The organism is Massilia sp. P1_C10 (assembly GCF_056406475.1).
In genome coordinates this window covers 1-55564 of sequence record NZ_JBFUAC010000012.1, presented here as the reverse complement: position 1 = coordinate 55564, position 55564 = coordinate 1, and the positions used below count along the sequence as shown (strand labels likewise).

The window sequence follows — 55564 nt, the reverse complement described above, 5'->3', positions numbered from 1 at the left end:
GGTGGTGCGGCAAGTCGAGCTGAGCGAGCGGCGCCTGACCATCGGGCGCCATCCGGACAACGACATCGTCATCGCCAACGGCGCCGTCAGCGCGCGCCATGCCGCGATCACCCGCCGCGGCGACGAGGTGGTGCTGGAAGACCTGGGCAGCAGCAATGGCACTTTCGTCAACGGCCAGCGTGTCGCCCAGGCGGTGCTGGCGCCGGGCGACCGGGCCGCCATCGCCACCTACGACGTGCAATTCGTCGGCGCGGAGGCGCCGGCCGAAGCGGCGCCGCTCGGCTGCATCGAGATCCTCAACGGCGCCAGCGCCGGCAAGACCCTGTCGCTGCTTAAGCCGCTGACCACGCTGGGCAGTCCCGGCGTGCTGGTGGTGGTGATCAGCCGCCATGCCGATGCTTACTATATAGCGCAGGTGAAGGGCGACGCGGTTGCCCGCATAAATGAGGACATCGTCACGCCGGCGCCGCGCATGCTGCGCGACGGCGACGTGCTCGAGCTGACCGGCACGCGCATGCGCTTCGCCGCCAAAGCCTGCTGAATTCCGTCAGCCGACCGCTCAAATGACAATTTACGGCGGGCAACTGACAGGAATTGTCAGTCGGATCGACAAAAAACGTCGGATTCACCCCTATTTCATAGAATAAAGATAACGAAAGGCATCTATTTCGGGCTGGCACGGCTATTGCTCTATACCAAGTCAGTAGCACGACACACACAACAACCCACCCGAAGGAGTTTTAAAATGAAATCGATGAAAATGGTTAAGAAGGCACAAGCTGGTTTCACCCTGATCGAATTGATGATCGTCGTGGCAATTATCGGTATCCTGGCAGCAGTCGCAATCCCTGCTTACAGCGACTACACCGTCAAGGCAAAAATCGGTAACGCCCTTTCGTCGGCTGGCCCGCTCAAAACTGCGGTTGCACTGTGCGCACAGGAAAGCGGCTCCGTCACGGGTTGCGGCAACGTCAGCCCGATCGTTACGGTCCCAACCTTTACCGCCACCAAGGAAGTTACCGGCGCGACTGTAACGGACGGCGTGATCGTTCTGACTCTGGCTAACGTCGGCAGCAACCTGACCGGCAAGACCATTACGATGCGCCCAACCCTGGGTACTTCGTCGATGACCTGGGCTAACGAAACCAACATCACCACCTCCGACAATGCCGCAGCTCTGGCAGCCATCACCAAGAACAACATCGGTTCCTAACAACGTACCGCAAGCATGAAAGCCGCCTCCGGGCGGCTTTTTTCCGTTTCCGACCTCTGGGTGGCAGCGATGAATCAAGTTGAACATGCAGTGCGCAGCGACGGCCTCGGATCGCTTGTCTGGCATCGCGCGCGCTCGCTTCCGGCGACGATGGTGGTATGCGTCGGCATGGCGGCGACCCTGGCGCTGGCCGACGGACATGACCAGCAGCGCATGTGGCAGCTCGCGATTTTCGCCGTCCTCGCGCCCTTGCTGTTACTGCGCGGCGGGCTGTCAGGCTTGCTGGCCGGCGCGACCCAGCGCGCCCTGCGCTGGTCGCTGGCCGGTTTCTTCTTGTGCGGCGCCGTTTCCTGCCTGCTCGCTTTTTCATTGCGCCGCGCCGCGCTCGAAGAAGCCATGTTGCTGATGCTGCTGCTGGTCTCGATCGGCATGGCGCGCGAAATCGCACGTGACCGCAAGGCTGGCGTGATGTTCGTGCTGCTCGCCTGCGCGGCCGCTGCTGCAGTGTATGCGTTGAAGGTCAGTGTGCAATATCTCGCCGCGTTGGCGAATCATCTCCAGCCGGATTTTTTCACCGTCACGCCCGGGTTCAGCAACTACCGCTTTTTCAACCACGTGCAGACCGTCGCGTTGCCGCTGCTTGTCTTACTGTGCCTGCTGGTCAAATCGCGATCCGCGCGTTACGGCGCCTGCGCGCTTGCGTCCGTCTGGTGGGGGCTGTTGTTCCTGACGGCAGGGCGCGGCACCATGGTCGGGATCGCGGCAGCTTGCCTCGCCGTCCTGGTCTTGCGCCGCAAACATGGCTTCGCTTTCTGCAGGATGCTGGGGCTGACCGCGTGTGGTGGACTCGCCGTCTACGCATTGCTTTCCACGGTATTGCCGACGCTTGCCGGACTCGATCCGATGGGTGTGATGAGCGGCCTGGCCCAGCGCTCCGCGGCCGATCCCACTTCCCTGCGCTTGCCGCTGTGGACGCGCGGACTCGAATTAATTGCCGCGCATCCCTTATTCGGCGTCGGGCCGATGCACTACGGCCACTATGCGATCGACCTACAGAATGGCGCCCATCCGCATGACTGGCTGATCCAGTTCGGCGCCGAATGGGGCATCTTCGGGCTGGTATTTTTGTGCGGCGCGATCGGTTTTGCCATTCGCGCCTTAATGCGTACCGCGCCGCTGTTGGCGGCCGGCGACAGCGACGATCAGCAAATGCTGGCAGCGTGGATTGCGATCGGCGCGGCCATTCTGGTCGACGGGCTGGTGTCCGGCCTGTTCGTCATGCCGATGAGTCAGTTGTGGATTGCGCTGTATCTGGGATGCGCCGCCGGGTGGACGATGTCGTTCCAGCGCGCGCCGGCCGGCGAGGCGGGCGCGCGCGCTACCGCGGGTGTGCTGATCTTGCTGATGGCCTTGGCGGGGATCGCCGTCGGTGTCGCGCCGGAACTGTCGAAGATCGTCAGGCAGGTGCCGCGCACGGCCGAAGAGGCGGCGCTGTACAACGGTTACGATCACCCGCGCATCTGGCTGGGCGGATATTTCTGATCGACTGCGAACGCTAGACGATTTTCTGGCGGTCGGCGATCAACGCCTCGTAGGTCATGTTCTGCAGCAACAGATGGTGCGAGGAATCGAGGTTGACGAACTGCACGCCATAGGTGAACACCTCGAGCCGGTCGGTTGACGGCTTGAGCACGTTCACGTTCTTGATCGTGGCCTTGGTCACGACGTTGACCTGCTGGTTGCCGGGCGCGGTCATCGCGAACTGCAGCGACACCTGATCGTTCTCCGGCAGGCGGCGCGGCGATTCGATCAGCGCCCCGGTCACGCTGAGGTTCACCAGGAAACAGTTGATCGGCGCCGAGCCGGTGCGCGTTCCTGTCACCTGGGCCGGAATGTCGACCTTGACGCGCATCGCCGCGCGCAGGCTGGTGCCGTGGATCGACGTGGGGAAGGTGATGTGCGCGTACAGCAGCGGCCGCCCGAACACGCGCGCCACGGTGCAGTCGAACGAGCACACGGTCACGCCGGAAAACACGCGGATCGTCAGCTTTTCGCCTTCGGACATCACAATCGGCGCCCCGTGTTCGACCGGGATCTTGACGATCATGTACTCGTCCTTGACGTAGCCGATCAGCGTCGAAAAGTGCTGAACCGGCTTGATGCTCCGGTGCGTCAGGAGCTGGAGGCGTCCGCCAACCTGCAGGTTCATCGCCTCAAATTCCAGTTCCTGCGGCTTCTGCGTGCCCTGCTCGTTGTTCATCGGTTCAAGAATCGTTGTGATCGTGTCAATAGTATGCACTAAGCTGCATCCGGATGCAGCAGGATTCTACCGTTAAATGTGAATACAAAGGTTATAACATTATCATCATGTCATCCGTCCGCCGAAGCCAGGTGGACGGAAATGCGATCGCGCTGTGGCTTTCACTGCAACACCTATGCCATCTTGCGTCGGAATGGACTGCGTTTGGGTGGCGGGCCAGGTGGGACGATGTCCGAAAACGTTGCCGGGTTCGCAGCTACCAGTCGATATGGGATGCGCACCAAGCCCGTTGCCACCGGATGGGAGAAATCCCTGATGTTTCTGGTAACGATCACGTCCGCATCGATGAGGCCGGTCGCCATGATAATCGCATCGTGCAATGGCACCTTTGGTGGTACTACCAGGCTGTTGCGGCGAATTTCAGCGGCCAGAGCAGTGATCTCGTCGTCGGTATGAATGATGCGGAGGTTTTGCAGCAGTTCTCGAACGATTTCCTCATCGGCGGGGGTTTTTACTCCGGCCATCAGTTCCATCCAGGTCAACGCACTGATTACGCCATCGTTCCAGTATTCGAGTTCATCGATCGCGGGTTGATATCCCTTGAGAAAATCGATCAGAATATTGGTATCGAAAAGGGCTACCGCCATTCCTTCCTCAGTTCGCGTTCGTACAGCAAACTGTCGCTTGGAATGTCGGTTCGAGTGGCCCACGCGCCGGCAACTCGACGCAGGGACGCGATACGACGGCGCCGTGCGACCTCGCGTGCCTCAACGGCGCATTGATCAATGGCGCCAGCTTGCTCTTCACCCGGAGGGGGGGGCGTAGTGGCCAAATTGGCCGGATTGCGCTCGCCCAATGCCATGATGCACCTCACTTCCGAAACTTGACGGTACTAGTTTAACGAAGTCTGATAACGATGTCGCGTCGAGAATCAAGTCATTCCAAGCCACAGAATTCTTAACGGGATGAAAAGCTTATACCTCGGCGTGCCAGTCCCCCGACTTGCCGCCATGTTTCTCCAGCACCCGCACGTCGGTCATCACCATGCCGCGGTCGACCGCCTTGCACATGTCGTAGATCGTCAGCAGGCCGACCTGCACCGAAGTGAGCGCCTCCATTTCCACGCCGGTCTTGCCGAAGGTTTCGACCTGCGCGCGGCAATGCACGCTGCTGGCCGCCTGGTCGACCTCGAAGTCGACCGTGACCCGGGTCAGCGCCAGCGGATGGCACAGGGGAATCAGGTCGCTGGTGCGCTTGGCGGCCATGATGGCGGCGATCCGCGCGATGCCCAGCACGTCGCCTTTTTTCGCCGTCCCCGACACGATCAGCGCCAGCGTCTCCGGCTTCATGCGGATGCTGCCCGCGGCGACCGCCACGCGCTGGGTGTCGGCCTTGGCGCCGACGTCGACCATGTGGGCCTGGCCGGTGCTGTCGAAATGGGTCAGGCCGGAGTCGTGGGTGGTTTCTTTGCTCATCGATCGGAGGTGGTAACAAACTGTTTCGGTTGGCCGCGGCATGCTGCCGGCGCGGCAGTTGCGGGTATGATAGCACCGTGAAATCGAAAATCGATCCGCCCATCCGACACCCGCGCCTGCGCCGCCTGCTGGCCGCCGCCTGCGTTTGCGCGACCGCCGCGCTGGCGCTCGCGCCGCCGGACGGCCAGGCCCAGGTCAAGCCGAACAACACCAGCCTGCCGCTGCTCGGCGACAGCGCGCGCGGCGACCTGTCGCCGGTCCTCGAACGCAAGCTGGGCGAGGAGATCATGCACGACGTGCGGCGCGACCGCGACTTCCTCGACGACGACGTCATCCTCGAATACCTGAACAACTTCGGCAGCGGCCTGGTCGCGACCTATCCCGGCGCGCGGGGCGAGACCGGCGCCGACTTCTATTTCTTCGCCGTGCGCGACCCCATGCTCAACGCCTTCGCGCTGCCGGGCGGCTTCATCGCCGTCCACTCGGCGCTGCTGCTGGCGGCGCAGAACGAATCGGAACTGGCGTCGGTGCTGTCGCACGAAATCGGCCACGTCACCCAGCGCCACATCGCGCGCATGATCGGCCAGCAGAAGCAGGACGCCCTGATGCCGCTGGCGGCGATCATTCTGGCTGCGCTGGCCTCGAAAGCCGGGCCGGACGCGGCGATGGGCGTGTTCATGGGTGGCCAGGGACTGCAGATCCAGCGCCAGCTCAATTTCAGCCGCGACGCCGAGCGCGAGGCCGACCGCGTCGGCTTCCAGATCATGGGCGCGTCCGGCTACGACGTGTCGGGCATGGTGGCATTCTTCCAGCGCATGCAGGCGGCCACGAAAGTCTACTCGGACCTGACGCCGCCCTGGCTGATGAGCCATCCGTTGACCTCGGAACGCATCTCGGACATCCGCGCGCGGATCAGCGAAACGCCGCACCGCGCGCGCGTCGACAGCCTCGAATTTTTCCTGGTGCGCTCGCGCGCCCGCGTGCTGCAGGACGAATCAACCCAGGGCCGGCGCGACGCCCAGCTCGCGTTCGAAGCCCAGCTCAAGCAGCCAAGCCGCCAGCAGCAGGCGGCGGCGCAATACGGCCTGGCCTTCCTGGCGCTCCGGCGCGCCGAACTGGCCAAGGCCGAGGAGTGGCTGGCCAAGGCGCGCGCCACGGTCAAGCCGGCCGCCGGCGCGGTCTCGTCCGATGCGCCGCAGATGTTCGCCGCGCTGTCGCTGGAAATCAAGCTGGCGCCGGCGCAGCCCGCGTCACTGGCGCCGCAGACCCTGAAGGAAGCCGAGCAGGCGCACCAGCAGTTCCCGCTGTCGCGCGGCATCACGCGCCAGTACGCCGAGGCGATGATCGCCGCCGGCAAGCTCGACCAGGCCGCGGTGTTCCTGCGCGAGCAGGTGCGCCTGTACCGCGAGGAGCCGAAGCTGTACGACCTGCTGGCCAAGGCGTATGCGGCGCAGGGCAAGCTGACCTTGCAGCACCTGGCGCTGGCCGAATCCTACGTGCTGAGCGGGGCGGTGCCGGCGGCGGTCGACCAGCTCGGCATTGCGCGCAAGGCGCCCGACGCCTCCTTCTACGACCTGGCGATGATCGACGCGCGCGAACGCGAACTGAGCGAACGCCAGCGCGAGGAAAAGAAAGAGAAGAAAGAGCGCTAGCGCATCGAGGGTTCGGGATCCGATTTGGGCAGGCGCTGGAAACCGAAGCGGCCGGCCACGCTGCGTTCGTCGATCCGTTGCACCGGCACCAGCCAACGGTGGTAGCGCATCATCATGTCGCCGCCGCCACGTTCGAGCCAGTTAACCAGCGTATCGTCGTTCCACCGCACGCCGTCGACTTCGAAGCCTTCCATCATCTCGGTCACGTCGCGGTCATCGACCTGCGCCACCTTGCCATCCGCTTCGATGATCAGGTCGCCAAGCTCGGTCATGTAGGCGCGCTCCAGATGTTCGACCGCTTCGCCGGTGTGCAGCACCAGGCCAAGCTGCGGATCGGTGCGCGCGATGTAGGGCGTCGCTTCGAGATTGACGAACACCCGCTGCGGTCCGTTCTGGAAAAACCAGCGGCCGTCGCCGTCCGACGCGTAGTTGCGGTTGATGAAGCCGATCAGCGCCGCGTGCGCCAGCTTGTCGCCCAGCTCGCCGAGCTGCTGCGCGCGTTCGTCGCGCATGCGCCAGGCGCCGCGCGCGTCTAGCCCCAGCCAGCCGTAGCAGTCGGGCACGTTGGGCCACTTGGCCATGGCCTGCTTGACGATGTCATCCATGCGTGCATCCTTCGAGAAATGCGATCAGGCGCCGGGGCAGCCAGTCCAGCCGTCCAGGCGGGCCGCCGGCCGCGAAGCCGACGTGGCCGCCATGCTCGGGAAAATCCAGTGTAACGCAGGGCGCAGCGCTGGCCGGCAGGTAGATCCCGGGCAGGAACGGGTCGTTGCGCGCGTTCAGCACCAGGGTCGGCACGGTAATGTCGTTGAGCACGTGCTTGGCGCTGGCGCGGTTCCAGTAGTCGTCGGTGTCGCGGTAGCCGTGCAGCGGCGCGGTGACCACATTGTCGAAGGCGTACAGGTCGTTCGCGGCGAGCAGGGCGTCGCGGTCGAACAGGCCGGGAAAATCATTCAGCTTGGCCAGGCACTTCGGCTTGAGCGAGCGCAGGAACATGCGGGTGTAGATGCGATTGAAGCCGGACGACAGCGCCTCGCCGCCGCGCGCCAGGTCGAGCGGCGCCGACACCGCGCAGGCCGCATCGACCAGTTCGGCCTGGTGCTGCGATTCGCCCAGCCAGCGCAGCAGCGCGTTGCCGCCCAGCGAAACGCCGACCGCGTACAGGCGGCCTTCGGTTCGCGCGCGCAGGCCTCGCAGGATCCAGTCGATCTCGCCGGCGTCGCCCGAATGATAGAAGCGCGGCGCGCGGTTGGCCTCGCCCGAACAGCCGCGGAAATGCGGCACCGCGCCCGACCAGCCGCGCGCCGCCACTTCGGCCATCATGGCGCGCGCGTAGTGGCTGTTGGACGAGCCTTCGAGCCCGTGGAACAGCACCACCAAGGGCTTGCCCGGCTTGCCGTCGACGAAATCGACGTCGACGAAGTCGCCGTCCTGCGACTCCCAGCGCTCGCGCCGGTAGCGCACTTCCGGCTTGGAGATCGCCAGCGCCGGATAGATGGTTTGCAGGTGGCCGCCGGGCAGCCAGGCTGGGGCAGGATAGTTCATGGTTGCCGCCATCCGGGCTCGCCGCTCAGTGCAGGCTGGTGGTGCGCTGCGTGTCGCTCGGCACAGGGCCGGGCGCGACCGACACGTGGTGCAGCACCATGCGCCAGCCCTGCGGCGTTTTCATGTAGGCGTTGGTCGCCACCAGGTGCGCCGGTTCGGAGGCCGACGTCACGCCCTCGATCACGGTGTGCACCGCGCTCATCAGGTTGTGCGCCTGGTGCAGCATCGACGGCCGGATCTGCAGGCCGCCCTGCTCGAGGATCGCTTCCCACGACGCCTGGATCGCGGCGTGCCCGTGCAGGCGCGGGCCGCCCGGGTGGATGCAGAAAATCTCGTCGTCGTCGGCCCACAGCGCCATCAGCGCCTCGACGTCGGCGCGGTTGAGGGCGTCGTAGAACGCGGCTTCGACCTCCGCCGCGCTGCCGCCTTGCTGCCTGGCGCGTTTCATCGGGCGCCGATCAGTGGTGCGCCGCGACCGTGCCCGGCTTGAGGCGATATTCGGTGCCGCAGTACGGGCACTTGGCCAGGCCGTCGTGGCCGAAATCGAGGAAGACGCGCGGATGGGACGACCACAGCGGCATCGCCGGGTTCGGGCAATGCGCCGGAAGGTCCTTGCCGTCGAGTTCTACCGCAGGCGTTTTGTTCTCGTTCATGTTCGATGTTCTCCGTGAGACCGGCCGTTGCGGCCAAAGCAAAACCTCGATTTTAGCGGATTCAGGCGGCATTCCGGAATGATCGGTAAAATGGCCCCCTCAGTTCCGCACGCCGCCCATCCTTTTTTCGCCGCCCCGATGCCCGCCCGTTTCCGCCTTGCCTTGCCGACCCTCCGCCGCCGTTGTGGCGCGAAAACCACATGAGCGCGCCCGCGCCGCTCCCCGCCGCACCCGCCGTCCAGGCCGACGCACACGACCCGGCCGCGTGGCGCGAAGGGCTGCGCGACGGCATGCCGACCCTGTTCGGCATCGGCGCATGGGGCCTGGTGGTCGGCATCGCGATGATCAAGACCGGGCTGACGATTCCTCAGGCATTAGGTATGACCTTGCTGGTGTTCGCCGGTTCCGCCCAATTGGCGTCGCTGCCGCTGATTCTCGCGCACGCGCCGATCTGGGTGGTGTTCGCCACCGCGCTGACGGTCAACCTGCGCTTCGTGATCTTTTCCGCGCTGCTGGCGCCGCACTTCGCGCACCTGCCATGGAAGCAGCGCTTCGGCCTCGGCTACATTTCCGGCGACATGACGGTGGCGCTGTTCCTGCAGCGCTTTCCCGATGAGGCGCCGGCGCCCGGAAAACTGTCCTACCTGAAGGGCCTGATGTATCCGAACTGGGGCGCCTGGCAGATCGGCTCGATCGCCGGCATCTTCCTTGGCAGCGTGGTCCCGCCGCAGTGGGGCCTGGGATTTGCCGGCACGCTGGCGATCCTGTGCATCACCATTCCGCTGGTGGCCAACAAGGCCGCGCTGTGCGGCGTGCTGGTGGCCGGCGCCGTGGCCGTGCTGGCGTTCGGCCTGCCATACAAACTGGGCCTGCTGGCCGCCGTGCTGGTCGGCATGCTGACCGCGATGGCGGTCGAGGAAACCATGGAACGATTCAAGGGGAAGCCATGAGCGATTGGGAAATCTGGGCGGTGATTGGCGTGCTGACCGTGGCGACCGCCGCCACCCGCAGCTCGTTCTGGCTGGTCGGCCACCACATCACGATCCCCAAGCGGGTGCAGGAAGTGCTGCGCTATGCGCCGGCCTGCGCGCTGGCGGCGATCATCGCGCCCGACCTGTTGCTGGGCGGCGCGGGGCAGTTGCAGCTGACGGCGGCCAATCCCAAGCTGCTGGCGGGCGTGGCCGCCGTGGTGTTCTACCTGCTGAGGCGGAACATGCTGCAGACGATCGTGTTCGGCATGCTGGTGTTTACCGGGCTGCGGCTGGCGCTGACGTGATCCCGACCTCGGGATTTTCCCATGTCAATCAGGTAAAATAGCGTTCTTTCTACTTTCACCTGCGACGAAGCCATGCAAGAAGCCCTTCATTTTCTCCGGTTGCAAGACTTGATCGATCAACAGGCGCTGCGCGGCAAGCGCGTCTTCATCCGCGCCGATCTGAACGTGCCGCAGGATGACGCCGGCAACATTACCGAAGACACCCGCATTCGCGCCTCCGTGCCGGCGATCCGCGCCGCCCTCGATGCCGGCGCCGCCGTCATGGTGACCTCGCACCTGGGCCGCCCGACCGAAGGCGAATTCAAGCCGGAAGACTCGCTGGCGCCGGTCGCCGCGCGCCTGTCCGAACTGCTCGGCCAGCCGGTCGCACTGAAGCAAAACTGGGTCGACGGCGTCGATGTCGCGCCGGGCCAGGTCGTGCTGCTGGAGAACTGCCGCGTCAACAAGGGTGAAAAGAAGAACGACGACGCGCTGGCCCGGAAAATGGCCAAGCTGTGCGACGTCTACGTCAACGACGCTTTCGGCACCGCGCACCGCGCCGAAGCCACCACCCACGGCATCGCCAAGTTCGCGCCGGTCGCCTGCGCCGGCCCGCTGCTGGCGGCCGAACTGGACGCACTGGGCAAGGCGCTCGGCGCCCCGGCGCGTCCGTTGCTGGCCATCGTGGCCGGCTCGAAGGTCTCGTCGAAGCTGTCGATTCTCAAGGCGCTGGCCGACAAGGTCGATCACCTGGTGGTCGGCGGCGGCATCGCCAACACCTTCATGAAGGCCGTCGGCCTGAACATCGGCAAGTCGCTGGTCGAAGCCGACCTGGTAGGCGAGGCCAAGGCGATCATCGACATGATGGACGCGCGCGGCGCCGTGGTGCCGATCCCGGTCGACGTGGTGTGCGCGAAGGAGTTTTCGCCGACCGCGGCCGCCACCGTCAAGCCGGTGGCCGAGGTGCAGGACGACGACATGATCCTCGACATCGGCCCGCAAACGGCGGCGATGCTGGCCGACCAGATCAGGACGGCCGGCACCATCGTCTGGAACGGCCCGGTCGGCGTGTTCGAGTTCGACCAGTTCGGCGAAGGCACCAAAACGCTGGCGCTGGCGATCGCCGAGTCGAAGGCGTTCTCGATCGCCGGCGGGGGCGACACCCTCGCGGCCATTGCAAAATACAACATTACCGATAAAATCGGGTATATCTCGACCGGTGGCGGCGCTTTCCTCGAATTCCTCGAAGGGAAAACCCTGCCGGCCGTGGAGATCCTGCTGCAACGCCATCCGGCCTGACCGTCCCCTGACCTCACTGAAGGCGCATCCTATGTTCCGTGGCACCAAGATCGTTGCAACCATCGGCCCGGCATCGTCCGATTTCGACATGCTGGTGAAGATGATCCGCGCCGGCGTCGACGTCGTGCGCCTGAACTTCTCGCACGGCACTGCCCAGGACCACATCGACCGCGCCGCGCTGGTGCGCCGCGCCGCCGCCGAATGCGGCCGCGAAGTGGCGATCATGGCCGACATGCAGGGCCCGAAGATCCGGGTCGGCAAGTTCGAAGACGGCAAGGTGATGCTCGAGCAGGGCGCCAAATTCATCCTCGACGCCAAGTGGGGCGACAACGGCGAACTGGGCAACCTGGAGCGCGTCGGCCTCGATTACAAGGCGCTGCCGCGCGACGTGCGCCCCGGCGACAAGCTGCTGCTCAACGACGGCCTGATCGTGCTGATCGTCGATCGCGTGCTGGGCCACGAGATCCACACCACGGTGCGGGTAGGCGGCATCCTGTCGAACAACAAGGGCATCAACCGCGCCGGCGGCGGCCTGACCGCGCCGGCCCTGACCGCCAAGGACATGGACGACATCAAGACGGCGATGGCGTTCCAGGCCGACTACCTGGCCGTGTCGTTCCCGAAAAGCGCGACCGACATGGAAATGGCGCGCCAGCTGGCCAACATCGCCGGCGAGCCTTACCACCACAAGCCGATGCTGATCGCCAAGATCGAGCGCGCCGAGGCCATTCCCGCGCTGCAGGAAATCCTCGACGCCTCCGACGGCATCATGGTCGCGCGCGGCGACCTGGCGGTCGAAGTGGGCAACGCCGCGGTGCCGGCGCTGCAAAAGCGCATGATCCGCATGGCGCGCGAGTCGAACAAGCTGACCATCACCGCGACCCAGATGATGGAGTCGATGATCTTCAACGCGGTGCCGACGCGCGCCGAAGTGTCGGACGTCGCCAACGCCGTGCTGGACGGCACCGACGCCGTGATGACCTCGGCCGAAACCGCCTCCGGCAAGTACCCGATCGAGACGGTCGAGATGATGGCCGCGATCTGCGTCGAGGCCGAGCAGTCCGAATACAACACGCTCGACGCCGACTTCCTCAACGTCAAGTTCACCCGCATCGACCAGTCGATCGCCTACGGCACGCTGTTTACCGCGCACCACCTGGGCGTGAAGGCGATCGCCGCGCTGACCGAGTCCGGTTCAACCGCGCTGTGGATGAGCCGGCACCGGGTCGACACGCCGATCTTCGCGCTGACGCCGTCGATCAGCACCCAGCGCAAGGTCGCGCTGTACCGCAACGTGCACGCCTACCACCTGAGCCAGGAAGGCAGCGCCAGCGAAGTGCTGCGCCAGGCCGAGGCTTTGATGGTCGCCAACAAGATCGTCGCGAAGGGTGACATGATCGTCGCTACCTGGGGCGATCCGATGGGACAGGTCGGCGGCACCAACGCGCTCAAGATCGTGCGCGTCGGCGAATTCGGATGATCAGACCAAGCCGCCTGGCGGAACGCGCAGGCGCCATTTTTACTATTGTTTGGAGCTCTAACATGGCACTCGTATCCCTCCGTCAACTTCTCGACCACGCCGCCGAAAACGGCTATGGCCTGCCGGCATTCAACGTCAACAACCTCGAGCAGGTCCAGGCCATCATGGCCGCGGCCGACCAGACCGGCAGCCCGGTGATCATGCAGGCCTCGGCCGGCGCCCGCAAGTATGCCGGCGAAGCCTTCCTGCGCCACCTGATCGACGCAGCCGTCGAGTCCTACCCGCACATCCCGGTCGTGATGCACCAGGACCACGGCCAGTCGCCGGCGGTGTGCATGACCGCGATCCGCTCCGGCTTCACCTCGGTGATGATGGACGGCTCGCTGGAAGCGGACGGCAAGAGCGTCGCCAGCTACGAGTACAACGTCGAGACCTCGCGTGAAGTGGTCAAGTTCGCGCACTCGATCGGCGTGACCGTCGAAGCCGAACTGGGCGTGCTCGGTTCGCTCGAGACCATGAAGGGCGACAAGGAAGACGGCCACGGCGCCGAAGGCACGATGACGCGCGAGCAGCTGCTCACCGACGTCGACCAGGCCGCCGATTTCGTCGCGCGCACCCAGTGCGACGCGCTGGCGATCGCCATCGGCACCTCGCACGGCGCCTACAAGTTCACCCGCAAGCCGACCGGCGACATCCTGGCCATCGACCGCATCAAGGAAATCCACGCGCGCATCCCGAACACCCACCTGGTGATGCACGGTTCGTCGTCGGTGCCGCAGGAGCTGCTGGCGATCATCCGCGAATTCGGCGGCGACATGAAGGAGACCTACGGCGTGCCGGTCGAAGAGATCCAGGAAGGCATCCGTCACGGCGTGCGCAAGATCAACATCGACACTGACATCCGCCTGGCGATGACCGCGGCCGTGCGCCAATACATGTTCCAGAACCCGTCGAAGTTCGACCCGCGCGACTTCCTCAAGCCGGCCCGCGAAGCGGCGATGGCGATCTGCAAGGCGCGCTTCGAGCAGTTCGGCTGCGCCGGCCAGGCCGCCAAGATCAAGCCGATCCCGCTGGACAAGATGGCCGAGCGTTACGCCAAGGGCGAGCTGTCCCAGATCGTCAAGTAAAATCGCAGTTTCGAACAGGCTGCCTCGCGCGGCCTGACTTCTCAAGCCGGCGGCGCAGCCCGCCGGCCAAGTTTCCCGGTAAATCCTCCTATGAACAGCCTCTATCAATCCACCATCCAGTCCCTGCCATTGCTCGGACGCGGAAAAGTGCGCGACAACTATGCGGTCGGCGACGACAAGATCCTGATCGTGACCACCGACCGCCTGTCGGCGTTCGACGTGGTGATGAACGAACCGATTCCCGGCAAGGGCATGGTCCTGAACCAGATGAGCGATTTCTGGTTCGACAAGCTGGCCGGCATCGTGCCGAACCACCTGACCGGGATTGCGCCGGAAAGCGTGGTCGCGCCCGAAGAGGCCGAGCAGGTGCGCGGCCGCGCGGTCGTCGCCAAGCGCCTCGAGCCGATCATGGTCGAAGCGGTGGTGCGCGGTTACCTGATCGGCTCCGGCTGGAAGGATTACCAGGACACAGGTTCGGTGTGCGGCATCGCGCTGCCGGCCGGCCTGCGCCAGGCCGACAAGCTGCCCGAGCCAATCTTCACGCCGGCCGCGAAGGCCGACCTGGGCGAGCATGACGAGAACATCAGCTACGACGACATGGAGCGCCGCATCGGCACCGAGCTGGCCGCGACGATCCGCGACATCAGCATCAAGCTGTACAAGGCCGCGGCCGAATACGCGGCGACGCGCGGCATCATCATCGCCGACACCAAGTTCGAGTTCGGCCTCGATCAGCACGGCGTGCTGCACCTGATGGACGAAGTGCTGACCGCCGATTCCTCTCGCTTCTGGCCGGCCGACTCGTACCAGCCGGGCATCTCGCCGCCCTCGTTCGACAAGCAGTTCGTGCGCGACTACCTGGAGACCCTCACCTGGGGCAAAACGGCGCCCGCGCCTTCGCTGCCGCTGGACGTGATCAACAAGACCCAGGCCAAGTACTTCGAAGCGATCGAACGGCTCACCGGCAAGAAACTGGAAGCCTGACATGACCGAGCAAGTGAAAGTGCTGGTCGGCGTGGTGATGGGTTCCTCGTCCGACTGGGAAGTGATGCGGCATGCGGTGGCGGTGCTGGAAGAATTCGGCATCGCGCATGAGGCGCAAGTGATTTCGGCGCACCGCATGCCGGACGAGATGTTCGCCTACGCGACAAGCGCGCGCGGGCGCGGCCTGCGCGCCATCATCGCCGGCGCCGGCGGCGCGGCCCACCTGCCTGGCATGATCGCCGCCAAGACCATCGTGCCGGTGCTGGGCGTGCCGGTGCCGTCGCGCTACCTGCGCGGCGAGGATTCACTGCTGTCGATCGTGCAGATGCCCAAGGGCGTGCCGGTCGCCACTTTCGCCATCGGCGAAGCGGGCGCCGCCAACGCCGCGCTGACCGCGGTGGCGATGATCGCCGCCGGCGACGACGCGCTGGCTGCGAAGCTCGAGGCGTTCCGCGCCGCGCAAACCGCGGCCGCCAGGGCCATGACGTTGCCGCCAGCATGAACAAGCCGACTCCCTTCCTGCCGTCCGCCACGCCGTCGGCCTGGCTCGGCGTCATGGGCGGCGGCCAGCTGGGACGCATGTTCGTGCACGCAGCCCAGGCGATGGGCTACAAGGTCGCGGTGCTGGAAACGGCCGCCGATTGCCCGGCCGGCCATGCGGCCGAACGCCTGATCGAAGCCGGCTACGACGACCCGGCCGCGCTGGCCGAACTGTCGGCGCTGTGCGTGGCGGTCACCACCGAATTCGAGAACGTGCCGGCCGCCAGCATGGCGGCGCTGGCCCAACACAGTTTTGTCGCGCCGTCGGCCGACTGCGTGTCGATCGCGCAGGACCGCATCGCCGAGAAGCGCTTCTTCGTCGATTGCGCCAACGAGTCGGGCGTGATGCCGGCGCCGCACCAGGTCATCGCATCGCACGCGGACATCGCCGCAATCCATGACAACCTGCTGCCGGGGATCCTGAAGACGGTCCGCATGGGTTACGACGGCAAGGGCCAGGTGCGCGTCGACACGCGCGAGGACGTGCGGGCCGCATTCGACGCCATGAAAGGCGTGACCTGCCTGCTCGAGAAGATGCTGCCGCTGGCCTACGAAGTGTCGGTGCTGACCGCGCGCGGCGCCGACGGCGAATCGGTGGTGTATCCGATCGCCGAAAACGTCCACCGCGACGGCATCCTGTTCACCACCACCGTGCCTGGACCGAACGTGCTGCCGACCCGCGCGCTGCAGGCGCAGGACGCGGCGCGCGCGATCGTGTCCAGGCTTGGCTACGTCGGCGTGCTGTGCATCGAGTTCTTCGTGCTGGAAGACGGCTCGCTGGTGGTCAACGAGATGGCGCCGCGCCCGCACAACAGCGGCCACTACACGATGGACGCCTGCATCACTAGCCAGTTTGCGCAGCAGGTGCGCGCGATGGCGCGGCTGCCGCTCGGCGACGTGCGCCAGCATTCGCCGGCGGTGATGCTCAACATCCTGGGCGACGCCTGGTTCGACGGCGATACCCTGCGCGAGCCGGGCTGGGACCAGGTGCTCGAACTGCCGGGCGCCTGCCTGCACTTGTACGGCAAGGAAGAGGCGCGGCGCGGCCGCAAGATGGGCCATGTCACCTTCGTCGCGCCGACCCTGTCGCAAGCGCAGGAACAGCTGCGCGCCGCCTGCGAAATCCTCGGCATCGCACCATGATCCTCGACCAGACCGCGATCGACGCCGCCGCGCGCGCGCTCGAGCAGGGCGCGCTGGTCGCGTTCCCGACCGAGACAGTGTATGGCCTGGGCGCCGACGCCGAGAACCCGGCGGCCGTCGCCGCGATCTACGCGGCCAAGGGCCGCCCGCAGGACCATCCGGTGATCGTGCACCTGGCGCCGGACGCCGACCTCGATTACTGGGCCGCCGACATTCCGTCGGAGGCGCGCCAGCTGGCCGCGGCGTTCTGGCCCGGCCCGCTGACGATGATCCTCAAGCGCGCCGCCCACATTCCGGCGGACGTCTCCGGCGGCCAGGACACGGTCGGCCTGCGCTGCCCGTCGCATCCGGTGGCGATCGCGCTGCTGCAGGCATTCAAGGGCGGCCGCGGCGGCGTCGCGGCGCCGTCGGCCAACAAGTTCGGCAACGTCAGCCCGACCACCGCGCAGCACGTGCGCGATGAATTCGGCGCCGACGGCCCGGTCGCGCTGGTGCTCGATGGCGGCGCCAGCGAGGTCGGCATCGAATCGACCATCGTCGACCTGTCGCGCCTGGCCACGCACGGCCCGGTGCTGCTGCGTCCCGGCCACATCGGCGCCGACGCGATCGCCGCGGTGATCGACCGCCTGCCGGCGCCGCCCGACGTCGCCGCGCCGCGCGCGTCCGGCACGCTCGAATCGCACTACGCGCCGCACACGCCGGTGGCGATGCAGGACAGCGACACCTTGAAGATCACGCTGGCGCAGCTGCGGCAGGCCGGCCGCAAGGTCGCGCTGATCCACTATTCCGATTTCCCTGCCGCGCACGCGCAGGCGCGGCTGCCGGCCAGCCCGGACGGATTCGCGCACGCGCTGTATGCGTCGCTGCGCGCGATGGACCACACCGGCGCCGACCTGATCCTGGTCGAAGCGCCGCCGCAAGGCGACGCCTGGCTGGGCGTCAACGACCGCCTGCGCCGCGCCGCGCACGGCTCGGCCGGCATCGTCCACGGCCTGCTCAACCGGCAAGCGCCGACCTCGTATTGACGCGTCAAGGGGTTTTTCATGCGCATCGCGTGACACCGTCGCGCCGATGCCGCGAAAGTGCGCAGGAGCAAGCTTTTTTCTATACAACCGCTCCCAAGACTGGCAATATGAAGCGGTATGCAATAGCACGGACGTTCACTTCGTCCACCATTACCTAATTCTTGGAGACACAATGCGTCAAACTACATTCGCACTCGCCATCGCGAGCGCTGCAGTGCTGGTCGGTTGCGGCGGCGGCGACAAAGGTCCGACCACGGACACCACGCTGACCCGCGGCTCGCTGATGGCCAGCCCGCCGAACCTGGTGCCGATCCCGCAAGCGGACGGCACTGCGGTCGCCAAGCTCGAACCGGCCGTGTTCGCCCAGATGCTCGAAGCGTCCCAGCCAGGCCTGACCCAGGTCACCGGCGTGCCGAAATGCGCGGTATCGACCTATTACATGCAATACGGAACAGTCGGCGGCAAGGGCGAAGCGGCCTCCGCCAGCGGCGCCATCATGGTGCCGTCGGGCACCGACCCGGCCTGCTCCGGTCCGCGCCCGGTCGTCGTGTTCGCCCACGGCACCAGCGTCGAGAAGAACAACAACATGGCCAACCTGCGCGACAACAAGGAAGCCACCCTGGCGGCGGCGACCTACGCGGCGCAAGGCTTCATCGTGGTGGCGCCGAACTACGCCGGCTACGACACCTCGTCGCTGAGTTACCACCCTTACCTGAACGCCGAGCAGCAAGGCAACGACCTGATCGACTCGCTGCGCGCGGCGCGCAAGGCCTTTGGCGCGATCGGCGCGGCCGATTCGGGCAAGCTGTTCCTGACCGGCTATTCCGAAGGTGGCTACGCGGCGATGGCGGCCCAGCGCACGATGCAGACCACGCTGGCGTCCGAGTTCAAGGTCACCGCGTTTGCCGGCCAGTCCGGTCCGTACGCGCTGTCGCTGCTGAGCGACGTCACCTTCGCCGGCAGCCCGAATGCGGGCGGCACCGTGTTCATCCCGCTGATCACCACCAGCTGGCAGAACTCGTACGGCGGCCTGTACAACACGCCTTCCGACATTTACGAAACGCAGTACGCCACCGGCATCGACACGCTGCTGCCGGGCCCGTTGACCACGACCCAGCTGTTCACCAACGGCAAGCTGCCGCAGACCGCGCTGTTCGCCGCGGACTCGCTGCCAGGCCCGAGCTCGCCGCAGTTCGCGCCCTTCTTTGGCGCCGGCAACCTGATCAAGTCGAGCTTCCGCACCAGTTACCTCGCTGACGCGGCCGCCAACCCATGCAACGTCGATCCGGCCAACCCGCTCAACTGCACCCCCGCCAACGTGTTCCGCAAGCTGTCCGTGAAGAATGACCTGCGCACCTACGTGCCGACCGTGCCGGTGATGCTGTGCGGCGGACACAGCGATCCGACCGTGTTCTTCGCCAGCACCCAGGCCACCGCCGGCTATTTCGCCGCCAAGGGCCTGCCGGCGGCCGCGCTGACCGTGCTCGACGTCGATTCGGCGCCGACCAGCGCGACCGACCCCTACGCCGCCGCCAAGGTCGGCTTCGGCCAGTCCAAGACCGCTGCCATCCAGGCCGCCGTCAAGGCCGGCATCGATCCGAACGTGGCTGTCGCCGGCTCGTACCACGGCACGCTGGTCTATCCGTTCTGCAATGCCGCCGCACGCGGGTTCTTCCAGGGCGTCCTGGCTTCCGGTCTTTAATTCGAGGGTATTACATGAAACTTAATCAACTCGCCGCCTGTGTACTGCTGGGACTGACGTCGCTGGCCGCAAGCGCCCAACAAAATACCGTGCGCGTCGGCGTCGGCCACATCATGGTGCATGACAGCTCGCCCGACTTCACCGCCACCGGCCCGGCCTTCCTGACGCCGCAGCCGGCCGGCGTGCATATCAAGGACGCCACCACGTTGCTGTTGTCGTACAGCCGCGCGCTGAATGACAACTGGGATGTCGAACTGGCCGGCGGTGTTCCGCCAAGCCAGGAAGTGATCGGCCGCGGCACGCTGGCGCCGTTCGGCGTCATCGCCAAGGTCAAGCAGGCCGCACCGACCTTGTTCGTCAACTACACCTTCGGCTCGCGCGACAGCGCGCTGCGCGCGTTCGTCGGCCTGGGCATCAACCACACCCGCTTCTACGATGGCAAGTCGACCGACTCGGGCATGCTGGCGAGCGGCGGCCCGACCCATATTTCGCTGACGCCGTCGACCGGCGCGGCCGGCCAGGTCGGCGCGGATTACCGCTTCGACGCGCGCTGGTCGGTGCATGCGTCGGTGATCAAGGCGCAGGTGAAATCGAAGCTGACCGCGACCACCGGCAGCATCGAGCGCCGCACCGAGATCGACTTCAAGCCGATCGTGGCGACGCTGTGCCTGGGTTACAGTTTCTGATCCCGGCGCCTGCAAACTAAAAAACCCGCTTCGGCGGGTTTTTTTCAGGAAGACATATTGGCGCCACATACAACCCTCGTCATCGGCGGCTACGGTTTTTTCGGCGCCCGGATCTGCCGGGCGCTTTCCGTCAACCCGGACATCCGCCTGCTCATTGGCGGGCGCGATGCAAGTCAGGCTTTGCGCCTGGCGCTCGAGCTGGGGCTGGCCCCGGAGCAGGCGATCGCCATCGACGCCGACGCGCCCGAGCTGGCGCAGGAGCTTGCGGCGCTGCGGGTGGCGACGCTGGTTCACACCGCCGGACCGTTCCAGGGCCAGGACTACCGGGTCGCGCGCGCGGCGATCGAGGCCGGCGCCAACTACATCGACCTGGCCGACGGCCGCGACTTCGTCGCCGGCATCGGCCAGCTGGACCAGCTGGCGCGGGCGCGCGGCGTGCTGGTCACCAGCGGCGCCAGCTCGCTGCCGGCCCTGTCATCGGCCGTCGTCGACCGCTACGCGCCGCGCTTTCGCAGGCTGAAATCGATCAGGCACGGCATCGCCTCGGGCGCCCGCGCGCCCGGCCTGGCCACCATGCGCGGCGTGTTCGGCTACTGCGGCAAACCGTTCGGACGGCGCGTCGCCGGCCGGACCGAGCGGGCCTACGGTTGGCTCGACATGAAGCGCCACCGGTTTCACGCGCCGGTCGGCGCGCGCCTGCTGGGGAGCTGCGACGTGCCCGACCTGGCGCTATTCCCGGTCCGCTATCCAGGCGTGAAAACCGTGACCTTCCATGCCGGCTTCGCCAGCGCGCCCGGACACCTGCTGATCTGGGCCGCGGCGCAGCTGGTTCGCTTCGGCATGCTGCGCAGCCTGGTGCCGCTGGCCGCGCCGCTGCAAGCGGTCAGCCGGTGGCTCGAACCGTTCATCAGCGACAAGGGCGGCATGTTCGTCGCGATGCATGGCATCGGCGTCGACGGCCGCGTCCTCAGCCTGGAATGGCAGCTGCTTGCGGCGCAAAATCACGGACCGCACATCCCGTGCGGCGCCGCGATCGCGCTGGCCGGCAAGCTGGCGCGCGGCGATGAACTGCCGCATGGCGCCATGCCGTGCATCGGCATCCTGACGGTGGAGGAGTATCTCGCCGCGCTGAAGGGATTCGACGTGCGCGAGGTGCCGGCGTGAGCGTCTACCTGGCCGTCAAGTCGCTGCACATCCTGAGCGCCACCATCCTGTTCGGCACCGGCATCGGCATCGCCTTCTTCAAGTGGATCACGGACCGCAGCGGCGATGTCCGCGCGATCCGCATCTCGGCCGAACGCACGGTGCTGGCGGACTGGATCTTCACCACGCCGGCCGTCATCATGCAGCCGTTGTCGGGACTGGCCATGGTGCAGCTGGCCGGCTACCCGCTGGCGAGCGGCTGGGTGTTGTATTCGCTGTGCCTGTACGCGCTGGCGGGGTGCTGCTGGCTGCCGGTCGTGTGGCTGCAGATGCGCATGCGGGCGCTCGCGCGTGCGGCCGATGCGGCCGGCTCCCCTTTGCCGGCGCTGTACTGGGCGCATGCGCGCACCTGGTTCTGGCTCGGCGTTCCCGCCTTCCTGGCGCTCATCGCCGTGTACTGGCTGATGGTCGCCAAGCCGGTCCTATGACGCGGTTCCACGCGCTGCACGACGACCGGACCTTGAGCCGCCTGTACTGGAGCATGCGGCTCGGGATCGCCTTCATCTGGCTCTGGACCGCCTTCGTCTCCTGGTATGTTCATCCGCATGCCGATTCGATCGGCATGCTGCGCAAGGCCGGCGTCACGGTCCACACCGACGTGGCGTTCGCGGCCTCGTGCGGGCTGGACCTGATGATGGGAGTCGCCTCGCTTATATATGCCAGGCGTTTGCTCTGGCAGGCGCAGTTCCTGCTGGTCGGCGCCTACAGCGTCGTGATCTGCCTGTTCCTTCCCGAGTTCCTGATGCATCCCTTCGGTGCGATCACCAAGAACCTCACCGTGCTGACGTGCCTGGCGATGCTGGCGCTGGCGGAGCGGCGCTGAAAGCCGGGCCGCAAGCGGCCGCGCGGCATAAAGTGTATGTTCTGGACAACGGTTTGTCCCAATCCGAACAAAAATAGTATTTTGCTCACGTAACTTATGTTACTTTGTGGCATTAATACTCACAAAACCGCTCCATGCGCATCCGTACGCGTGTCCGAAAATACAAGAAGCCGCTGAAAGCGGCGCCGACCCGCAGCGTGATGCTCGGCGTTGGCGCGCTGCTGTGCGCGCTGATTGTATGGGTCGCGCACAGCGAAGCGCCGCCGCGCGGCGCCGCCGCGCCGGACGGTGTCGCCATGGCGCCGGTCGCCGCGGGCGCGCCTGCGCTTGCGGGACAGCGGCAGCGGCTGGCGTATCGCTACTCGGTGGTCCCGGGCGGCGTGCATAGCCGCGCCGAACTGGCCGGCGCCGTGCTGCGCGATCCGGTGGTGGCGGCGCATTACGCGCACTTCGACGTGGCGAAGGCGCGGGTGGTCCGGCTCGCCGCGCCGCAGTGGATGCACGTGTCCTACCGGGTGGGCGACAAGATTTTCTGGACCGGCAAGAAGGTCATGCTGGCGGCGGGCGAAACCGTCATCACCGACGGCGCCAACACGGCGCGTACGCGCTGCGGCAACCTGCTGTCGGTGGCGCAAATGGCGCCGGTCATGATGGTCGACGCGCCGGCGCCGGAAGTGCTCGACACGATGTACGCGTCGGCCGAGGGTATCAGCGAGGCGGGGGCGGCGGTGCCGATGGGGCAGGGGCCGGCGCCGCGCGCCGCCGACACGCCATCGGTGCAGTTGGCCGCGATGTCGAGCGGGGTGGAACCGACGGCGCGGCCCGGCATTTTCGCGCCGCCGCTGGCAGTGTTGCCCGGGGTCGACCCGGTGCGCACCCTGTCGGCGCCGCCGATCGTGCTGCACGGCGTGGTTGTGACGCAGCCGGAGGACACGCCGCCGCCGACGGACACGCCGGCGCCGCAAAATCCGCCGAAGCCGCAGGATCCGCCGGTATCAACGCCGCCCCAGGATCCGCCGGGCACGCCATTGATTCCGCCCAGGAGCGTGGTGCCGCCGCGCGCGCCGACACCGGTGCCCGAGCCGGGAACGGCGAGCCTGATGGCCGGCGCCCTGCTGGCGATGTTCACGCTGCGCGGAAAAAAAAGGGTTCAAGTCCGCCGGACCTGAACCCCATCTGGTCACCACATCTTCGCCGTTACTGGAACGCCTGGATGCCCGTCTGCGCGCGGCCCAGGATCAGCGCATGGATGTCGTGCGTGCCTTCGTAGGTGTTGACGACCTCGAGGTTGACCATGTGGCGGATCACGCCGAATTCGTCGGAGATGCCGTTCCCGCCCAGCATGTCGCGGGCGACGCGGGCGATGTCGAGCGACTTGCCGCACGAGTTACGCTTCATCATCGACGTGATTTCGACCGCCGCGGTGCCCTCGTCCTTCATGCGGCCCAGGCGCAGGCAGCCCTGCAAGCCCAGCGTGATCTCGGTCTGCATGTCCGCCAGCTTCTTCTGCACCAGCTGGTTGGCGGCCAGCGGACGGCCGAACTGGGTGCGGTCCATGGTGTACTGGCGCGCGATGTGCCAGCACGCTTCGGCCGCGCCGAGCGCGCCCCAGGCGATGCCGTAGCGCGCTGAATTCAGGCAGGTGAACGGGCCCTTCAGGCCGCGCACGTCCGGGAACGCGTTCTCTTCCGGGCAGAACACGTTGTCCATCACGATCTCGCCGGTCACCGAAGCGCGCAGGCCGAACTTGCCGTGGATCGCCGGCGCCGACAGGCCGGCCATGCCCTTTTCCAGCACGAAGCCGCGAATCGCGCCTTCATCGTCCTTGGCCCACACGACGAAGACGTCGGCCACCGGCGAATTGGTGATCCACATTTTCGAGCCGGTCAGCGCGTAGCCGCCGGCGACCTTTTTGGCGCGGGTGATCATCGAGCTCGGGTCGGAGCCGTGATTCGGCTCGGTCAGGCCGAAGCAGCCGATCCACTCGCCGGAGGCCAGCTTCGGCAGGTATTTTTGGCGCTGCGCTTCGGTGCCGAACTCGTAGATCGGCACCATCACCAGCGACGACTGCACGCTCATCATCGAGCGGTAGCCTGAATCGACGCGCTCGACTTCGCGCGCGATCAGGCCGTAGCAGACGTAGTTCATGCCCGAGCCGCCGTATTCGGCCGGAATGGTCGGCCCCAGCAGGCCCAGTTCGCCCATCTCGCGGAAGATCGACGTGTCCATCTTCTCGTGGCGGAACGCTTCGAGGACGCGCGGCTGAAGCTTGTCCTGGCAGTAGGCGGCGGCGGCCTCGCGCACCATGCGCTCGTCGTCGGTCAGCTGGCTGTTGAGCAGCAGCGGATCGTCCCAGTGGAATAAGGCCTTGCGCGGCGATTCTGGTTTGTTCATGGGGATGTCCTGTCGGATTGGTCGATGAGGAGGGCAACGCCGGCACTTGTATAGCCAGCTTTGCGGTTGCGCTATTTTACCGGAACCGTGCTGCTGAAACGGCCGCCGTGGAAGATCAGCGAGGACTGCGGCTGGAATGCGCATTCCTCGACTTCGCCGACGAAAATCACGTGGTCGCCTTCCGGATAGCGCGAGCGGTTGTGGCACTCGAACCAGGCCGAGACGCCCTTGAGGATGGGCTGGCCGGTGCGCGACAGCTCGTACTCGGTGTCGGCGAAAGGATTGTCGCTGCGGCGCGAAAAGCGCTCGGCCAGCGCGGCCTGGTCGGCGCCCAGCACGTTGATCACGTAATGCGAATTGCCGCTGAAGATGGGCAGGCTGTTGGCGGCGCCGCCCAGGCTCCACAGGACCAGCGGCGGGTCGAGCGAGACGGAATTGAAGGAGCTGGCGGTCAGGCCGCGAAAACTGCCGTCGGCCAGCCTGGTCGTGATGACCGTGACGCCGGTGGCGAACTGCGACAGCGCCTGGCGAAATTGCGCCGAGTCGAACTGGGGCGCGGCGGCGCGGGGAGAGCTAGTGTTCATTGGTGCCTTGTGGATTTGAGCCATTATGCCAAATTTGCCGCCCGAGATGTTACTTACGCAGCGGCGCGGCGTGCGCGCCCGGGCGCTTTGCGTTACAGTTATCGCTATGAAAAAATGTGCCCGGGGTGTGAAATGACGAACCAAACCGAAGTGGCGATCCTCGGCGGCGGCTGTTTCTGGTGCCTGGAGGCGGTGTACCTGGAAGCGCGCGGCGTGACCAAGGTCGAGTCCGGCTACATGGGCGGCCACCAGCCCGACCCGACCTACGAGCAGGTGTGCGCCGGCAGCACCGGCCATGCCGAGGTGGTGCGGCTCGAATTCGACCCGCAGCAGATCAGCTACCGCGACATCCTCGAAGTGTTCTTCACGATCCACGACCCGACCACGCTGAACCGCCAGGGCAACGACGTCGGCACCCAGTACCGCTCGGTGATTTTCACCACCACGCCGGAGCAGCAGGAGACGGCGCGCCACGTGATGGCCGAGATGGCCAACGTGTGGGATGCGCCCATCGTCACCGAACTGATGCCGCAGCAGACCTGGTACAAGGCCGAGGACTACCACCAGGACTATTTCCGACAGCATCCGCTGCAGGGCTACTGCGCCTTCGTGGTAGCGCCCAAGGTTGCCAAGTTCCGCAACACCTTTGCCAACCGCCTGAAGTAAGCGGGGGTCAGGTCCGCCGGACCTGACCCCGATGGTGTCTGCGAGCATGCCGTTTCGCAAAAACGCTGTCCTTCCGAATCCTTCGTGTTTACAATCCCCGGGTGCAAATTTTACCTTGGGGAAATTAATGACTTTAAATAAACTCGCGCTCGCGTTCGCCGTGGCCGCCACCGTCACCGGCGCCGCGCAGGCGCAATCGTCGACCGCGTTTTCGCTCGACCTGGGCAGCACCGGCATCGGCGGCTACCTCAGCCACCGCGTCGCCAACAACGTCACCGGCCGCGTGGGCCTGCACTACCTGAAGGGCAACCTGAGCGAGACGGTCGATTCGATCGACTACGACATCAGCCTCAAGCTGCTGAACGTCGACCTGCTGGCCGACTGGTACCCGATCGCCGACAGCAGCTTGCACCTGACCGGCGGCGCGATTTACGACGGCAACGAGTTCCACTACCGGAACAAGCCGGTCAGCAACGGTGTCGTCACCATCAACGGCGCGCAGTATTCGGCCTCGCAATTCGGCGTGCTGAACGGCGGCGTCGAATTCCGCAAGCTGGCGCCTTACGTCGGCATCGGCTGGGGCGATGCGCTGGCCGGCGCGCCAGGCTTCCATTTCACCAGCGACATCGGCGCCTTCTACCAGGGCCGCGGCAATGTCACCCTGACCAACACCGGCTGCACCGGTTCGGCCGCGCTGTGCCAGGCGCTGGCGCGCGACGTCACCGCCGAACGCAGCCGCCTCGAAGCCGACAATACCGCGCCGCGCTTCTTTCCGGTGCTGCGCGTGGGCGTGTCCTACCGCTTCTGATCGCCCTCCGCGATCAACACCGGTGACTAGGCGTCCCCGTCATTCCGCCGGACCTGACCCCAAGGATTCCTCGTACATGTAGCGGCGCGACCACGGTAGCGCCGACGGCTGCTGGCCCGCCTTGCCGCACACGATCTGGTACAGGCTGATCCAGTCGTTGTTGAAGGCGTAGCTGCAGCCGGCCAGGTACACGTGCCAGATCCGGAAGCGCTTCGGATCGGCCAGCTGCGCGATCTTCTCCGCGTTCGCCTCGAAATTGTCGGTCCAGATCGCACAGGTGCGGGCATAGTGCCGCCGCAGGTTTTCCACGTCGCGCACTTCGAGTCCGCCTTGCTGCATGCTGCGGATCACCGTGCCCAGGTGCGCCAGTTCGCCGTCCGGGAACACGTAGCGGTCGATGAATTCGCCGCCGCCATACGGCGTGCCGCGGCTGTGCACGTCGGTGGTGGTGATGCCGTGGTTCATCACGACGCCGTCCGGCGCCAGCAGCGCGTTGACGCGCGTGAAATATTCCTTGAGGTGGGCGATGCCGACGTGCTCGAACATGCCCACGCTGGTGATGCGGTCGAACTGGCCATCGACGTCGCGGTAGTCCTGCAGGCGGATCTCGACCAGGTGCTGCAGGCCGGCCGCCTCGACCCGCTCGCGCGCCAGCCGCGCCTGGTTTTCCGACAGCGTGACGCCGACGCAGCGCGCGCCGAAGCGCTCGGCCGCGCGGATCGCCAGCGCGCCCCAGCCGCAGCCGATGTCGAGCAGGGTCTGGCCTGGTTTCAGGTCGATCTTGGCGAGGATGTGGTCGATCTTCTTCAGCTGCGCGGTGGCCAGGTCCTCGTCGCCGTTTTCGAAGTAGGCGCAGGAGTACACCATCTGCGGGTCGAGCCAGGCGCCGTAGAATTCGTTGGAAACGTCGTAGTGGTAGCGGATCGCTTCGGCGTCGCGCTCGCGCGTGTGCGCCGGCATTATCGAGCGCACGGCGCGCGACAGGATGCCGTGCGGCTTGAGGCTGGCGCGCGCCAGCGCATTGACGATGGCGATCATGTCGGCGGCGCGCCCGGTGACCTCGATCGCGCCCTCGACGTAGGCCGTGCCGAGGTTCAGCAATGACGGCGACACCAGGTAGCGCACCGCGGACGGATGCGGCACCTTGATCGTCACGCGCGGCGGCTCCGATGAAAAATCGATCTGCTGGCCGTTCCACAGGATGACGCGCAGCGGCAATGCGAGCTGGCTGCGGATGTCCGCGCTCCAGTGGCTGAGTCGAAACTGGTCAAACACGCTGCACCCCCTGGCTGAATGGCGCAATGCGAATTGCGCGACCTACGGTTGCAACCGCTGCCGCTTCCAGCTGCCGTCCTGCTGCAGCGTGTAGACGATGCGGTCATGAAAACGTGAACGTCTGCCTTGCCAAAATTCGATGCGCTGCGGCGCCAGCCGGAAGCCGCCCCAGTGGTCGGGGCGGGCCGGGGAGTCGCCGGCTTCTTTCGCCACCGCGTCGTAATGCTGTTCGAGCGCTTCGCGATTGGCGATCGGGGCGCTCTGCGCCGACGCGATCGCGGCAAGCCTGCTTTTCAGCGGCCTGCTGTTGAAATATTTGTCGCTCTCTTCTTCGGAAGTGCGCTCGACTACTCCTTCGATCCGGATTTGGCGTTCTAGTTCGCTCCAGAAGAATAATAAAGCGGCGTGCGGATTGGCGGCCAGCTGGCGCCCCTTCTGGCTGTCATAGTTGGTGTACCACGTAAAACCGCGGCGGTCGAACTGCTTGATCAGGACGATGCGCGAGGTCGGCTTGCCGTCCGTGTCTACGGTGGCCACGCTCATCGCGTTCGGCTCGTTCACTTCGGCCGCCAGCGCCTGCTCGAACCAGGCGTTGAACTGGTCGAATGGGTCGGCCGCGACGTCCGCTTCGTTCAGCGTGTCCTGGCTGTAGTCCTTGCGCAGGGCGGCGACGGCATCGCCTGCCGCGGCCGGCGCCGGCAGGATGCCGCGGCGCACCTGCATCGCCTCGCCCAGTTGCGCCATCTGCGCCGGCGTGAACAGGCGCTTGGCCATCGGCGCGATGCGGGCCTCCTCGCGTTCCATGTGGGCGGTGTAGCGCTGCGCAAACTGTTCCACGACGCCGGCGTCCAGCGCCTGCCCGCTGCCGGCGGCGATCGCGGCGAGCTGCTCGTGCAGGCTTTGCCACATCGCATCCATCTCGTCGTGCTCGCGCAGGATGCCGGGGACCAGTTCGGCCAAGGTGGCCGCGTCCTCGCCCTGGGCGACCGACTGCAGCATCGGCACCAGGTTTTCTTCCTCGTCGGCGTGGTGCAGGTGGGCGGCCTTGTCGAAATACTTGATGACCGCCTGCGCCGCCTGCTGCGCCTGCTCGTCGGCGCCGTGGCGCGCCAGGTGGGGCAGCAGCTTCTGCATGGTCGCGAGCTGTTTGCGGATCCGGTCGTGGCAGTGTTTCAGCACGGCGATCGGCTGGTCGAATCCGGGAGCGGTGTCGGGCAGGGCGTTCATGTTCATTCGCTCTTTCGGGAAATTTCTTCGTTGACGAATGGACATTTTAGAGCAGTCCGGGCGGCAACGTCCGTTAAAATACACGGATGAAATCCCTCACCAATTCTATTCCTCTCCATCATAACGAAGAAGTCGATTTCGCGCGCCGCTTCGGCGGAATCGCGCGGCTGTACGGACAGCCGGCGCTCGATCGCTTCACCAGCGCGCACGTGTGTGTGATCGGCGTCGGCGGCGTGGGCTCGTGGATCGTCGAGGCGCTAGCGCGCAGCGCGATCGGCGCGCTGACCCTGATCGACCTCGACAACGTCGGCGAATCGAACATCAACCGCCAGATCCAGGCCATGTCGGGCACCATCGGCCAGGCCAAGATCGACGCGCTGGCCGAGCGCATCGCCCAGATCAACCCGTATTGCAAGGTCACGCTGGTCGAAGACTTCATCACGCCCGACAACCTCGATGCGTTGCTGGGCGGGCGCGGCTTCGACTACGTGGTCGATGCGATCGACAGCGCCAAGGCCAAGGCCGCGCTGATCGCGTATTGCCGCGACCACCAGCTGCCGCTGCTGACCTCCGGCGGCGCGGGCGGACAGACCGACCCGACGCGGATCGCGGTGCGCGACCTGGCCAAGACCGAGCAGGAGCCGCTGCTCAAGCGGGTGCGCAAGCTGTTGCGCAACCACTACGGCTTTCCGCGCGGCGAGAAGAACAAATTCAACGTCGACGCCGTGTTCTCGATGGAGCCGCTGCGCTATCCGGACGGCGAGGACAGCTGCTCGCTGGACGCCGACCAGCGCGGCATCACCGGCATCAACTGCGCCGGCTTCGGTTCGGGCGTCGTGGTGACGGCCAGCTTCGGCATGGTCGCGGCGGCGCATTTGTTGCGCAAACTTGCCGACAGCGCCACGCCCGCCACACCGGGGTCAGACCACTTGGTCTGACCCCGGTGGGAAGTTTGTTGATATGATAGCGTTGCAGAATTATCCAGTTTGACCTTCTTTCGAAAGAGCACTCCACATGATTCGTTCCGTACTGTTTGCCATGCTGTGCGCCGCTGCCTCGATCGCCCAGGCCGCCGGCCAGGATGCGTCGGCCCAAGCCTCCGCCACCGTCGTCGCTCCGGCCGAGCCGGCCAATCCGCTGGTCAAGATCGATAACGTTGTCGGCACCGGCAAGGAAGCCACCGCCGGCAGCAACGTCGTGGTCCATTACACCGGCTGGTTCTACAAGCCGATGGCAGCCAAGCAGCGCGGCAAGAAGTTCGATTCTTCGCTCGACCGCGGCGACCCGCTGGTGTTCCCGCTCGGCGCCGGCCGCGTCATCAAGGGCTGGGACCAGGGCGTCGCCGGCATGAAGGTTGGCGGCAAGCGTACCCTGATCATTCCAAGCGAGATGGCCTACGGCAAGAAGGGCGCCGGCGGCGGTGCGATTCCGCCGGACTCCGACCTGATCTTCGACGTGGAACTGCTCGACGTTAAGTAAAAGTTCAACCTTACCAGCGGGAGCCTCAGCATGAGAATCGCCAACGATGTCACTGAACTGATCGGCAACACCCCGCTGGTGCGCATCCGCCGCCTGGCACAGGGCGCGCCGGCCGAAATCCTCGCCAAGCTGGAATTCCACAATCCGGCCCACAGCGTCAAGGACCGCATTGGCCTGGCGATGATCGAGGCGGCCGAGCAGGCCGGCAAGGTCGGCCCGGGCACCGTCATCGTCGAGCCGACCAGCGGCAACACCGGCATCGCGCTGGCGATGGTGTGCGCGGCGCGCGGCTACAAATGCACCCTGGTGATGCCCGAGACCATGAGCACCGAGCGCCGCACCCTGCTGCGCGCGTACGGCGCCGAACTGGTGCTCACGCCCGGCGCCGAAGGCATGCTGGGCGCGATCCGCAAGGCCGAGGAACTGGTCGCGGCCAATCCCGGCTGGTTCATGCCGCAGCAATTCAACAACCTGGCCAATCCCGAGGTGCACCGCCGCACCACGGCCGAAGAGATTTGGCGCGATACGGCCGGCAAGGTCGATATCCTGGTGGCCGGCGTTGGCACCGGCGGCACCATCACCGGTGTCGGTGAAGTGATCAAGTCGCGCAGGCCCGGCTTCCAGGTCATCGCCGTCGAGCCGCAAGCGTCGCCCGTGCTGTCGAAGGGCACCAAGGGGCCGCATCCGATCCAGGGCATCGGCGCAGGGTTCGTGCCGCAGGTGCTCAACACCCAGATCTACGATGAAGTCATCACCGTGAAGAACGATGATGCGTTTGCCACCGCGCGGGCGGCCGCGCGCGAGGAAGGACTGCTGGTGGGGATTTCGTCGGGAGCGGCCTTGTGGGCGGCGATCCAGGTCGCGCGCCGTCCAGAAAACGCGGGCAAGGTGATCGTCACGATCATTCCGTCGTTTGGCGAACGCTATCTGAGTACGGCGCTGTACGCCAACCTGGCCTGAGCGATAACAATGGGGTCAGGTCCGCCGGAGCGACGGGGACGCCTAGTCCCCGGGGTTGTCGGCGCCGCGTGCTAGTGCGCGTGACCGTGCGATGGCGTTGGCGCCGGTGCGTGCAATGAGCAGCCGTGCGCGGTCGTCCCCTGCTCGATCTGCAGCGTGCTGTGGTGGATCGCGAACTTCTTCTCCAGCTGCGCCGTGATTGCGTCGAGCTGCTCGTCGCCCGGATACCCCGCCGGCATCACCAGGTGCGCCGTCAGCGCCGTCTCCGTCGTGCTCATCGCCCAGATATGCAAATCGTGGATCTCCGTCACGCCAGGCAGCGCGTCGAGGAATTCGCGCACCTTGTGCGGATCCACGTTCGCCGGCACCGCCGCCAGCACCATGCGCAGCGATTCGCGCAGCAGCGACCAGGTCGACAGCACGATCAGCACCACGATCACCAGGCTGACCGCCGGGTCGATCCAGGCCAGCCCGGTGTACGCGATGATCGCGCCTGAAATCACCACGCCAAGCGAGATCGCGGCGTCGGCCGCCATGTGCTGATACGCCGCGCGCACGTTGATGTCGTCCTTGCTGCCGGCCATGAACAGCCACGCCGAGATGCCGTTGACGGCAACGCCGACCAGCGCCACGATCGACACCGTCCATCCCGCCACCGGCGCCGGCGCGCTGAAGCGCTGCACCGCTTCCCAGCCGATCGCGCCGCACGCCACCATCAGCAGCAGCGCGTTGCCCAGCGCCGCGAGAATCGACGAGCTGCGCAGCCCGTACGTGAAGTGGCGGTTCGGCGCGCGCTGCGCCAGGATCGCCGCGCCCCAGGCCAGCGCCAGGCCAAGCACGTCGGACAGGTTGTGGCCCGCGTCGGCCATCAGCGCGGTGGAGTTGGCGATGAAGCCGTAGGTGAATTCGATCGCCACGAACATCGTGTTCAGCGAGATCGCCAGCGCGAACGCGCGCCGGTTGCCGTTCGGGTCCACCGGATGATGGTGATGGCCATGACCGTGGCCATGATCGTGCTTGTGATCGTGATCGTGGTCGTGGTCGTGGTGCGCGTGATGGTCGTGGTGGTCAGTCATGGCTTCTGCATCTCTGCGCGGATTTCTTTACGGGTTTTCGGGTCGAGCTTCTGCACGATGCGTTCGAGCTTTTCGCCGTTGCGGATCGCGCTGGCCTGTTCCTCGGTCAGCTCGCGCGCCTGGATGATCGGCGCGGGCTGTGGCTTGAAGAACAACGCCTGCCCGAACAGCACCAGCAAGGCGCCCAGTACCGCGGCGCCGGCGGCGATCGCAATTATGCGCTTTTCCGCATAATTCGGACCGGGCGCCGGCTTGAGCGCGCCGGCCGGCTGCAGCAGCGCCGCCGTCTGGTGCGGCGCGGCGCTGGCCAGGCCGCCGTCCTGCAGCCGCTCGGCCAGCTCGCGCGTGGCGTCGTCGAGCAGCGCGACGTGGCGCTCGACCGCTTCGGCCAGCACCGCCTCGTTGAGCGCGACCAGCGCGAACACCGGGTCGTCGACGTCGATCCTGACGCCGGTCTTGTCAAATACCAGGGAGCGCAGTTTTTGCTGGTCCATCGGCGCTTACCAGTTGACCTTGTCGAGCTGCTCGAACAGGTCGCGGAACACGACCTTGATGCGCTGCTTTTCCATCACGTTGAACTTCTCGCTGGCGCGCACTTCCTCGACCGTCATGCGGGCGATGTTCATCTTCTTGATGTCGGCGCCGAAGGTGTCGGCGTTGCGCTGCGCGAGGACCACGCGCCCTGCCACGCGCTCGGCGTGATCGGCGTAGGTGTGCGAGTCGGTGAACTGCTTGCCGCTGGCCGACTGCAGCAGGCCGAAATGCTCGTTCTCCCACAGCACCAGCGGCACGTCGGTCGACTTGGCGGTCGAGACGAAGCCCATCGCCGTGTCGTGCAGCGTGTCGCCGCCGCCGACGATGGTGTGGATGTAGACCTTGCGGCCCGCTTCCTTGAGCATGTCGAAGCAGTCGTTCTCCAGCAGGTAGCCCATCAGCGGCGAAAAGGTGTTGGCGCCGTTGTCGACTACGCAGTTGCCTTCCTCTTCGAGCAAATCGATCATCAGCGCGTCGAAGCGCTTCGGGTCGATGGTGCGGGTGTCCGTCATCACCGGCACGTGCTTGACGTTCAGCGCCTTGTAGCGCGAGAAGGTGGCGTTTTCCTGGTCGGTGTCGTAGCAGCGCAGCGGGCGCGTGTCCTTCGTCGCCAGCCATTGGGCCAGGACGGTCGATACCAGCGTCTTGCCGATGCCGCCTTTGCCCTGCAGGATGAAGTGAACCGTGTTGTGCATCGAGTGCTCCAAATAATGATCTCAGTGACAGCGCGCGCTGCCGCGGTCGGGCAGCCACCCCGGGTCGCCGTTCGACGCCGCCAGGAATTCCCAGTCGTAGCCGTCGTCCTTCAGCACCAGCTTGAGCACGCCCATGTGGTTGCTGTCGCGCGCCTCGCTGTTGGTCCGCGCCAGCAGGAACGGTGTCGGGAAGGCGCCGCCGGTGCCGGCGACGAACTGGCGGATCCCGCGCGCATCGTCGCGCCGGCCATCGCCATCCTGCGGCGCGAACCGTTCGTACAGGTGATCGTGCCCGGACAGCACCAGCTCCGCGCCGGCATCATACAACGCCTGCCAGGCATCCTTCATGACAGGATCATTGCCTTTCACCCCGGAACTATACAGCGGGTGGTGCCAGTATGCGAGGGTGCAGCGTGCGGGGTGGCGCGCCAGTTCCTCGCGCAGCCACGCCGTCTGCGCCCGGTGCGCGGCGGGGGCGAGGTTGCTGTCGAGCGAATACAGCTGCCATTCGCCCAGCTGGACGCGATAGTAGCCGCGGCCGGCGATGGCGCCGAAATAAGCGAAGTAGCCGGCCGCTTTCGGCGTCGCGTATTCATGGTTGCCGGGCGCCGGCAGGGTGCGCTCCTTGAACCTGCCCCAGGTCGGGCCGTAGCAGTTCGTAAATTCGGCAAGCGCGCCGCGTGGATAAGTCAGGTCGCCCAATGCCAGCACCCTGGCCTGCGGATCGGCGGCCAGGCCGGCGCTGATCACGGCGGCGGTGGCCGCGGCGCCCGACCATTTGGGGTCGGAATCGCCACAGCGCGCGATGTCGCCAGCGGCGTACACGGTGACCGGCGCCGCGCCGGCCGGCAATGCCAGGCAGGCCGCGAGGACGGTCAGGAGCGCGCGCAATGGGCTATTCGATGAAGCGCAGCAGTCCTTGCAGCGAATGGAGCACGGTCTGCTCGCGCACCGCCTGGCGGTCGCCGTGGAATACCAGCCGTTCGGTATGGGTATGATCGCCGCGCGTCCAGGCGAAGCACACGGTGCCGACCGGCTTGCCGGGCACCGCGCCGGTGGGGCCGGCGATGCCGGTGGTCGCCAGTGCGACGTGGGCGTTACTGTTGCGCAGCGCGCCTTCGGCCATCGCCGCGGCCACTTCCTCGCTGACCGTGCCCATTTGGGCGATCAGCGCCGGCGAGATGTCCAGCAGTTCGGCCTTCGAAGTGTTCGAGTAGGTGACGAAACCGCAGTCGAACCAGTCGCTCGAACCGGCGATTTCGGTGATCGCCTGCGACACGCCGCCGCCGGTGCAGGACTCGGCGGTACATAGCAGCAGTTTCTTCTCGTGAAGTGCGCGGCCAACCTTTGTGGCCAGATCGATAATGTCGTTCGTCACGTGAAGTTCCTTTCAACTCAAATCGGTGCCCGTTTCTACTTTACCATGAGCGAGGCGCGCACAGACGGCCCGCGAGCGCCGAAAATTACGCTGTTGTGAAGTGGTCGAAAGCGCCGTCGGACAGGGTGTACGGCGCGCCGGCGGCATCGACCAGCCGCAGTCCCGGCGCCGCTTCGATGACGCCGACCCGCGCGACCCGCACGCCGCAGCGCGCCCCCGCCGCCAAGATCGCCGCGCGCTGTTCGGGCGCCGCGGTGAAGCACAATTCGTAGTCGTCGCCGCCGGACGCGCAAAAGCGCCGCCGCAGCGCCGGCTCCTGGGTGGCCAGCGCCGGGCCGGCGGGCAGGGCGTCGACGTCGAGCGTGGCGCCGACGCGGGACGCTTTCAGGATATGACCGAGGTCGCCCGCGAGGCCGTCCGAAATGTCGAGCGCGGCGTGCGCCAGCCCGGCCAGTTCGCGGCCGAGCGCGATGCGCGGCGTCGGCGCGTGCATGCGCGGCGCGGCCAGGTCGAGGGTCGCGGCGTCGAGCGGGAATTCGTCGCGCAGGCCGGCCAGCGCCAGGCGTGCGTCGCCCAGCGTGCCGGAGACCCAGATGTCGTCGCCGGCGAGCGCGGCGTCGCGGCGCAGCGCCTGGCCGGGCGTCACTTCGCCGAAGATGGTGATGCAGACCGTCAGCGGGCCCTTGGTGGTGTCTCCGCCTATCAGCTCGCAGTCGAATGTGTCGGCCAGTTCGAACAGGCCGCGCGAGAAGCCTTCCAGCCACTCCGTATCGGCTTTCGGCAGCGCCAGCGCCAGCGTGAAGGCGACCGGTCGGGCGCCCATGGCGGCCAGGTCGGACAGGTTCACGGCCAGGCACTTGTGGCCCAGCGCGCGCGCATCGGCGCCGGCGAAGAAGTGGCGGTTCTCGACCAGCATGTCGGACGAGATGGCGATCTGCGCGCCGGGCGTCGGGGTGAGGAGGGCGCAGTCGTCGCCGATGCCGAGGGTGGCGCGGGCGGGGCGCGAGCGGGTGAAGTATTGCTTGATCAGGTCGAATTCGGAGAGCATGCCCAATTCTACATGCGCCCCATCAAGGTGTCGTACCTGCCTTCGCAGATACGACACCCTGTTACTTATCCAACTCCGCCAGCAGCGCCTGGCGCAGCGCCGGCGTATGCAGGGACAGCCCGAACCCGCGCATGATCCCTTCTTCGTCGACGAAGCGCGAGATGGTGCGCTCGCCGTCCTCGGCGTCGATCCATCCGCCGCGGCTGCCGGCCGGCGGCGGCGCCAGCGCCAGCTTCAGGCTCGGCGTCTTGACGATCACCGCGTCGGCCTTCAGCGCGATCGGTGTGCGCGTGCCGGCCAGCGTGGCGCCGATCGCGCGCGCGGCAGTCAGCATCGGCGAGATGTACGGCATCACCGCGCTGCCATGCGCCGTCTCGTATTCGGCGCAGTCGCCCAGCGCGTAAATGCCTTCGGCGCTGGTCTGGCCGTAGCCGTCGATGACGATACCGCGCCGCGTTTCCAGCCCGGCCGCCTGGGCAAGCGCGATCGACGGCCGCAGTCCCACCGCCGACAGCACCAGGTCCGCTTCCACCTCGCTGCCATCCGCCAGGCTGACGACAAAGCCGCCATCGCCATGCCGAACGCTGTTCGCCGTGGTGCCCAGTTTGAGCGTGATCGGCAGCGCCGACCATGCCTGCGCCAGCGCGTCCGACAGCGCGGGCGCCGCCAGCGCCGCCAGCGGCCGCGGGTTCGGATCGATCAGCGTGACCTGGTGGCCGCCGGCGATCAGGTCGTCGGCGAACTCGCAGCCGATCAGTCCCGCGCCAAGAATCGCCACGCGCGCAGCCGGGCCGATGGCCGCCAGCCGTTCGCGCATCTCCACATAGTCGTCGATGTGATTGACCGACAGGATCTCCGCCGCGGCGTCGCCCTCGATCGGCAGCCGGATCGGCCGCGCGCCGAGCGCCAGCACCAGGTCGCGGTAGGCGATGCGCTGGCCCTGCGCCGTCTCGATGGTGCGCGCCGCGCTGTCGATGCCGGTCACCTCGGTGCGCGTCATGACCTGCGCATCGAGCTGCGCGGCCATCTGCTCGGCGCTTTGCGACACCAGCTGCGCCGCTCCCTTGCCCAGCGCGATGGCGTTCGACAGCATCGGCTTGGCGTACGATCCGCCGCTGTCGCCGGACACCAGCAGCAGTGGCGTGGCCTTGTCGATCTTGCGGAACTCGCGCGCCACGCCATAGGCCGCCATCCCGGCGCCGACGATCACCACCGGAAGCGGCCCCGCCACTTAGATTTCCACCATTTCGAAATCGGCCTTGGCCACGCCGCAATCCGGGCACGACCAGCCGGCCGGAATGTCGTCCCAGCGGGTGCCGGCGGCAATGCCTTCTTCCGGCAGGCCCACGCTCTCGTCATAGATAAACCCGCACACGATGCACTGGTAAGTTTTCATTGGTCTGTTCCTTTTATGTCACGGTATGAGTTAATTGTAGCGGGTTTGTCAGGCGGTCGCCGTCAGCTTGTCGAGCGCCGCCTGGTAATGCTCGGCGTGGCGCTTTTCCACATTGGCCAGCGCGCCGAAGCGCTTGGCGGCGATTTCCAGGGTGCGCCGGAACTGCTCGGCGTGCACCTTCGACTCCTCGATCTGCTCGTCGTACTCGGCCACCGCGGCCAGGTTGCCTTCCTCGATGGCGAGGTGGCGGAACTTCGGATACATCTCGGTGTACTCGTAAGTCTCGCCCTCGATCGCAATTTCCAGCGCGCGCGCCGGGGTGATCTTGTCCTTCGGGTACAGCAGGTCGAGGTGGCCGAAGGCGTGCGCCACTTCCTGGTCCGCGGTCGCCTCGAATGCCTCGGCCACTTCGATCGCGCCGGCGGCGCGCGCCAGTTTGGCGAAATAACGGTATTTGATGTGCGCCATCGACTCGCCGGCAAACGCGGCTTCCAGGTTCTCGATGGTGACGGATTTATGTGCGGTGTTCATGATGTGCTCCAAGGTTGGTCGGCTTGGGAACAATCTTACTTACACTGTCTTCATTAGTAAAATTGATCGTTTGCATGAATGCGATAGTTTTTCTAATGCATGGGCATTTTGATCACAAAAATGGCACTGGTAGAAATACGTAGCTTATTGAAAGAATCAGTCTGATAAAATCGACACTCCCCGATAGCAATACAGGAAGGCTGCAAGCATGGATTCGTCATCTGACAACAAAGAAGAACTGCGCCAGCAACTGCGCGCAGCGGCGCTCGAATACCACCAAATTCCCCGCCCCGGCAAAATCAGCATCGCTCCTATCAAGCAGCTGACGAACCAGCGCGACCTGGCCCTGGCGTACACGCCGGGCGTGGCCGCGCCATGCGAAGAGATCGTGGCCGACCCGGCCAACTCGTATAAATACACAGCGCGCGGCAACCTGGTCGCCGTCATCACCAACGGCACCGCGGTGCTGGGCTTGGGCAACATCGGCCCGCTGGCCGCCAAGCCGGTGATGGAAGGCAAGGCCGTGCTGTTCAAGAAATTCGCCGGCATCGACGTGTTCGATATCGAAATCAACGAAAACGACCCGGACAAGCTGATCGACATCATCGCGTCGCTCGAGCCTACCTTCGGCGGCATCAACCTCGAAGACATCAAGGCGCCGGAATGCTTCACCATCGAGCGCAGGCTGCGCGAGAAGATGAAGATCCCGGTGTTCCACGACGACCAGCACGGCACCGCCATCATCGTCGGCGCCGCGATCATCAACGGCGTCAAGGTGTGCGGCAAGCAGCTCAAGGATTGCAAGATGGTGGTGTCGGGCGCCGGCGCGGCCGCGCTGGCCTGCCTCGAGCTGATGGTCGACCTCGGCTTCCCGATCGAGAACATCACCGTCACCGACCTGGCCGGCGTGGTCTACAAGGGCCGCACCGAGCTGATGGACCCTGACAAGGAGCGCTTCGCGCAGGACACGCCGCACCGCACCCTGGCCGACGTGATTCCCGGCGCCGACATCTTCCTCGGCCTGTCGGCCGGCGGCGTGCTGAAACCGGCGATGGTCGCGGCAATGGCGAAGAACCCGCTGATCCTGGCGCTGGCCAACCCGCATCCTGAAATCCTGCCGGAAGAAGTCAAGCTGGTGCGCGACGACGTGGTCATGGCGACCGGCCGTTCGGACTATCCGAACCAGGTCAACAACGTCCTGTGCTTCCCGTACATCTTCCGCGGCGCCCTCGATTGCGGCGCCACCACCATCACGCGCGAGATGGAAATCGCGGTGGTGCACGCGATCGCCGACCTGGCCCATGCCGAGCAGTCCGACATCGTCGCCACCACCTACGGCATCAACAACCTGGCCTTCGGTCCGGAGTACCTGATCCCGATGCCGTTCGACCCGCGCCTGCTGACGCACATCGCGCCGGCCGTGGCCAGGGCCGCCGCCGAATCGGGCGTGGCGACCCGTCCGATCGCCGACCTGCACGCCTATGCCCTGAGCCTGCAGCAGTTCGTCTACCGCAGCGGCACCTTCATGAAGCCGCTGTTCCAGATGGCCAAGGAAGCGCAGTCCGAGGTCAAGCGCATCGTCTACGCCGAAGGCGAAGAAGAGCGCGTGCTGCGCGCCGTGCAGGTGGTGGTCGACGAGCGGCTGGCGCGCCCGATCCTGGTGGGCCGTCCGGCGGTGCTGGAAAAGCGCATCGAGAAGTTCGGCCTGCGCCTGAAGCTGGGCGAGCATTTCGACGTGATCAACCCGGACCACGACGAGCGCTATCGCGACTACTGGCAGACCTACTACCAGATGGGCGAGCGCAAGGGCGTGACCCAGGAATGGGCCAAGCTGGAAATGCGCCGGCGCCACAGCCTGATCGGCGCGATGATGATCCACAAGGGCGACGCCGACGGCATGATCTGCGGCACCTTCGGCACCACTTGGCTGCACCTGCACTACATCGACCAGGTGCTGGGCAAGCGCGCCGGCGCCAACGTCTACGCGGCGATGAACATCCTGATCCTGCCGGAGCGCCAGCTGGCGATGGTCGACACCCACGTCAACGACAATCCGACGGCCGAGGAACTGGCCGAGATCACCGTGATGGCGGCCGACGAGCTGACCCGCTTCGGCATCCTGCCGCGCGCGGCGCTGCTGTCGCATTCGAACTACGGCTCGGCCAACACCGAGTCGGCCAAGAAGATGCGCGCCGCGCTGGCGCTGGTGCAGCAGATGGCGCCGAACCTGGAAGTGGACGGCGAGATGCACGGCGACGCCGCGCTCGACTCGAAGATCCGCAACGCGACGATGCCGAATTCGCCGCTCAAGGGCGACGCCAACCTGCTCGTCATGCCGGACATCGACTCGGCCAACATCGCCTACAACCTGCTCAAGACCGCCGCCGGCAGCGGCGTCGCGATCGGGCCGGTGCTGCTCGGCTGCGCCAAACCTGTGCATATCCTGACGCCGTCGGCCACGGTGCGCCGGATCGTCAACATGACCGCGCTGTGCGTGGTCGACGCCATCTCCCAGCGCTAAGCTGCGGATCACTCCGGCCGGGAATAGTTCCACCCGGCCGGAGTTTCATTGATACCTCCCAACGATACGTAAAGTCCCGCCCGTGCGCGCCCGCGCCGCGAGGATAATACGGACATAGTCATTGTCAATTCGACATTCCAAATGATGGCTTACGCCGCTCCGTTGCAACACGGACGCCCTGTCACTTTCGCTAACGTGAATGACTATGCCGCTACCAAGAAAAGCGCTGATCACGGGAATCACCGGCCAGGATGGCGCCTATCTTGCGGCGCTGCTGCTGGAAAAGGGCTATGAAGTGACCGGTACGTTCCGGCGTTCGAGTTCGGTGAATTTTTGGCGCATCGACGAGCTCGGCATTCAGCAACATCCCAATCTGAGACTGGTCGAATACGACCTGACCGACCTGTCGTCCGGCATCCGGCTGGTCGACACCAGCGATCCCGACGAGATCTACAACCTGGCCGCGCAAAGTTTCGTCGGCGTGTCCTTCGAGCAGCCGGTCGCGACCGCCAACATCACCGGCCTGGGCGCGGCCAACCTGCTTGAGGCGATCCGCATCGCCAAGTGCGGCGCCAGGTTCTACCAGGCCTCGACCTCCGAGATGTTCGGCAAGGTGCAGGCGGTTCCCCAGGTGGAAGATACGCCGTTCTATCCGCGCAGCCCGTACGGCGCGGCCAAGCTGTACGCGCACTGGATGACTGTCAACTACCGCGAGTCCTACGGCATCTTCGGCTCCTCGGGCATCCTGTTCAACCACGAGTCGCCGCTGCGCGGACGCGAGTTCGTCACCCGCAAGATCACCGATTCGGTCGCCAAGATCCAGCTCGGCAAGCTCCCCGTGCTCGAGCTCGGCAACCTCGACGCCCGACGCGACTGGGGCTACGCCAAGGAATACGTCGACGGCATGTGGCGCATCCTGCAGGCCGACCAGCCCGACACCTTCGTGCTGGCCACCAACCGCACCGAAACCGTGCGCGACTTCGTCACGATGGCGTTCAAGGCGGCCGGCGTGAGCATCGAATGGAGCGGCAGCGGCGAGAACGAATCCGGCCATTGCAGCCGCAGCGGCAAGCAGCTGGTGCGCGTGAGCCCCAAGTTGTATCGCCCGGCCGAAGTCGAACTGCTGGTCGGCGACGCCTCCAAGGCGCGCAAGGTGCTGGGCTGGGCGCCCGACACCTCGCTCGAGCAGCTGTGCGCCATGATGGTCGAGGCCGACATGCGCCGCAACACTGCCGGCTTCTCGTTCTGACATGAGCCCCCTGGCGGCCGAATCCCATGCAAGGCCCGGCCGGGAAGGCGAGGGCAAGCGCGCGCTGATCACCGGCCTGCATGGCTTCACCGGAAGTTACCTGGCGCGGGAATTGGCCTACGCCGGCTACCGGGTGTTCGGCACCGTGATGCCGGGCCATGAGGCCGGTCCCGACCTGTTCGAAGTCGACCTGCGCGACCGCGCCGCGGTGGCGGCGATGGCCGAACAGGTGCAGCCCGACGTGGTGGCGCACCTGGCCGCCATCTCCTTCGTCGCTCACGCCGACCCCGACGCCATGTACCAGGTCAACGTCGTCGGCACCCGCGACCTGCTCGAGGCGCTGGCCGGCGCGCGCCACCCGCCGTCGGCGGTGCTGCTGGCGTCGTCGGCCAACGTCTATGGCAACGCCCGCGTGGGGCGCATCGGCGAGGACGTCGCGCCGGCGCCGGCCAACGATTACGCGGTCTCCAAGCTGGCGATGGAATACATGGCGCGCCTGTGGATGGACCGCCTGCCGATCGTCATCGCGCGGCCCTTCAACTACACCGGCCGCGGCCAGGCCGAGCATTTCCTGCTGCCGAAGATCGTCGCCCATTTCCGCCGCCGCGCGCCGCGCATCGAGCTGGGTAACCTGAACATCGCGCGCGATTTCTCCGACGTGCGCGTGGTCGCCGCCGCCTATCGCCGGCTGTTGGCGGCCAGCCCGGCCGGCGAGGTATTCAACATCTGCTCCGGGCGCTCGCACACTCTCGCCTACGTGATCGACAGGCTCGGCGACATGGCCGGCTACCGCATCGAAGTCAACGTCAATCCGGCCTTCGTGCGCGCCCATGACGTGGTCCGGCTGGAAGGCAGCAACGACAGGCTGGCCGGCGCGATCGGCGCGCTCGAACCGATCCCGCTGGCCGAGACGCTGCGCTGGATGTACCAGTCGTGAGCGGACCGCGCGTCGGCCTCGGCGCCACCATGCTCGAACCGGCGCGCAACGGCGGCCGGCTGGACGGCATCGGCATCTACACCGATGCGCTGCTGCGCTACCTGCCCGCGGCCGGCTGCGACGTTACGCCGTACTCATATCCCGCGCCGCGCGCCGCCGGCGCCGGCATCGAAGTCGGCCAGGCGATGCCGCAGTCGTTCGAGGCGGCCATGCTGCGCGACCTGCTCACGCCGCGGGTTCACCGGGTGCACATGCCGGCCGATATCTTCCACACCACCGACTACCGTATCGTGCGGATGGACTGCCCGCAGGTGGCGACCCTGCACGACGCCCTGCCGATCAGCCATCCCGAGTGGTGCAGCCCGCGCCTGCGCGGCATCAAGAACTGGCTGCAGGGCAAAGCAGCGCGCAAGGCCGACCATGTGATCGCGCTGTCGCATTTCGCCATCGACGAACTGGTGGCCTGCTTCGGCATCGACCCGCGGCGCGTGTCGGTGGTGCCTTGCGGCGTCGACGTCGGCTGGATGCGCGAGCCCGACGCCGGCGCCGTCGCCGCCACATTGCGCGAGCACGGCCTGCGCGCCGGCTACTACCTGTTCGTCGGCACCCTGCAGCCGCGCAAGAACGTCGAGCGCGTGCTCGACGCCTGGCTGCAGCTGCCGGCCGCGCTGCGCGCCGAGCGCCAGCTGGTAGTCGTCGGCCAGCCCGGCTGGCGCTGCGAAACGCTGGTGAGCCGGCTGCGGGCGGCGGCGCAAAACGGCGAGAACGTGGTCTGGCTGAGCGCCCTGACCGACGGCGCCGCCCTGCGCCGGGTGTACGCCGGCGCCGCCGTGTTCGTGTTCCCCTCGCTGTACGAAGGCTTCGGCATCCCGGTGGCCGAGGCGATGGCGGCGGGCGTGCCGGTGATCGCATCGAATTCCAGCTCGCTGCCGGAAGTGACGCAAGGAGCGGCGCTCGAAGTCGATCCGCTGGACGCCGGCGCGATCGGCGACGCCATGCTGGCGCTGGTGCGCGACGACGCCCTGCGCGCGCGCTGCATGGCCGCCGGCCGCGCGCGCGCCGCCTCCCTGACCTGGCGCGAAACCGCGCGCCAAACCGCCGCCGTATACCGGCAGGTGCTGTCGCGCTGAGCGCGCGATGCGATTACACTGACCCTATGCGCGTCCTTCATTTTTACAAAGACTACTTTCCGGATTCGATGGGCGGCGTCGAGCAGGTGATCCGCCAGATGTGCGTGGGCACCGCGCGCCTGGGCGTCACCAACGAAGTGCTGACCCTGACCGCCGGCGACGACCTGCGCCCGTTCGAATTCGAAGGCCACACGGTGCGCCGGCTGCACCGCGACCTGAACATCGCGTCGAACGGCATTTCGTTCGCCGCCGTAGGAGAACTCAGGCGCCGCGCCGCGGAATGCGACGTCGTGCATTACCACTTCCCGTGGCCCTTCATGGACCTGGCGCACTTCGCCGCCGGCATCGACAAGCCGACCCTGGTGACTTATCACTCCGACATCGTGCGCCAGAAAATGCTGCTGCGGCTGTACGCCCCGCTCAGGCGCAAATTCCTGCGCAGTGTCGACGCCATCGTCGCCACGTCGCCGAACTACCTGGCCTCGTCCGCGGTGCTGGACCGCTATCGCGACAAGACGCGCACCATCACCTATGGCCTCGACAAGAGCATCTACCCGCAGCCCGACCAGGCGCGCCTGGACAAATGGCGCGCGCTGGCCGGCGACAAGTTCTTCCTGTTCGTCGGCGTGCTGCGATACTACAAGGGCCTGCACATCCTGCTCGATGCGGCGGCCAACCGCGACTATCCGGTGGTGATTGTCGGCGCCGGGCCGATCGAGCAGGAGCTCAAGGCCCACGCCGCGCGGCTCGGCCTGAAGCAGGTGATGTTCGTCGGCGCTCTGGACGACGCCGACAAGGTGGCGCTGCTGGCGCTGTGCTACGCGGTCGCCTTCCCGTCGCACCTGCGCTCGGAAGCGTTCGGGATCTCGCTGCTGGAAGGGGCGATGTACGGCAAGCCGATGATCTCCAGCGAGATCGGCACCGGCACGTCCTACATCAACATTCATGGCGAGACCGGGCTGGTGGTGCCGCCGAGCGACCCGCAGGCGTTCGGCGACGCGATGCGCATCCTGTGGGACGATCCCGCGCTGGCGCGGGAGATGGGGCGGCGCGCCGAAGCGCGCTACCAGGAGCTGTTCACGGCCGAGCGCATGGCGCGCAATTACCACGCGCTGTACCGGGAGCTGGCCGCGCGCTGAGTGTTGGTTGCGTGCGCGCGATGCTGGTATGCTGGCTCCTGAGCGCCGGGCGATCGTGCCCGGCTGCGTGCTAAGGGTCGTTGAATGTTTTTCAGACAAGCCGCATGTGCGGCACTGTTGGCAGTGGCGGGAAGCGCGGCGCATGGTTCGGAGGCCGCGCGGCTGCGCCTGATCACCGAGGCATCGCCGCCGATCAGCATGATGGAAGGCCGGCGCGTGATCGGCAGCGGCACCGAGAAGGTAGCCGAAATCATGGCGCGCACCGGCACCAGTTACACGCTCGAACTCCTTCCGTGGAAGCGCGGCTATACCTTCGCGCGGCAGCGCCCCGACGCCTGCCTGTTCTCCACCACCCGCACGGCCGAGCGCGAAGACCTGTTCAAATGGGTCGGCCCGACCGACGAGGCGGAATGGATCCTGCTGGGCCGCGCCGACCGCCAATACAACCTGCATACGCTCGAGGATGCGCGCGGCATGCGCATCGGCACCTACAACGGCGACGCGCGCGACGACTACCTGAGGGCGCGCGGATTCCAGGTCGACCCGGCGCCCAACGACATGATCAATCCGCGCAAGCTGCTGATGGACCGGATCGACGTCTGGGCGGCCAGCATCAAGCGCGGCACCACCATCGTCAAGCGCTACGACTGGGGCGACAAGATCGTGCCGGTGCTGTCGTTCAACCGGGTCGGCGTCTACCTGGCCTGCAATCCGGCGGTGCCGACGGAGCTGATCGAGCGCATGAACGCCGCGGTCGAAACGATGGTGCGCGACGGGACCATGAAGCGCATCGACCGCAAGTACGAGAAGTGGGTCGAAGACATGCAGCCGAAGCGATGAGGATCGTCGACGCGGCGGCCACGCGCGCGGCCTTGCCGTTCGACGCGCTGATTGCCGCGATCGAGGCGCTGTTCGCGGCCGGCTGCGAGGTGCCGCCGCGTCACGTGCATGCGGTCGGCGACGGCAAGGTGCTGATCATGCCGGCTTGGCAGGGCCGCTACATGGGCATCAAGACGGTCAACATCTTCCCGGGGAACGCTGTGCGCGGACTGCCCGGGCTGTTCTCTACCTACATCCTGTACGACGCCGCCACCGGCGAGCCGCTGGCCCAGATCGACGGCGACGAGATCACGTCGCGCCGCACGGCCGCCGCGTCGGCGCTGGCGGCGCGCTTCGTGGCGCCGGCCGATGCATCCACCTTGCTGGTGGTCGGCAGCGGCCGCGTGGCGCGCCTGCTGCCCGAGGCGTATCGGGCGGTGCGGCCGATCCGCGAGGTGATCGTCTGGAGCCGCAATCCCGACGCGGCGCGGCGCATGGCGGCCGAACTGGCAGCGGAGGGCATCGCCGCGCGCGCCAGCGAGAACCTGGAAGCGGCGGCCCGGCGCGCCGACATCGTCAGCTGCGCCACGCTGGCGACCGAGCCGGTGATGCGCGGCGAATGGCTGCGCGCGGGCAGCCACCTCGACCTGATCGGCAGCTTCACGCCGCAGATGCGCGAAGCCGACGACGCCTGCTTCGCCGGCGCGCGCCTGTTCGTCGATACGCCGGAAGCGCTGCAGAAGTCGGGCGAGCTGCTCGGGCCGATGGCGCGCGGCGTGTTCGCGCCAGGCGACGTCGCCGGCACGCTCGAATCGCTGTGCCGCGGCCAGGCCGGCGGCCGCTGCGACGACCTTGATCGCACCGTCTTCAAATCGGTCGGCACCGCGCTCGAAGACCTCGCGGCGGCGATGTTGGTGGCAGACCGTCTACTTTAGGCGCGCCCAGGCGCCTTGTTCGGCGCATTCCTTGTGTTATTCACCATGCAATGTCCGCAAACGTTGTTTTGCGTTGAATTATATTGCCTCATTTCAAGTTAAGCGCGCTACCGCACGCTGTGTGCTGCTCTGCACCACCCATACTGGCCTCGCTGGTCCGGTTGCGTACGCATCGGCCACCGTTTTTCGGTCCGCAGGATGATCCCATCCGGCCCTGGCCAGGAAAAATAGCATCCACAAAAGGAAACACCCTCCATGAACGCTCTCAAGCGCTATTCCCGAACCCTGCTTTGCACGGTCGGGCTCATCGTCACATCGTTGGTCGCCGGTTGCGGCGGCGGTGACCAGGGCCGCGACCCTATCCTCGGCCTGCCTGCCGCCACCCTCGTCAGCGTCGCCGTGACGCCAGCCACCGCGTCGGTCGCCATCGGCGCCACCCAGCAGTTCGTCGCAACGGCGTCCTATTCGGACGGCTCGTCGCGTGATGTCAGCACCGCCTCGGCCTGGACTTCGGCCACGCCGGCCGTCGCCACCGTCGGTGCCGCCACCGGCCTGGCCACCGGCGTCAGCGTCGGCAACGCAGCCATCAGCGCTGCCTTCGCCGGCAAGAGCGGCTCGGCCACACTGACCGTGACGCCAGCCACGCTGCGTTCGATCGTGCTGCTGCCGGCAAACCCGTCGGTCAACATCGGCGCCTCGCAGCGCTTCACCGTCACTGGCACCTTCAGCGACAACACCACGCGCGACGTTACTGCGGCGTCCACCTTCACGTCGGCCACCGCCGGCGTCGGCACGATCAACGCGGCAACCGGCGTAGCGCTGGGCGTGAGCGCCGGCACCTCGCTGATCACCGCGAAATCGGGTGTGCAGACTGCGACCACCACGCTGACGGTCAATCCGGTCACGCTGTTGTCGATCACGGTTGCTCCGCAAGCGCCGACACTGCTGATTGGCGCCACCCGCCAGCTGGCCGTCACCGCCACCTACTCGAACGCCACCACCGCTGACGTGACTGCCTTGTCGACGTTTGCATCGGCCACTCCGGCCAACGTGACCGTGAACGGCTCCGGCCTGCTGACCGGCGTCGCCGCCGGCGCCTCGGTGATTACCGCTACGTTCGGCACGCAGTCCGCCCCGACCACGGCCACCGTCAGCGCCGCGACCCTGTCGAGCATCGCCGTCACGCCAGCCACCGCCACCGTGGCAATCGCCGGCCAACAGCAGTTCGTCGCCATCGGCACTTACTCGGATAGCTCGACCGCCATCATCACCAACAGCGTGGCCTGGACCTCGTCCAACATCCTGGTCGGGACCGTCCTGAACACCGGCGTCGCCACCGGCGTCGCTCCAGGCAGCGCCACCATCACCGCCACGCAGGGCGCCAAGTCGGGCAACGCTGTGCTGACCGTGACCGCCGCTGTCGTCCCGCCTGTCGTTCTGAACCCGGTGCCACTGGGCCGCGCGGCCAGCTTCGGCGTGTTGGCCGGTACGTCGATCACCAACAATTCGGGCGGCCTGACCTTCGTCACCGGCGACGTCGGCTCGCCGTCGCAGACCACCGATCCAGCGCAGGCTGCCGGCTATTTCAACTACAAGTCCGGCGCGATCCTGGACGGCGCACTGGCTGACCTGGATGTTGCGATCACCAACGCCAATGCCCGTGCTTGCGATGTCTCATTCGCGGGCAACATCGACCTGGGCGGCGCATCCCTGGCGCCGGGCGTGTACTGCTACGCCGGCACCATCAGCATCACCGGCACCCTGACCCTGAACGGTAATGGCGTGTACATCTTCCGTACGCCGCTGACGCTCAACACCACCGCCAATTCGGCCATCGCGCTGATCAACGGTGCGACCGCGGACAACGTGAACTGGGTGCCGGTCGGCGCCACCACGCTGGGCGCCAACAGCACCTTCAAGGGATCGATCCTGGCCCGTGCGTCCGCGATCACCGCTGGCGACAACGCCACGCTGCTGAACGGCCGCGCGCTGAGCGGCGCCGCAGTCACCCTGCGCAACAACCCGATCACCAAGTAATCCCACCGAAAGCGATACGACATCATGAAAACAGCTAAGAAAATCGGCGCGCTGAGCGCCATCGCATTCGCGGTGCTGGCCAGCCAGGCCGCGTGGGCGGGCGAAGACACCTTCATCAACCCGGACTGGGCCAACCACTCGACCTATATCGGCCTGGGCATCGGCCAGTCGCGCGCGAACGTCGACGACCAGCGCCTGATCTCCAGCCTGACCGCCAACGGCGCCACGCTGGGCAGCTTCAGCACCGACGAGCGTTCGACCGGCGGCAAACTGTTCGCCGGCAAGCACCTGAACAAGTACTTCGCGGTGGAATTCGCCTACTTCGACCTGGGCAAGTTCGGTTTCAAGTCGACCACCTCGGGCGGCGGCGTATTGAACGGCGACGTCGGCTTCCGCGGCGGCTCGCTGGATCTGATCGGCGAACTGCCGCTGTCGCAGCGCATTTCGGTGTTCGCCCGCGGCGGCATGAATTACGCCGCGGCGAAAGCCCACTTCACGGGCAACCGCCTGTTCGCGGCGACCAATCCGGAACCGCGCGAGCGCAAGCTCAATGCCAAGGCCGGCCTGGGCCTGGAGTACAAGTTCAGCGAAGCGTTGGCAGTGCGCGCCGAAGTCGAACGCTATCGCGTGAACGATGCGGTCGGCAATCGCGGCGACGTCGACCTGGCGTCGGTCAGCCTGGTCTACAAGCCGGGCCGCCCGGTCGCGAGCAAGGCAGTGTACGTGGCGCCGCCGGTGGTTGAAGCGATGCCGGCGCCGCAAGCCGCGCCGACTCCACCGCCGCCGCCACCGGCACCGACGCCAGTGTCGGAGAAGGTCTCGTTCGCCGCCGAATCGCTGTTCGACTTCGACAAGGCGATCGTCAAGCCGGAAGGCAAGGCGGGACTCGATGACCTGCTGCGCAAGCTGGAAGGCATGAACACGGAAGCGATGATCACGGTCGGCCATACCGACTCGATCGGCAGCGACGCGTACAACCAGAAGCTGTCGCTGCGCCGCGCCGATGCGGTCAAGGCCTACCTGGTGTCGAAAGGCGTCGACGCTTCGCGCGTGTTCGTTGAAGGCAAGGGCGAAGCCCAGCCAGTGGCCGACAACAAGACCGCCGCCGGCCGCGCGCAGAATCGCCGCGTGACCGTCGAAGTGGTCGGCACCCGCACCGTCAAGTAAGAACGCGAGCAATCGCCAAAAGCCGTCCGGTGCAAGCCGGGCGGTTTTTTTTCGTCCAAACGACGGAAAAATGTCGTAAAACGGGCGCTTGAAACAATGCGTGTATTTTGCGGCCTCCCTGATATTTAGAATGAGGCCATTGATTCCGCCATTTGCGAAAGATAAAAATGACCAAATCCCTGCTTGCTGCTGTCATCCGGCTTGGAGACCGCTCTGGTTCGGGAGCTGCTGTGTCGAATACAATCGGTTAATTGATAACAAAGGGTAATGCGCAATGAAGCTCGTCTTCACCAAAGGGGCAGGGAAAACGGATCTAATGGAGGTTGTGCGTGGGGGGCAGCCGTCGGAGTGGATCGATTGTCCGAAGCAGGGAATCATTCCGCATGACATGGTGCATTACGCCGTCGAGCATACGCTGAACGCTCGTGGATTTCTCACTAGAGTGAAGGACGGCGAAGCGGCTGCGTTTCAAATGCAGAGTGAGGCGCAGAGTGATGCGGTAGAGCGCCTCGTCGAAGTCTTCCAGGGGGACGCGTGGTCTGGCGGTCATTCACCTGCACTGGAACTGATCGAAATGTACCGTGTCACATGCGATGCGAGATCGTGTCCTATGCTCGATGTCGATGAAGCAGCAATCTCAGAAGTGCGGGATGTGATTGCTGACCTGACCGAAAAGTGGAAGGCAGTGCCCGTGGGTGGCTTGCTCGAACTCGGCTTTGCGCGTGACGCTGGTGCAGCCTGATCCGGCCAGTGTGCGGACGCCCTGCAGTCGTCTGCTCTCGGGCCATAAGCAGAGTGCATCAGAAGCTGCGTCCTGCTGAAGTCCCCACATTCCCGAACAAAAGGGTGAGGTCTGCCATTCAGACACAAGCTCGATATTCGATTCCTGGAGTGGGCTCTGTGATTTCAGCAGAGCCCGTTGTGGAACGATGGACGTGCTCAGCACTCTGATGGACGCAATGTCGCGGCGGAACCGAAAATGGGGGCAGGTCCGGAGGAACAGGACCCCGTGCCTGCGGGGCGGTGACAAGCGTAAAAAAGGTCACTAACTCCCGGGGAGAATGGCCTTTTTGCCATGACTTGCGCACGAGTTGCTGGGTGCGAAGGGGGCGCCGCCTGTCGGCGTGACCTAGCGATGCCCCCGGAGGTTTTTTCCTGGGTCGCGAGTTAGGTAACAGGCCATCATGTCAGGCGAGCGCGTCGAAAAGCCACTCTCCTTATCTTGAAGGAAGCTCACCTCCGTGGGATAGCCCACGACCTGCCATCCGATATCCGGGCCCTTGGAATTATCGTGAGAGAGGGACACAACTTCGAAGCGGCACGACGACGATCCGCGTGTGAACCGGTAGGTTCGGCGCATCGATCCGCCTGCGTCTTCCTGCTCGATCAGGTCCACTGGGAGCGCCCGGCATTGGCTGAAGGAGGTGAGCCAGGACACTGTCTTGGTTTGCACGGCGAGCGTGCCGTAGCAGGCGCGCCCGGTGCCAAGGAAGCGACCGGTAAAGGGCGGGCTAGCCTGGGCGCCCACACTGAGGACGATGGTGATGGCCGCCGCCGCGGCTCTCACGCGGCGCATTTGCGCTCGGAAAGTGCGGCTGATCGCATCACCGCGAGACAGTATTCGAGCTTTCTTGCATAGTCGGGATCGCCGATGTTGTACCGACTCGCGATGGTTGAAGGAGTTGCCATACTCCACCTCACAATAATTTTTTGGACTGCAGCTTTCCGATACTTGAGTGTCTGCCCTGCGTGAAGCGTGTGGATGCCCGCGTTAAGGCTCTTGATAGTATCAATGGTAGTTGAATTCGCCCGCGCAATGCGGTCAACGCTGTCTCCCGCTTTGACGGCGACCTCATACGTTTTTTTGCCGCGTTCATCCTGCACGGTTGCGATCGCGTAGCTTGCGAGCCGCATCAGTAAATAGCCAACTCCGGCACAGATATTCATGCGAGGCGTGCTGGCGACTGTTGCGATGTTCAGCTTGTCCTTGTATTCCTCTGGAATGATGAGTGTCCCGACTTCCTTGTCCGACAGCAGTGCGCGTAAGCCGGGGTCGCCCGGATTTCCGATCTGGATAGGGTTACTGCGCCATGCCCTGTTGTCAGGTCCACCGGACTCGGTCCAGACCATGGCTTTGATGAGACGCCAATCAAGCGGGATGAAGCCGGCAGTGCCGAGAAGGTGTCGATTGTACTGGGTGACGATGAGTTGAATGTCGCAGTCGTATTCGTTCCATCTCGAATCCTTGCGGGCGCCGTCGATCGTATCCTGCCATCGTTCATATCTGGTCTTTGCCCTGGTCGTCCCGGGAGATCCTTGGTGAGCTGTCATTGTCCTCCTCTCGGGCTCATCGAGCCGTTAATTGTGGGTCTTTAATTGACGCCGCGCTTAAATGCGCGATGGTTTATGTTAGACGTCGCGTGCCATCGCAATTTGCCCATACGCAATGTCGGATCGGTTGCCGGTCCGGTTGGAGGCGAGCCGAAGAAGTGGGATCTGTCGGCGGGGGCGATTCGATCCGAGCGAAGGCGAGGAAGCCCGTGAGGGCGCACCCCCGCGTATCACGGTGCTCGTCAAGAGCGCCGTCCAGTGAGGCGATGCACGGACGACATCTGGTCTTCGGTTGGCCGTTGATTCAATTTGCGCTTGCGTTTGCATGTGATCTTTGCTGCCTGTTGAACCCGGCTTCGTGTTGAGGGCGTTGCCGGATCTTCTGATTAGTGGTGGCGATGGAGCAAGCGCAACAAGAGCAACAAGAGAACAAGAGGGTCAGGTCTGCCATTCAGACACAAGCTCGGTATTCGATTCCTCGAAAGGGCTTGTGATTTCAGTAGAGCCCGGTTTGGAACGGTGGACGTGCTCAGCACTCTGATGGACGCAATGTCGCGGCGGAACCGAAAAGGGGGGCAGGTCCGAAGGAACAGGCCACGTGTCGTGCGCGGCGGCGACAGACGTAAAAAAAGCCATTCACTCCCGGGGAGAATGGCCTTTTTGCTATGACTTGCGCGCGAGTTGCTGGTGCCCAGAGCCGGAATCGAACCGGCACGCCGCGAAGCGGCAGATTTTGAGTCTGCTGTGTCTACCAGTTCCACCATCCGGGCAGCATTACAGCACGTCAAACGCAAGACCCGCATTATAGACGACAGATGGGCAGAAAACGAGTTTTTTGTGTGCCCCGGCCCGTTTGGGGCCCGCGATCCTAGTGCCGGGAATCATCGTTCAGGCGTATCATCTGCACTCCCTGAGCACTCCCGCCGCCCAGCACGGCGGCAAGCACGATGAAGAACAAGAAGATTCGCGAAATTATCCTCGGTAAGCCGCTCGACCCGATGAAGAGCGAGACCCGCCACTCGATGGTGCTGGTCGCGTTCCTGGCCTGGGTCGGCCTTGGCGCCGACGGCCTGTCCTCGTCCGCCTACGGCCCCGAAGAGACCTTCCGCGCACTCGGCTCCCACACCCACCTCGGTCTGTACATGGCGATCGCCACGGCCGTCACGGTGTTCATCATCGCGCTGGCCTACAACCAGGTCATCGAACTGTTCCCGACCGGCGGCGGCGGCTACCGTGTCGCCACCAAGCTGGTCGGACCGTACATGGGCCTCGCCTCCGGCTGCGCGCTGGTGCTCGATTACGTGCTGACGATCGCGATCTCGATCGCGTCCGGCGTCGACGCGCTGGCATCATTCCTGCCGCTCGGCTTCCAGCCGTGGAAGTTGTGGGCCGAGGCCTTCTTCATCGGCCTGCTGATCGTGATGAACCTGCGCGGCCTGAAGGAGGCAATCCAGATCCTGCTGCCGATCTTCCTCGGCTTCGTCGCCACCCACCTGGTGCTGATCGTGTACGGCATCGTGGTGCATTCCTCGCACCTGCCAGGCCTGATTCCCGCGACGATGGCGGAAACCGGCGAGCTTGCGAAAAGCATGGGCTGGACCGGCGTGGCCGGCATGCTGCTGCTGGCGTACTCGCAGGGCGGCGGCACCTACACCGGCCTGGAAGCGGTGTCGAACAACGTCAACCTGCTGGCCGAGCCGCGCGTCCGCACCGGCAAGATCACGATGATGTACATGGCGCTGTCGCTGGCGTTCACCGCGGCCGGCATCATCCTGCTGTACCTGTTGTGGGACGCGCATCCGGTCGAAGGCGAAACGCTAAACGCGTCGACCTTCAAGGCCATCATCGCCAACGCCGGCCTGGGCGGGCAGACCGCGAACCAGGTCCTTCTGGTGATCGTGCTGGCGTTCGAGGCGGGCCTGCTGTTCGTCGCGGCGAACACCGGCTTCCTCGGCGGCCCGTCGGTGCTGTCGAACATGGCGGCCGACTCATGGCTGCCGCACAAATTCCGCTACCTGTCGACCCGCCTGGTGACCGAGAACGGCATCCTGGTGCTGGGCATCGCGGCGCTGGCGATCCTGTTCTGGACCGGCGGTAAAGTGCAGCTGCTGGTGGTGCTGTATTCGATCTCGGTGTTCCTGACCTTCGCCATCTCGCTGTTCGGACTGTGCCTGTATTGGTGGCAGAGCCGCAAGGAGCACGGCCTGCGCTGGATCCGCCGCTTCCTGCTGTCGCTGCTCGGCTTCGTGATTTGCGCCGGCATCCTGGTGATCCTGCTGATCGAGCGCTTCGCGGAAGGCGGTTGGGCGACGGTGGCGATCATCGCGGCGATGGCCGGCCTGTGCGTCTACATTCGCAACCACTACCGCGAAACCAAGCAGGCGATCCACTCGGTCGACGAAGTGTTCGCCAACCAGCCGTTCGGTCCGGGCACCGAGGCGGTCGAGCCGGAGCCGGAAGCGCAGACCGCGGTGTTCATCGTCGGCTCGTCGCGCGGCGGCGGCTTGCACGCCTTGCTGTGGGTGCTGCGCATGTTCCCCGGCCACTTCAAGAACTTCATCTTCGTGAATGCGCGCACGGTCGATTCGCATGCCTATGGCGGCGAAGGAGCGCTCGAAAAGATGCGCGACGAGGCGGCCGACACGCTGGAGTTCTTCGTCGACTTCTGCCACAGCCACGGGATGGCGTCGGCCTCGTACATCGGCTTCGGCACCGACGCGGTCGATGAAGTGACCAAGATGTGCGAAGAGATCAACCGCAGCTTTCCGAACTCGATTTTCTTCACCAGCAAACTGATTTTCGCGCAGGACAACTGGTTCACGCGCGTGCTGCACAACCAGGCGGCGCTGGCGGTGCAGCGGCGACTGCACCTCGAGGGCTTGCAGATGGTGATTCTGCCGATGAAGGTGTAACTCACGCGGCGCCGACAAATTCGGGGTCAGGTCCGCCGGACTGAAGTGCCACCCAAATGTTGGACAGCGAGGATAACTAGCTGATCGCGTACCGAATCCTGTACTTCACAGGACTCAGGCCCTTCAGCCTCGATTTAATGCGCTTGCAATTATAGTATTCGATGTAGCTTGTGATCGCGAGCTGTAACTGGTCGACGCTGCTGAATTTCGTTCGATGAAACATCTCGCTTTTGAGGATGCCAAAGAAGTTCTCCATCACTGCATTGTCATG

The 55564-nt window shown here is 65.7% G+C and carries 57 protein-coding genes and 1 tRNA gene (1 of these 58 cut by a window edge); 35 read left to right on the top strand and 23 right to left on the bottom strand.

What is annotated here, in order from left to right; translation table 11 throughout:
• The 3 genes from AC1D02_RS20775 to AC1D02_RS20765 all read left to right on the top strand — a co-directional run.
• A protein-coding gene (locus AC1D02_RS20775; RefSeq protein ID WP_477320366.1) for an FHA domain-containing protein crosses the window boundary here: on the top strand, nt 1-541 show its 3' portion. The gene continues 32 nt to the left of window position 1, outside the view; the window shows 541 of its 573 coding nt (coding positions 33-573); its start codon lies beyond the left edge, outside the window; it ends in the stop codon at nt 539-541.
• A 204-nt stretch (nt 542-745) separates the two neighbouring features.
• Nucleotides 746-1213, top strand: a complete 468-nt coding sequence (locus AC1D02_RS20770) for a pilin (RefSeq protein WP_477320365.1) — start codon at nt 746-748, stop codon at nt 1211-1213.
• Nucleotides 1214-1228: 15 nt separating this feature from the next.
• A complete protein-coding gene (locus tag AC1D02_RS20765; RefSeq protein ID WP_477320364.1) occupies nt 1229-2755 on the top strand; it encodes an O-antigen ligase family protein in 1527 nt (508 codons plus the stop codon).
• Between the two features lie 13 nt (nt 2756-2768).
• On the opposite strand, the gene AC1D02_RS20760 is transcribed toward AC1D02_RS20765, so the two are convergent.
• From AC1D02_RS20760 to moaC, 3 genes are all read right to left on the bottom strand, one after another.
• Entirely contained in the window at nt 2769-3473 is a 705-nt protein-coding gene (locus AC1D02_RS20760) for a flagellar brake protein (RefSeq protein WP_477320363.1), read from the bottom strand.
• Between the two features lie 173 nt (nt 3474-3646).
• Complete coding sequence (locus tag AC1D02_RS20755) at nt 3647-4120, bottom strand: PIN domain-containing protein (protein WP_477320362.1); 474 nt, start codon at nt 4118-4120, stop codon at nt 3647-3649.
• A 327-nt stretch (nt 4121-4447) separates the two neighbouring features.
• Nucleotides 4448-4948 (bottom strand): cyclic pyranopterin monophosphate synthase MoaC, encoded by a 501-nt coding sequence (moaC, locus tag AC1D02_RS20750; RefSeq protein ID WP_477320361.1) that lies wholly within the window; start codon nt 4946-4948, stop codon nt 4448-4450.
• Nucleotides 4949-5025: 77 nt separating this feature from the next.
• Between moaC and AC1D02_RS20745 the strand changes: the two genes are divergently transcribed.
• Nucleotides 5026-6600, top strand: coding sequence for a M48 family metalloprotease (locus AC1D02_RS20745; RefSeq protein ID WP_477320360.1), 1575 nt, complete (start codon nt 5026-5028; stop codon nt 6598-6600).
• On the opposite strand, the gene AC1D02_RS20740 is transcribed toward AC1D02_RS20745, so the two are convergent.
• From AC1D02_RS20740 to AC1D02_RS20725, 4 genes are read right to left on the bottom strand one after another with little or no spacing between them, the layout of a single operon-like run.
• Nucleotides 6597-7205, bottom strand: coding sequence for a DUF2946 family protein (locus AC1D02_RS20740; protein ID WP_477320359.1), 609 nt, complete (start codon nt 7203-7205; stop codon nt 6597-6599). The genes AC1D02_RS20745 and AC1D02_RS20740 overlap by 4 nt on opposite strands.
• Entirely contained in the window at nt 7198-8145 is a 948-nt protein-coding gene (locus AC1D02_RS20735; RefSeq protein WP_477320358.1) for a YheT family hydrolase, read from the bottom strand. Before AC1D02_RS20735 ends, AC1D02_RS20740 begins: the two co-directional genes overlap by 8 nt.
• A 25-nt stretch (nt 8146-8170) precedes the next feature.
• Nucleotides 8171-8593 (bottom strand): YybH family protein, encoded by a 423-nt coding sequence (locus tag AC1D02_RS20730; protein WP_477320357.1) that lies wholly within the window; start codon nt 8591-8593, stop codon nt 8171-8173.
• A 10-nt stretch (nt 8594-8603) separates the two neighbouring features.
• Nucleotides 8604-8798 carry a zinc-finger domain-containing protein gene (locus AC1D02_RS20725; protein WP_305506611.1) on the bottom strand — a complete coding sequence of 65 codons (195 nt, stop codon included), beginning with the start codon at nt 8796-8798 and terminating at the stop codon, nt 8604-8606.
• A 200-nt stretch (nt 8799-8998) separates the two neighbouring features.
• Between AC1D02_RS20725 and AC1D02_RS20720 the strand changes: the two genes are divergently transcribed.
• The 15 genes from AC1D02_RS20720 (at nt 8999) to AC1D02_RS20650 (ending at nt 23234) form a co-directional block, all read left to right on the top strand.
• Nucleotides 8999-9748, top strand: coding sequence for an AzlC family ABC transporter permease (locus tag AC1D02_RS20720; RefSeq protein WP_477320356.1), 750 nt, complete (start codon nt 8999-9001; stop codon nt 9746-9748).
• Nucleotides 9745-10074, top strand: coding sequence for an AzlD domain-containing protein (locus AC1D02_RS20715; RefSeq protein WP_477320355.1), 330 nt, complete (start codon nt 9745-9747; stop codon nt 10072-10074). The genes AC1D02_RS20720 and AC1D02_RS20715 overlap by 4 nt, the downstream gene beginning before the upstream one ends.
• A gap of 72 nt (nt 10075-10146) precedes the next feature.
• Entirely contained in the window at nt 10147-11352 is a 1206-nt protein-coding gene (locus AC1D02_RS20710) for a phosphoglycerate kinase (RefSeq protein WP_477320354.1), read from the top strand.
• A 31-nt stretch (nt 11353-11383) separates the two neighbouring features.
• Entirely contained in the window at nt 11384-12832 is a 1449-nt protein-coding gene (gene pyk / locus AC1D02_RS20705; protein WP_477320353.1) for a pyruvate kinase, read from the top strand.
• A 62-nt stretch (nt 12833-12894) separates the two neighbouring features.
• Nucleotides 12895-13959: a class II fructose-bisphosphate aldolase gene (gene fba, locus AC1D02_RS20700; RefSeq protein ID WP_477320352.1), complete on the top strand. Its 1065-nt coding sequence runs from the start codon at nt 12895-12897 to the stop codon at nt 13957-13959.
• A 90-nt stretch (nt 13960-14049) separates the two neighbouring features.
• The gene (locus AC1D02_RS20695; protein ID WP_477320351.1) at nt 14050-14943 is read left to right on the top strand and encodes a phosphoribosylaminoimidazolesuccinocarboxamide synthase; all 894 of its coding nucleotides are present in this window, start codon (nt 14050-14052) and stop codon (nt 14941-14943) included.
• Between the two features lies 1 nt (nt 14944).
• Nucleotides 14945-15445, top strand: coding sequence for a 5-(carboxyamino)imidazole ribonucleotide mutase (purE, locus tag AC1D02_RS20690; protein WP_477320350.1), 501 nt, complete (start codon nt 14945-14947; stop codon nt 15443-15445).
• Nucleotides 15442-16626, top strand: a complete 1185-nt coding sequence (locus AC1D02_RS20685) for a 5-(carboxyamino)imidazole ribonucleotide synthase (RefSeq protein ID WP_477320349.1) — start codon at nt 15442-15444, stop codon at nt 16624-16626. Before purE ends, AC1D02_RS20685 begins: the two co-directional genes overlap by 4 nt.
• On the top strand, nt 16623-17651 hold the full coding sequence (locus AC1D02_RS20680) for an L-threonylcarbamoyladenylate synthase (protein ID WP_477320348.1): 1029 nt from the start codon (nt 16623-16625) through the stop codon (nt 17649-17651). The genes AC1D02_RS20685 and AC1D02_RS20680 overlap by 4 nt, the downstream gene beginning before the upstream one ends.
• Before the next feature lie 172 nt (nt 17652-17823).
• Nucleotides 17824-19353, top strand: a complete 1530-nt coding sequence (locus tag AC1D02_RS20675) for an alpha/beta hydrolase family protein (RefSeq protein WP_477320347.1) — start codon at nt 17824-17826, stop codon at nt 19351-19353.
• Nucleotides 19354-19367: 14 nt separating this feature from the next.
• A complete protein-coding gene (locus AC1D02_RS20670) occupies nt 19368-20039 on the top strand; it encodes an OmpW/AlkL family protein (RefSeq protein ID WP_477320346.1) in 672 nt (223 codons plus the stop codon).
• Between the two features lie 57 nt (nt 20040-20096).
• Nucleotides 20097-21203, top strand: a complete 1107-nt coding sequence (locus tag AC1D02_RS20665) for a saccharopine dehydrogenase family protein (RefSeq protein WP_477320345.1) — start codon at nt 20097-20099, stop codon at nt 21201-21203.
• The gene (locus AC1D02_RS20660; RefSeq protein WP_477320344.1) at nt 21200-21670 is read left to right on the top strand and encodes a DUF2269 family protein; all 471 of its coding nucleotides are present in this window, start codon (nt 21200-21202) and stop codon (nt 21668-21670) included. Before AC1D02_RS20665 ends, AC1D02_RS20660 begins: the two co-directional genes overlap by 4 nt.
• Complete coding sequence (locus tag AC1D02_RS20655) at nt 21667-22065, top strand: DoxX-like family protein (RefSeq protein WP_477320343.1); 399 nt, start codon at nt 21667-21669, stop codon at nt 22063-22065. Before AC1D02_RS20660 ends, AC1D02_RS20655 begins: the two co-directional genes overlap by 4 nt.
• Nucleotides 22066-22199: 134 nt before the next feature.
• Nucleotides 22200-23234: a hypothetical protein gene (locus AC1D02_RS20650; RefSeq protein ID WP_477320342.1), complete on the top strand. Its 1035-nt coding sequence runs from the start codon at nt 22200-22202 to the stop codon at nt 23232-23234.
• Between the two features lie 28 nt (nt 23235-23262).
• On the opposite strand, the gene AC1D02_RS20645 is transcribed toward AC1D02_RS20650, so the two are convergent.
• Complete coding sequence (locus AC1D02_RS20645; RefSeq protein ID WP_477320341.1) at nt 23263-24459, bottom strand: acyl-CoA dehydrogenase; 1197 nt, start codon at nt 24457-24459, stop codon at nt 23263-23265.
• Between the two features lie 71 nt (nt 24460-24530).
• On the bottom strand, nt 24531-25043 hold the full coding sequence (locus tag AC1D02_RS20640) for a flavin reductase family protein (RefSeq protein WP_477320340.1): 513 nt from the start codon (nt 25041-25043) through the stop codon (nt 24531-24533).
• A gap of 132 nt (nt 25044-25175) precedes the next feature.
• On the opposite strand from AC1D02_RS20640, the gene msrA reads away from it, so the two are divergent.
• Nucleotides 25176-25709 (top strand): peptide-methionine (S)-S-oxide reductase MsrA, encoded by a 534-nt coding sequence (msrA, locus tag AC1D02_RS20635; protein ID WP_477320339.1) that lies wholly within the window; start codon nt 25176-25178, stop codon nt 25707-25709.
• A 127-nt stretch (nt 25710-25836) separates the two neighbouring features.
• Nucleotides 25837-26517: a hypothetical protein gene (locus tag AC1D02_RS20630; protein ID WP_477320338.1), complete on the top strand. Its 681-nt coding sequence runs from the start codon at nt 25837-25839 to the stop codon at nt 26515-26517.
• A 39-nt stretch (nt 26518-26556) separates the two neighbouring features.
• On the opposite strand, the gene AC1D02_RS20625 is transcribed toward AC1D02_RS20630, so the two are convergent.
• Complete coding sequence (locus AC1D02_RS20625; protein ID WP_477320337.1) at nt 26557-27792, bottom strand: class I SAM-dependent methyltransferase; 1236 nt, start codon at nt 27790-27792, stop codon at nt 26557-26559.
• 42 nt (nt 27793-27834) lie between these two features.
• Complete coding sequence (gene pdxH, locus AC1D02_RS20620) at nt 27835-29025, bottom strand: pyridoxamine 5'-phosphate oxidase (protein ID WP_477320336.1); 1191 nt, start codon at nt 29023-29025, stop codon at nt 27835-27837.
• Between the two features lie 80 nt (nt 29026-29105).
• Between pdxH and tcdA the strand changes: the two genes are divergently transcribed.
• The 3 genes from tcdA to cysK all read left to right on the top strand — a co-directional run bounded on the left by tcdA (nt 29106) and on the right by cysK (nt 31458).
• Complete coding sequence (gene tcdA / locus AC1D02_RS20615) at nt 29106-29957, top strand: tRNA cyclic N6-threonylcarbamoyladenosine(37) synthase TcdA (protein ID WP_477320335.1); 852 nt, start codon at nt 29106-29108, stop codon at nt 29955-29957.
• A gap of 76 nt (nt 29958-30033) precedes the next feature.
• Nucleotides 30034-30498, top strand: a complete 465-nt coding sequence (locus AC1D02_RS20610) for an FKBP-type peptidyl-prolyl cis-trans isomerase (protein ID WP_477320334.1) — start codon at nt 30034-30036, stop codon at nt 30496-30498.
• A gap of 30 nt (nt 30499-30528) precedes the next feature.
• A complete protein-coding gene (gene cysK / locus AC1D02_RS20605; RefSeq protein WP_477320333.1) occupies nt 30529-31458 on the top strand; it encodes a cysteine synthase A in 930 nt (309 codons plus the stop codon).
• Nucleotides 31459-31529: 71 nt separating this feature from the next.
• Here cysK and AC1D02_RS20600 read toward each other — a convergent pair whose 3' ends face one another.
• The 9 genes from AC1D02_RS20600 to AC1D02_RS20560 form a co-directional block, all read right to left on the bottom strand.
• Nucleotides 31530-32534 (bottom strand): cation diffusion facilitator family transporter, encoded by a 1005-nt coding sequence (locus tag AC1D02_RS20600; protein WP_477320332.1) that lies wholly within the window; start codon nt 32532-32534, stop codon nt 31530-31532.
• On the bottom strand, nt 32531-33028 hold the full coding sequence (locus AC1D02_RS20595; RefSeq protein ID WP_477320331.1) for a hypothetical protein: 498 nt from the start codon (nt 33026-33028) through the stop codon (nt 32531-32533). The genes AC1D02_RS20600 and AC1D02_RS20595 overlap by 4 nt, the downstream gene beginning before the upstream one ends.
• Before the next feature lie 6 nt (nt 33029-33034).
• A complete protein-coding gene (locus AC1D02_RS20590) occupies nt 33035-33763 on the bottom strand; it encodes a P-loop NTPase family protein (protein WP_477320330.1) in 729 nt (242 codons plus the stop codon).
• Between the two features lie 21 nt (nt 33764-33784).
• Nucleotides 33785-34654 carry a metallophosphoesterase family protein gene (locus AC1D02_RS20585; protein WP_477320329.1) on the bottom strand — a complete coding sequence of 290 codons (870 nt, stop codon included), beginning with the start codon at nt 34652-34654 and terminating at the stop codon, nt 33785-33787.
• Between the two features lie 4 nt (nt 34655-34658).
• On the bottom strand, nt 34659-35141 hold the full coding sequence (locus AC1D02_RS20580) for a CinA family protein (protein ID WP_477320328.1): 483 nt from the start codon (nt 35139-35141) through the stop codon (nt 34659-34661).
• 85 nt (nt 35142-35226) lie between these two features.
• Nucleotides 35227-36189: a thiamine-phosphate kinase gene (gene thiL, locus AC1D02_RS20575; protein ID WP_477320327.1), complete on the bottom strand. Its 963-nt coding sequence runs from the start codon at nt 36187-36189 to the stop codon at nt 35227-35229.
• A 61-nt stretch (nt 36190-36250) separates the two neighbouring features.
• On the bottom strand, nt 36251-37420 hold the full coding sequence (locus tag AC1D02_RS20570; protein ID WP_477320326.1) for an NAD(P)/FAD-dependent oxidoreductase: 1170 nt from the start codon (nt 37418-37420) through the stop codon (nt 36251-36253).
• The gene (locus AC1D02_RS20565) at nt 37421-37585 is read right to left on the bottom strand and encodes a rubredoxin (RefSeq protein ID WP_305506552.1); all 165 of its coding nucleotides are present in this window, start codon (nt 37583-37585) and stop codon (nt 37421-37423) included.
• Nucleotides 37586-37633: 48 nt separating this feature from the next.
• A complete protein-coding gene (locus AC1D02_RS20560; protein WP_477320325.1) occupies nt 37634-38116 on the bottom strand; it encodes a rubrerythrin family protein in 483 nt (160 codons plus the stop codon).
• A 208-nt stretch (nt 38117-38324) separates the two neighbouring features.
• Between AC1D02_RS20560 and AC1D02_RS20555 the strand changes: the two genes are divergently transcribed.
• The 10 genes from AC1D02_RS20555 (at nt 38325) to AC1D02_RS20510 (ending at nt 50792) form a co-directional block, all read left to right on the top strand.
• Nucleotides 38325-40637, top strand: coding sequence for an NADP-dependent malic enzyme (locus AC1D02_RS20555; protein WP_477320324.1), 2313 nt, complete (start codon nt 38325-38327; stop codon nt 40635-40637).
• A 205-nt stretch (nt 40638-40842) separates the two neighbouring features.
• Nucleotides 40843-41886 (top strand): GDP-mannose 4,6-dehydratase, encoded by a 1044-nt coding sequence (gmd, locus tag AC1D02_RS20550; RefSeq protein ID WP_477320323.1) that lies wholly within the window; start codon nt 40843-40845, stop codon nt 41884-41886.
• Between the two features lies 1 nt (nt 41887).
• Nucleotides 41888-42823: an NAD-dependent epimerase/dehydratase family protein gene (locus tag AC1D02_RS20545; protein WP_477320322.1), complete on the top strand. Its 936-nt coding sequence runs from the start codon at nt 41888-41890 to the stop codon at nt 42821-42823.
• The gene (locus AC1D02_RS20540) at nt 42820-43953 is read left to right on the top strand and encodes a glycosyltransferase family 4 protein (RefSeq protein ID WP_477320321.1); all 1134 of its coding nucleotides are present in this window, start codon (nt 42820-42822) and stop codon (nt 43951-43953) included. Before AC1D02_RS20545 ends, AC1D02_RS20540 begins: the two co-directional genes overlap by 4 nt.
• Before the next feature lie 26 nt (nt 43954-43979).
• Nucleotides 43980-45092 carry a glycosyltransferase family 4 protein gene (locus AC1D02_RS20535; protein ID WP_477320320.1) on the top strand — a complete coding sequence of 371 codons (1113 nt, stop codon included), beginning with the start codon at nt 43980-43982 and terminating at the stop codon, nt 45090-45092.
• 84 nt (nt 45093-45176) lie between these two features.
• Nucleotides 45177-45932 (top strand): substrate-binding periplasmic protein, encoded by a 756-nt coding sequence (locus AC1D02_RS20530; protein ID WP_477320319.1) that lies wholly within the window; start codon nt 45177-45179, stop codon nt 45930-45932.
• Nucleotides 45929-46846, top strand: coding sequence for a bifunctional Delta(1)-pyrroline-2-carboxylate/Delta(1)-piperideine-2-carboxylate reductase (lhpI, locus tag AC1D02_RS20525; protein ID WP_477320318.1), 918 nt, complete (start codon nt 45929-45931; stop codon nt 46844-46846). Before AC1D02_RS20530 ends, lhpI begins: the two co-directional genes overlap by 4 nt.
• 255 nt (nt 46847-47101) lie before the next feature.
• Entirely contained in the window at nt 47102-48883 is a 1782-nt protein-coding gene (locus AC1D02_RS20520) for an Ig-like domain-containing protein (RefSeq protein WP_477320317.1), read from the top strand.
• A 24-nt stretch (nt 48884-48907) separates the two neighbouring features.
• Nucleotides 48908-50050 carry an OmpA family protein gene (locus tag AC1D02_RS20515; protein ID WP_477320316.1) on the top strand — a complete coding sequence of 381 codons (1143 nt, stop codon included), beginning with the start codon at nt 48908-48910 and terminating at the stop codon, nt 50048-50050.
• 274 nt (nt 50051-50324) lie between these two features.
• Entirely contained in the window at nt 50325-50792 is a 468-nt protein-coding gene (locus tag AC1D02_RS20510) for a hypothetical protein (protein ID WP_477320315.1), read from the top strand.
• Between the two features lie 821 nt (nt 50793-51613).
• Here the strand turns inward: AC1D02_RS20510 and AC1D02_RS20505 are convergent.
• A complete protein-coding gene (locus tag AC1D02_RS20505; RefSeq protein ID WP_477320314.1) occupies nt 51614-52381 on the bottom strand; it encodes a LysM peptidoglycan-binding domain-containing protein in 768 nt (255 codons plus the stop codon).
• A gap of 685 nt (nt 52382-53066) precedes the next feature.
• Nucleotides 53067-53151: transfer RNA gene (locus AC1D02_RS20500), tRNA-Leu, on the bottom strand.
• A 177-nt stretch (nt 53152-53328) separates the two neighbouring features.
• On the opposite strand from AC1D02_RS20500, the gene AC1D02_RS20495 reads away from it, so the two are divergent.
• Entirely contained in the window at nt 53329-55293 is a 1965-nt protein-coding gene (locus tag AC1D02_RS20495) for an APC family permease (RefSeq protein WP_477320313.1), read from the top strand.
• A 76-nt stretch (nt 55294-55369) separates the two neighbouring features.
• Here AC1D02_RS20495 and AC1D02_RS20490 read toward each other — a convergent pair.
• Nucleotides 55370-55564, bottom strand: a 195-nt coding sequence (locus AC1D02_RS20490) for an IS3 family transposase (protein ID WP_477318928.1), incomplete at its 5' end; no start/stop codon positions are given.

Bases quoted from the DNA above. Each gene is read 5' to 3' on its own strand.
- AC1D02_RS20770 (WP_477320365.1), top strand. From the start codon at position 746: ATGAAATCGATGAAAATGGTTAAGAAGGCACAAGCTGGTTTCACCCTG.
- AC1D02_RS20765 (WP_477320364.1), top strand. From the start codon at position 1,229: ATGAAAGCCGCCTCCGGGCGGCTTTTTTCCGTTTCCGACCTCTGGGTG.
- AC1D02_RS20760 (WP_477320363.1), bottom strand. From the start codon at position 3,473: ATGAACAACGAGCAGGGCACGCAGAAGCCGCAGGAACTGGAATTTGAG.
- AC1D02_RS20755 (WP_477320362.1), bottom strand. From the start codon at position 4,120: ATGGCGGTAGCCCTTTTCGATACCAATATTCTGATCGATTTTCTCAAG.
- moaC (WP_477320361.1), bottom strand. From the start codon at position 4,948: ATGAGCAAAGAAACCACCCACGACTCCGGCCTGACCCATTTCGACAGC.
- AC1D02_RS20740 (WP_477320359.1), bottom strand. From the start codon at position 7,205: ATGGATGACATCGTCAAGCAGGCCATGGCCAAGTGGCCCAACGTGCCC.
- AC1D02_RS20735 (WP_477320358.1), bottom strand. From the start codon at position 8,145: ATGAACTATCCTGCCCCAGCCTGGCTGCCCGGCGGCCACCTGCAAACC.
- AC1D02_RS20730 (WP_477320357.1), bottom strand. From the start codon at position 8,593: ATGAAACGCGCCAGGCAGCAAGGCGGCAGCGCGGCGGAGGTCGAAGCC.
- AC1D02_RS20725 (WP_305506611.1), bottom strand. From the start codon at position 8,798: ATGAACGAGAACAAAACGCCTGCGGTAGAACTCGACGGCAAGGACCTT.
- AC1D02_RS20720 (WP_477320356.1), top strand. From the start codon at position 8,999: ATGAGCGCGCCCGCGCCGCTCCCCGCCGCACCCGCCGTCCAGGCCGAC.
- AC1D02_RS20715 (WP_477320355.1), top strand. From the start codon at position 9,745: ATGAGCGATTGGGAAATCTGGGCGGTGATTGGCGTGCTGACCGTGGCG.
- AC1D02_RS20710 (WP_477320354.1), top strand. From the start codon at position 10,147: ATGCAAGAAGCCCTTCATTTTCTCCGGTTGCAAGACTTGATCGATCAA.
- pyk (WP_477320353.1), top strand. From the start codon at position 11,384: ATGTTCCGTGGCACCAAGATCGTTGCAACCATCGGCCCGGCATCGTCC.
- fba (WP_477320352.1), top strand. From the start codon at position 12,895: ATGGCACTCGTATCCCTCCGTCAACTTCTCGACCACGCCGCCGAAAAC.
- AC1D02_RS20695 (WP_477320351.1), top strand. From the start codon at position 14,050: ATGAACAGCCTCTATCAATCCACCATCCAGTCCCTGCCATTGCTCGGA.
- purE (WP_477320350.1), top strand. From the start codon at position 14,945: ATGACCGAGCAAGTGAAAGTGCTGGTCGGCGTGGTGATGGGTTCCTCG.
- AC1D02_RS20685 (WP_477320349.1), top strand. From the start codon at position 15,442: ATGAACAAGCCGACTCCCTTCCTGCCGTCCGCCACGCCGTCGGCCTGG.
- AC1D02_RS20680 (WP_477320348.1), top strand. From the start codon at position 16,623: ATGATCCTCGACCAGACCGCGATCGACGCCGCCGCGCGCGCGCTCGAG.
- AC1D02_RS20675 (WP_477320347.1), top strand. From the start codon at position 17,824: ATGCGTCAAACTACATTCGCACTCGCCATCGCGAGCGCTGCAGTGCTG.
- AC1D02_RS20670 (WP_477320346.1), top strand. From the start codon at position 19,368: ATGAAACTTAATCAACTCGCCGCCTGTGTACTGCTGGGACTGACGTCG.
- AC1D02_RS20655 (WP_477320343.1), top strand. From the start codon at position 21,667: ATGACGCGGTTCCACGCGCTGCACGACGACCGGACCTTGAGCCGCCTG.
- AC1D02_RS20650 (WP_477320342.1), top strand. From the start codon at position 22,200: ATGCGCATCCGTACGCGTGTCCGAAAATACAAGAAGCCGCTGAAAGCG.
- AC1D02_RS20645 (WP_477320341.1), bottom strand. From the start codon at position 24,459: ATGAACAAACCAGAATCGCCGCGCAAGGCCTTATTCCACTGGGACGAT.
- AC1D02_RS20640 (WP_477320340.1), bottom strand. From the start codon at position 25,043: ATGAACACTAGCTCTCCCCGCGCCGCCGCGCCCCAGTTCGACTCGGCG.
- msrA (WP_477320339.1), top strand. From the start codon at position 25,176: ATGACGAACCAAACCGAAGTGGCGATCCTCGGCGGCGGCTGTTTCTGG.
- AC1D02_RS20630 (WP_477320338.1), top strand. From the start codon at position 25,837: ATGACTTTAAATAAACTCGCGCTCGCGTTCGCCGTGGCCGCCACCGTC.
- pdxH (WP_477320336.1), bottom strand. From the start codon at position 29,025: ATGAACATGAACGCCCTGCCCGACACCGCTCCCGGATTCGACCAGCCG.
- tcdA (WP_477320335.1), top strand. From the start codon at position 29,106: ATGAAATCCCTCACCAATTCTATTCCTCTCCATCATAACGAAGAAGTC.
- AC1D02_RS20610 (WP_477320334.1), top strand. From the start codon at position 30,034: ATGATTCGTTCCGTACTGTTTGCCATGCTGTGCGCCGCTGCCTCGATC.
- cysK (WP_477320333.1), top strand. From the start codon at position 30,529: ATGAGAATCGCCAACGATGTCACTGAACTGATCGGCAACACCCCGCTG.
- AC1D02_RS20600 (WP_477320332.1), bottom strand. From the start codon at position 32,534: ATGACTGACCACCACGACCATCACGCGCACCACGACCACGACCACGAT.
- AC1D02_RS20595 (WP_477320331.1), bottom strand. From the start codon at position 33,028: ATGGACCAGCAAAAACTGCGCTCCCTGGTATTTGACAAGACCGGCGTC.
- AC1D02_RS20590 (WP_477320330.1), bottom strand. From the start codon at position 33,763: ATGCACAACACGGTTCACTTCATCCTGCAGGGCAAAGGCGGCATCGGC.
- thiL (WP_477320327.1), bottom strand. From the start codon at position 36,189: ATGCTCTCCGAATTCGACCTGATCAAGCAATACTTCACCCGCTCGCGC.
- AC1D02_RS20565 (WP_305506552.1), bottom strand. From the start codon at position 37,585: ATGAAAACTTACCAGTGCATCGTGTGCGGGTTTATCTATGACGAGAGC.
- AC1D02_RS20560 (WP_477320325.1), bottom strand. From the start codon at position 38,116: ATGAACACCGCACATAAATCCGTCACCATCGAGAACCTGGAAGCCGCG.
- AC1D02_RS20555 (WP_477320324.1), top strand. From the start codon at position 38,325: ATGGATTCGTCATCTGACAACAAAGAAGAACTGCGCCAGCAACTGCGC.
- gmd (WP_477320323.1), top strand. From the start codon at position 40,843: ATGCCGCTACCAAGAAAAGCGCTGATCACGGGAATCACCGGCCAGGAT.
- AC1D02_RS20545 (WP_477320322.1), top strand. From the start codon at position 41,888: ATGAGCCCCCTGGCGGCCGAATCCCATGCAAGGCCCGGCCGGGAAGGC.
- AC1D02_RS20535 (WP_477320320.1), top strand. From the start codon at position 43,980: ATGCGCGTCCTTCATTTTTACAAAGACTACTTTCCGGATTCGATGGGC.
- AC1D02_RS20530 (WP_477320319.1), top strand. From the start codon at position 45,177: ATGTTTTTCAGACAAGCCGCATGTGCGGCACTGTTGGCAGTGGCGGGA.
- lhpI (WP_477320318.1), top strand. From the start codon at position 45,929: ATGAGGATCGTCGACGCGGCGGCCACGCGCGCGGCCTTGCCGTTCGAC.
- AC1D02_RS20520 (WP_477320317.1), top strand. From the start codon at position 47,102: ATGAACGCTCTCAAGCGCTATTCCCGAACCCTGCTTTGCACGGTCGGG.
- AC1D02_RS20515 (WP_477320316.1), top strand. From the start codon at position 48,908: ATGAAAACAGCTAAGAAAATCGGCGCGCTGAGCGCCATCGCATTCGCG.
- AC1D02_RS20510 (WP_477320315.1), top strand. From the start codon at position 50,325: ATGAAGCTCGTCTTCACCAAAGGGGCAGGGAAAACGGATCTAATGGAG.
- AC1D02_RS20505 (WP_477320314.1), bottom strand. From the start codon at position 52,381: ATGACAGCTCACCAAGGATCTCCCGGGACGACCAGGGCAAAGACCAGA.
- AC1D02_RS20495 (WP_477320313.1), top strand. From the start codon at position 53,329: ATGAAGAACAAGAAGATTCGCGAAATTATCCTCGGTAAGCCGCTCGAC.